Source organism: Microbacterium sp. B35-30 (genome assembly GCF_010634855.1).
Classification (GTDB): domain Bacteria; phylum Actinomycetota; class Actinomycetes; order Actinomycetales; family Microbacteriaceae; genus Microbacterium.
The window spans coordinates 1-57,671 of the sequence record NZ_MWLQ01000037.1; the positions used below are offsets into that span (position 1 = coordinate 1).

The 57,671-nt window shown below is 68.8% G+C and carries 47 protein-coding genes and 1 pseudogene (1 of these 48 running past the window's edge); 21 read left to right on the forward strand and 27 right to left on the reverse strand.

Going from position 1 to position 57,671, the window contains the following annotated elements:
* Both B2K11_RS20515 and B2K11_RS17635 read left to right on the forward strand, forming a co-directional pair.
* Positions 1-188: pseudogene (locus B2K11_RS20515) on the forward strand (hypothetical protein); the annotation flags it as partial.
* Between the two features lie 20 nt (positions 189-208).
* The gene (locus B2K11_RS17635; protein ID WP_239526222.1) at positions 209-1,480 is read left to right on the forward strand and encodes an ABC transporter substrate-binding protein; all 1,272 of its coding nucleotides are present in this window, start codon (positions 209-211) and stop codon (positions 1,478-1,480) included.
* A gap of 190 nt (positions 1,481-1,670) precedes the next feature.
* On the opposite strand, the gene B2K11_RS17640 is transcribed toward B2K11_RS17635, so the two are convergent.
* Positions 1,671-2,330, reverse strand: a complete 660-nt coding sequence (locus B2K11_RS17640) for a GntR family transcriptional regulator (protein ID WP_163620274.1) — start codon at positions 2,328-2,330, stop codon at positions 1,671-1,673.
* 270 nt (positions 2,331-2,600) lie between these two features.
* On the opposite strand from B2K11_RS17640, the gene B2K11_RS17645 reads away from it, so the two are divergent.
* Positions 2,601-4,097, forward strand: coding sequence for an aldehyde dehydrogenase family protein (locus B2K11_RS17645; protein WP_163620276.1), 1,497 nt, complete (start codon positions 2,601-2,603; stop codon positions 4,095-4,097).
* Between the two features lie 243 nt (positions 4,098-4,340).
* On the opposite strand, the gene B2K11_RS17650 is transcribed toward B2K11_RS17645, so the two are convergent.
* Together B2K11_RS17650 and B2K11_RS17655 are read right to left on the reverse strand one after the other, a co-directional pair.
* On the reverse strand, positions 4,341-6,815 hold the full coding sequence (locus tag B2K11_RS17650; RefSeq protein WP_163620278.1) for a caspase family protein: 2,475 nt from the start codon (positions 6,813-6,815) through the stop codon (positions 4,341-4,343).
* Positions 6,816-6,848: 33 nt separating this feature from the next.
* Positions 6,849-7,697: a caspase family protein gene (locus B2K11_RS17655; protein ID WP_163620280.1), complete on the reverse strand. Its 849-nt coding sequence runs from the start codon at positions 7,695-7,697 to the stop codon at positions 6,849-6,851.
* 484 nt (positions 7,698-8,181) lie between these two features.
* On the opposite strand from B2K11_RS17655, the gene B2K11_RS17660 reads away from it, so the two are divergent.
* Positions 8,182-11,610 (forward strand): P-loop NTPase fold protein, encoded by a 3,429-nt coding sequence (locus B2K11_RS17660; RefSeq protein WP_163620282.1) that lies wholly within the window; start codon positions 8,182-8,184, stop codon positions 11,608-11,610.
* 830 nt (positions 11,611-12,440) lie between these two features.
* Here B2K11_RS17660 and B2K11_RS17665 read toward each other — a convergent pair.
* A complete protein-coding gene (locus B2K11_RS17665) occupies positions 12,441-12,887 on the reverse strand; it encodes a hypothetical protein (protein ID WP_163620284.1) in 447 nt (148 codons plus the stop codon).
* A gap of 767 nt (positions 12,888-13,654) precedes the next feature.
* Here B2K11_RS17665 and B2K11_RS17670 point away from each other — a divergent pair.
* Complete coding sequence (locus tag B2K11_RS17670) at positions 13,655-14,233, forward strand: DUF998 domain-containing protein (RefSeq protein ID WP_163620298.1); 579 nt, start codon at positions 13,655-13,657, stop codon at positions 14,231-14,233.
* 26 nt (positions 14,234-14,259) lie between these two features.
* Here the strand turns inward: B2K11_RS17670 and B2K11_RS17675 are convergent, their stop codons facing one another.
* The 3 genes from B2K11_RS17675 to B2K11_RS17685 form a co-directional block, all read right to left on the reverse strand.
* Entirely contained in the window at positions 14,260-14,916 is a 657-nt protein-coding gene (locus tag B2K11_RS17675) for a redoxin domain-containing protein (protein ID WP_163620300.1), read from the reverse strand.
* A 249-nt stretch (positions 14,917-15,165) separates the two neighbouring features.
* Positions 15,166-16,086 carry a hypothetical protein gene (locus B2K11_RS17680; RefSeq protein WP_163620302.1) on the reverse strand — a complete coding sequence of 307 codons (921 nt, stop codon included), beginning with the start codon at positions 16,084-16,086 and terminating at the stop codon, positions 15,166-15,168.
* Between the two features lie 44 nt (positions 16,087-16,130).
* The gene (locus B2K11_RS17685; RefSeq protein WP_163620304.1) at positions 16,131-16,379 is read right to left on the reverse strand and encodes a hypothetical protein; all 249 of its coding nucleotides are present in this window, start codon (positions 16,377-16,379) and stop codon (positions 16,131-16,133) included.
* A 399-nt stretch (positions 16,380-16,778) separates the two neighbouring features.
* Between B2K11_RS17685 and B2K11_RS17690 the strand changes: the two genes are divergently transcribed.
* The gene (locus B2K11_RS17690; protein ID WP_239526224.1) at positions 16,779-17,243 is read left to right on the forward strand and encodes a hemerythrin domain-containing protein; all 465 of its coding nucleotides are present in this window, start codon (positions 16,779-16,781) and stop codon (positions 17,241-17,243) included.
* A 144-nt stretch (positions 17,244-17,387) separates the two neighbouring features.
* Here the strand turns inward: B2K11_RS17690 and B2K11_RS17695 are convergent, their stop codons facing one another.
* Positions 17,388-17,978 carry a TetR/AcrR family transcriptional regulator gene (locus B2K11_RS17695; protein ID WP_163620306.1) on the reverse strand — a complete coding sequence of 197 codons (591 nt, stop codon included), beginning with the start codon at positions 17,976-17,978 and terminating at the stop codon, positions 17,388-17,390.
* 108 nt (positions 17,979-18,086) lie between these two features.
* Here B2K11_RS17695 and B2K11_RS17700 point away from each other — a divergent pair, with 108 nt between their 5' ends.
* The gene (locus B2K11_RS17700) at positions 18,087-18,965 is read left to right on the forward strand and encodes an SDR family NAD(P)-dependent oxidoreductase (RefSeq protein WP_163620308.1); all 879 of its coding nucleotides are present in this window, start codon (positions 18,087-18,089) and stop codon (positions 18,963-18,965) included.
* Between the two features lie 118 nt (positions 18,966-19,083).
* On the opposite strand, the gene B2K11_RS17705 is transcribed toward B2K11_RS17700, so the two are convergent.
* From B2K11_RS17705 to B2K11_RS17720, 4 genes are all read right to left on the reverse strand, one after another.
* A complete protein-coding gene (locus B2K11_RS17705; RefSeq protein WP_345770791.1) occupies positions 19,084-19,689 on the reverse strand; it encodes a pyridoxamine 5'-phosphate oxidase family protein in 606 nt (201 codons plus the stop codon).
* A 183-nt stretch (positions 19,690-19,872) separates the two neighbouring features.
* On the reverse strand, positions 19,873-20,763 hold the full coding sequence (locus B2K11_RS17710) for an MBL fold metallo-hydrolase (RefSeq protein ID WP_204260177.1): 891 nt from the start codon (positions 20,761-20,763) through the stop codon (positions 19,873-19,875).
* 683 nt (positions 20,764-21,446) lie between these two features.
* Complete coding sequence (locus B2K11_RS17715; protein ID WP_163620314.1) at positions 21,447-22,877, reverse strand: HNH endonuclease signature motif containing protein; 1,431 nt, start codon at positions 22,875-22,877, stop codon at positions 21,447-21,449.
* 565 nt (positions 22,878-23,442) lie between these two features.
* Complete coding sequence (locus B2K11_RS17720) at positions 23,443-25,887, reverse strand: alpha/beta hydrolase-fold protein (RefSeq protein ID WP_163620316.1); 2,445 nt, start codon at positions 25,885-25,887, stop codon at positions 23,443-23,445.
* Positions 25,888-26,071: 184 nt separating this feature from the next.
* On the opposite strand from B2K11_RS17720, the gene B2K11_RS17725 reads away from it, so the two are divergent.
* Genes B2K11_RS17725 through B2K11_RS17760 form a run of 8 tightly spaced genes read left to right on the forward strand, consistent with a single transcriptional unit; the run spans position 26,072 to position 34,581 of the window.
* Positions 26,072-26,974 carry a transporter substrate-binding domain-containing protein gene (locus tag B2K11_RS17725; protein ID WP_163620318.1) on the forward strand — a complete coding sequence of 301 codons (903 nt, stop codon included), beginning with the start codon at positions 26,072-26,074 and terminating at the stop codon, positions 26,972-26,974.
* A 2-nt stretch (positions 26,975-26,976) separates the two neighbouring features.
* Positions 26,977-27,900 carry an amino acid ABC transporter permease gene (locus B2K11_RS17730; RefSeq protein ID WP_163620320.1) on the forward strand — a complete coding sequence of 308 codons (924 nt, stop codon included), beginning with the start codon at positions 26,977-26,979 and terminating at the stop codon, positions 27,898-27,900.
* Positions 27,897-28,706 carry an amino acid ABC transporter ATP-binding protein gene (locus B2K11_RS17735; protein ID WP_163620322.1) on the forward strand — a complete coding sequence of 270 codons (810 nt, stop codon included), beginning with the start codon at positions 27,897-27,899 and terminating at the stop codon, positions 28,704-28,706. The genes B2K11_RS17730 and B2K11_RS17735 overlap by 4 nt, the downstream gene beginning before the upstream one ends.
* Positions 28,703-29,845, forward strand: coding sequence for a CapA family protein (locus B2K11_RS17740; RefSeq protein WP_163620324.1), 1,143 nt, complete (start codon positions 28,703-28,705; stop codon positions 29,843-29,845). Before B2K11_RS17735 ends, B2K11_RS17740 begins: the two co-directional genes overlap by 4 nt.
* Positions 29,842-31,086, forward strand: a complete 1,245-nt coding sequence (locus tag B2K11_RS17745; RefSeq protein ID WP_163620326.1) for a CoA transferase — start codon at positions 29,842-29,844, stop codon at positions 31,084-31,086. The genes B2K11_RS17740 and B2K11_RS17745 overlap by 4 nt, the downstream gene beginning before the upstream one ends.
* On the forward strand, positions 31,083-32,129 hold the full coding sequence (locus B2K11_RS17750) for a 2-hydroxyacyl-CoA dehydratase family protein (protein ID WP_163620328.1): 1,047 nt from the start codon (positions 31,083-31,085) through the stop codon (positions 32,127-32,129). Before B2K11_RS17745 ends, B2K11_RS17750 begins: the two co-directional genes overlap by 4 nt.
* Positions 32,126-33,388 carry a 2-hydroxyacyl-CoA dehydratase family protein gene (locus B2K11_RS17755; RefSeq protein ID WP_163620330.1) on the forward strand — a complete coding sequence of 421 codons (1,263 nt, stop codon included), beginning with the start codon at positions 32,126-32,128 and terminating at the stop codon, positions 33,386-33,388. The genes B2K11_RS17750 and B2K11_RS17755 overlap by 4 nt, the downstream gene beginning before the upstream one ends.
* The gene (locus B2K11_RS17760) at positions 33,385-34,581 is read left to right on the forward strand and encodes an MFS transporter (protein WP_163620332.1); all 1,197 of its coding nucleotides are present in this window, start codon (positions 33,385-33,387) and stop codon (positions 34,579-34,581) included. The genes B2K11_RS17755 and B2K11_RS17760 overlap by 4 nt, the downstream gene beginning before the upstream one ends.
* A gap of 27 nt (positions 34,582-34,608) precedes the next feature.
* Here the strand turns inward: B2K11_RS17760 and B2K11_RS17765 are convergent, their stop codons facing one another.
* From B2K11_RS17765 to B2K11_RS17785, 5 genes are all read right to left on the reverse strand, one after another.
* Positions 34,609-35,139: a MarR family transcriptional regulator gene (locus tag B2K11_RS17765; RefSeq protein WP_239526232.1), complete on the reverse strand. Its 531-nt coding sequence runs from the start codon at positions 35,137-35,139 to the stop codon at positions 34,609-34,611.
* A gap of 445 nt (positions 35,140-35,584) precedes the next feature.
* Positions 35,585-36,193, reverse strand: coding sequence for a helix-turn-helix transcriptional regulator (locus B2K11_RS17770; RefSeq protein ID WP_163620336.1), 609 nt, complete (start codon positions 36,191-36,193; stop codon positions 35,585-35,587).
* Positions 36,194-36,380: 187 nt separating this feature from the next.
* Entirely contained in the window at positions 36,381-37,790 is a 1,410-nt protein-coding gene (locus B2K11_RS17775; protein ID WP_163620338.1) for an aminomethyl transferase family protein, read from the reverse strand.
* 90 nt (positions 37,791-37,880) lie between these two features.
* Entirely contained in the window at positions 37,881-38,756 is an 876-nt protein-coding gene (gene purU, locus B2K11_RS17780) for a formyltetrahydrofolate deformylase (RefSeq protein ID WP_163620340.1), read from the reverse strand.
* Positions 38,753-39,658, reverse strand: a complete 906-nt coding sequence (locus B2K11_RS17785; protein ID WP_163620342.1) for a methylenetetrahydrofolate reductase — start codon at positions 39,656-39,658, stop codon at positions 38,753-38,755. Before B2K11_RS17785 ends, purU begins: the two co-directional genes overlap by 4 nt.
* Positions 39,659-39,993: 335 nt before the next feature.
* On the opposite strand from B2K11_RS17785, the gene B2K11_RS17790 reads away from it, so the two are divergent.
* The 5 genes from B2K11_RS17790 to B2K11_RS17810 all read left to right on the forward strand — a co-directional run bounded on the left by B2K11_RS17790 (position 39,994) and on the right by B2K11_RS17810 (position 44,494).
* Positions 39,994-40,977: an ABC transporter substrate-binding protein gene (locus B2K11_RS17790; protein ID WP_163620344.1), complete on the forward strand. Its 984-nt coding sequence runs from the start codon at positions 39,994-39,996 to the stop codon at positions 40,975-40,977.
* Positions 40,978-41,168: 191 nt separating this feature from the next.
* The gene (locus B2K11_RS17795) at positions 41,169-42,002 is read left to right on the forward strand and encodes an ABC transporter permease (protein ID WP_163620346.1); all 834 of its coding nucleotides are present in this window, start codon (positions 41,169-41,171) and stop codon (positions 42,000-42,002) included.
* Complete coding sequence (locus tag B2K11_RS17800) at positions 41,999-42,823, forward strand: ABC transporter permease (protein ID WP_163620348.1); 825 nt, start codon at positions 41,999-42,001, stop codon at positions 42,821-42,823. Before B2K11_RS17795 ends, B2K11_RS17800 begins: the two co-directional genes overlap by 4 nt.
* The gene (locus B2K11_RS17805) at positions 42,816-43,637 is read left to right on the forward strand and encodes an ABC transporter ATP-binding protein (protein WP_163620350.1); all 822 of its coding nucleotides are present in this window, start codon (positions 42,816-42,818) and stop codon (positions 43,635-43,637) included. The genes B2K11_RS17800 and B2K11_RS17805 overlap by 8 nt, the downstream gene beginning before the upstream one ends.
* Positions 43,634-44,494, forward strand: coding sequence for a PaaX family transcriptional regulator C-terminal domain-containing protein (locus B2K11_RS17810; protein WP_239526229.1), 861 nt, complete (start codon positions 43,634-43,636; stop codon positions 44,492-44,494). Before B2K11_RS17805 ends, B2K11_RS17810 begins: the two co-directional genes overlap by 4 nt.
* 38 nt (positions 44,495-44,532) lie before the next feature.
* On the opposite strand, the gene B2K11_RS17815 is transcribed toward B2K11_RS17810, so the two are convergent.
* The 5 genes from B2K11_RS17815 to phnD all read right to left on the reverse strand — a co-directional run bounded on the left by B2K11_RS17815 (position 44,533) and on the right by phnD (position 50,248).
* Positions 44,533-45,501 (reverse strand): PaaX family transcriptional regulator C-terminal domain-containing protein, encoded by a 969-nt coding sequence (locus tag B2K11_RS17815; RefSeq protein ID WP_163620351.1) that lies wholly within the window; start codon positions 45,499-45,501, stop codon positions 44,533-44,535.
* Between the two features lie 24 nt (positions 45,502-45,525).
* On the reverse strand, positions 45,526-46,791 hold the full coding sequence (locus B2K11_RS17820) for a cytochrome P450 (RefSeq protein WP_163620353.1): 1,266 nt from the start codon (positions 46,789-46,791) through the stop codon (positions 45,526-45,528).
* Positions 46,791-48,347, reverse strand: coding sequence for a phosphonate ABC transporter, permease protein PhnE (phnE, locus tag B2K11_RS17825; protein ID WP_163620355.1), 1,557 nt, complete (start codon positions 48,345-48,347; stop codon positions 46,791-46,793). Before phnE ends, B2K11_RS17820 begins: the two co-directional genes overlap by 1 nt.
* An 82-nt stretch (positions 48,348-48,429) precedes the next feature.
* A complete protein-coding gene (locus tag B2K11_RS17830; RefSeq protein ID WP_163620357.1) occupies positions 48,430-49,248 on the reverse strand; it encodes a phosphonate ABC transporter ATP-binding protein in 819 nt (272 codons plus the stop codon).
* 4 nt (positions 49,249-49,252) lie between these two features.
* The gene (gene phnD / locus B2K11_RS17835; protein ID WP_163620359.1) at positions 49,253-50,248 is read right to left on the reverse strand and encodes a phosphate/phosphite/phosphonate ABC transporter substrate-binding protein; all 996 of its coding nucleotides are present in this window, start codon (positions 50,246-50,248) and stop codon (positions 49,253-49,255) included.
* 296 nt (positions 50,249-50,544) lie between these two features.
* Here phnD and B2K11_RS17840 point away from each other — a divergent pair, with 296 nt between their 5' ends.
* A complete protein-coding gene (locus B2K11_RS17840) occupies positions 50,545-53,181 on the forward strand; it encodes a hypothetical protein (RefSeq protein WP_163620361.1) in 2,637 nt (878 codons plus the stop codon).
* Positions 53,182-53,405: 224 nt separating this feature from the next.
* On the opposite strand, the gene B2K11_RS17845 is transcribed toward B2K11_RS17840, so the two are convergent.
* The 5 genes from B2K11_RS17845 to B2K11_RS17865 form a co-directional block, all read right to left on the reverse strand.
* On the reverse strand, positions 53,406-53,867 hold the full coding sequence (locus B2K11_RS17845) for a DUF3237 domain-containing protein (RefSeq protein WP_163620363.1): 462 nt from the start codon (positions 53,865-53,867) through the stop codon (positions 53,406-53,408).
* Positions 53,864-55,387, reverse strand: coding sequence for a long-chain fatty acid--CoA ligase (locus B2K11_RS17850; protein ID WP_163620382.1), 1,524 nt, complete (start codon positions 55,385-55,387; stop codon positions 53,864-53,866). Before B2K11_RS17850 ends, B2K11_RS17845 begins: the two co-directional genes overlap by 4 nt.
* 130 nt (positions 55,388-55,517) lie before the next feature.
* Positions 55,518-55,970, reverse strand: coding sequence for a MaoC family dehydratase (locus tag B2K11_RS17855; RefSeq protein ID WP_163620364.1), 453 nt, complete (start codon positions 55,968-55,970; stop codon positions 55,518-55,520).
* Positions 55,971-56,080: 110 nt separating this feature from the next.
* The gene (locus B2K11_RS17860; RefSeq protein WP_163620366.1) at positions 56,081-57,286 is read right to left on the reverse strand and encodes an acyl-CoA dehydrogenase family protein; all 1,206 of its coding nucleotides are present in this window, start codon (positions 57,284-57,286) and stop codon (positions 56,081-56,083) included.
* 1 nt (position 57,287) lies between these two features.
* Positions 57,288-57,671, reverse strand: the 3' portion of a protein-coding gene (locus B2K11_RS17865; RefSeq protein WP_163620367.1) for an amidohydrolase family protein. Its footprint extends 519 nt past the window's final position; the window shows 384 of its 903 coding nt (coding positions 520-903); its start codon lies beyond the right edge, outside the window; the stop codon is at positions 57,288-57,290.

Consider the following 57,671-nt stretch of genomic DNA (forward strand, 5'->3'; position numbering starts at 1 on the left):
GGCGACGCGGGCGCGACGCCGGCTCCGGTCGCCCGGGCGGACCCGTCGGCGGTGCCATGCAGGCGGATGCCGCGGCATCCGTCGCCGGAACCTCCACCGTCGGCGACGCACTGGGCGCCCCTTCGAAGCAATCACCACCACCACCTACGACGCAATCACCACCATCACCACCTACGACGCAGTCGTAACACACAGAGAGGCATGACCCATGAGCACGAATCGCAGAAGGATGCGCGTCGCCTCGGTCGTCGCGGGGATCGGCATCGTCGCCGTCCTCGCTGCCGGCTGCGCACGCGGCGGCGGATCGCCGAACGACACCGACGACGGCGGCGGCGCGGAGGCGAGTCCGGGGATCACCGACGACTCGATCACCCTCGGCATCACCACCCCGCTGTCGGGTCCGACCGCCGGCCCGGGAACCTGCACGGTCGCCGGCATCACCGCGTACTTCGGGGCGCGGAACGCCGAGGGCGGCGTGGAGTTCGGCGACGGCAACACGCGCACGGTCGAGATCGAGGCGCTGGACGACGAGTACGACCCGCAGAAGGCCAAGGCCAACTACGACCAGCTCAAGAGCAGCGTCTTCGCGATGACCGCAGGCCTCGGCACGCCCACCAACCGGGCGTGGCTCGACGCGGCGATCGCCGACGAGGTGCCGCAGGTGCTGATCATGACGGGCGACCCGATCTTCAGCAACCAGGAGGAGAGCCCCTGGCAGCTCGGGTTCGTGCCGATCTACCAGAACGAGGGCGAGGCGTTCGGCGAGCTGCTCGCCGGATCGGGCGAAGACCACACGGTCGCGATCCTGTCGCAGAACGACGACTACGGCGAGGGCTACGTCGAGGGCTTCAAGACGGCCATCGAGGGCGCCGACAACATCGAGATCGTCAAGGAGCTCACCTACGAGGCCACCGACGCCTCGGTCGACGCGCAGCTGACCGAGCTGGCCGGCTCGGGCGCCGACGTGTTCTTCAACGCCATGTCGATCACCCCGCTGGTGATCTCGTCGCTGCAGAAGTCGCAGGAGCTCGGCTGGCTGCCGTCGTGGTTCCTGCCGTCGAACACGTCGAGCCCGACCGCCATCCTCGAGCCGGGCGGCGCCGCGGCGTTCCCCGGCGTCTACACGGTGGCGTTCGCGCAGTCGGCGGCCGCGCCGACGTTCGCCGAGAGCGAGGAGGGCGCCGCCTTCCTCGAGCAGCTCGCGGAGTACGCGAACTACCCGGACGTCCCCGCGTTCCCGCACTGCGTCTGGTCGTACCAGATCGGGGCGACGCTCGAGGAGGTGTTCGGCGCCATGACCGAGCCGACGCGCGACAACTTCATGGAGGCGCTGCGCGACGTCTCAGGCTTCACGGCGCCGCTCATGCTCGAGGGCTCCACCGTCGACACGACCGAGGACGGACTGCCCGCCGTCTCGACGGTGCAGGTGCAGAAGTACAACGGCAAGGGCTACGCCCCCGCCGAGAGCTGGGACGAGTGACCTGAGGGGTGCGGAGGGGCGGCCGGAGCATCCGGTCGCCCCTTTGCCGTGCGCCGGTGCGTTTCGTCTCGCTTCGCTCGCTCAACGACCGGAAGCTCGACCCCGGTCGTCGAGCGAGCGAGACGAAACGCGCTCCACCCGGTCGTTGAGCGAGCGAGGAACGAGCGAGACGAAACGCGCCGAGCGCGGCTCACTCCATGCCGTGGAGCACCTCGACGATGCCGGAGAGGTGGGCGCGGGTCGCGGCCTCGGCGGCGTCGGGGTCTTTGGCGAGGATCGCGTCGATGATCGCGATGTGCTCGGGAGCCGAGGTCGTGGCGCGACCGGGGTGGAACGCGAGGCGGAACTGGTGGCGCGCCGACTGGGCACGCAGCCGCTCGAGCAGCTGCGTGGCGGTGCCGTGGCGGCTGAGGTCGCGGATGCGGCGGTCGAGCTCCTGGTTGAGGCGCGAGTACGCCACGAGGTCGCCCGAGCCGATCGCCGCCTCGATCTCGGCGCGCAGCGCCCGGAGCCCGTCGGCGTCGGCGGGAGTGAGATTCTCGGCGGCCTTGCGCGCGCAGAGCGTCTCGAGGCCGATGCGCACCTCGACGATCTCGATCGCCTCGTCGACGGTGATCGCGCGCACGCGCGCGCCGCGGTTCGGCAGGCGCTCGACGAGCCCCTCGCCGGCGAGGTTGAGAAGCGCGGTGCGCACCGAGGCGCGCGAGGCGCCATACCGTTCGCTCAGGTCGGCTTCGATGAGGCGCTGGTGCGGGGCGAACTGCGCCTCGAGGATCGCCTCGCGGATCACCTGCGTCAGATCGGGGCGATCCATCGCGTCGTCGTCACTGCGCACTGCGGCATCCGTCATCTCGCCCATCCCCTTCGGCGCCTTTGTCCGTGCTGACACTATCTCTCGACGATCGTCCCATCGGGAAGCATTTCATACGAAATCCGCGCGAAAATCGTCGACAATCTTGATTCACGCCCATGCGAGAGGCACGCTGGGAGCAGGTGTCGACGGCGCACCCGGTGCCGCCCCGCTGACAACCCGAACGACGTGCCCCGGCGAGAGCCGGAGCAAGGAAGCACGAGCCCCGGCGAGAGCCGGAGCAAGGAAGCACAGAGAGGTGGGCGTTCCATGGGCGAGACCGCGATGGGGACATCGGTTCGGACGGGGCTGTACATCGGCGGTGAGGAGCGGTTCACGGACGACGTGCTGACGATCCCCGACCCCGGCAGGCCCGGAGTGGTCGTCGGCGAGGCGGCTGCGGCATCCGTCTCGGATGTGAAGGATGCCGTCGCCGCGGCGAAGCAGGCCTTCCCGGCGTGGGCGGCGCTCACGCCGCAGGAGCGTGCCGCGAAGATGGCTGAGGCGATCGCGGGCATCGCAGACGACCGCGATGAGGACGCCGCGATCCTGTCGCAGGAGAACGGCAAGGTCCGGATGGAGGCGTGGATCGACGGGCTGGTGTTCGAGATCCGCTGGAACCTCGCCCTCGTGCTCGCCGACGAGGTGGATGCCTCCAAGACGCTGCCGCCGGTACCCGGCGCGATCCCGGTGTCGACCGAGGTGTCGTACCAGCCGCTGGGTGTCGTGACGGTGATCGTGCCGTTCAACTGGCCGATCGCGATCCTGGGTGCCTCTCTGCCGCACGCGCTGCTGGCGGGCAACACCGCGATCGTGAAGCCGCCGCCCTCGGCGCCGCTGGCGACCACGCGGGTCGTGCAGCGGGTCGCCGAGAAGCTGCCGCCGGGCGTGCTGAACGTCGTCACCGGACGCGACCAGGACATGGCCGACCTCATCCAGAACCCCGACGTCGCCAAGGTCTGCTTCACCGGCAGTGTGAACGGCGGCAAGCGGATCATGGAGATGGCGTCCAAGACGCTGACGCGCGTGACGCTCGAGCTGGGCGGCAACGACGCGGCGGTCTTCCTCGACGACGCGATCCTCGACGACGCGCACCTCGACCGGCTCTACGCCGCGATCTACGACACCACCGGCCAGATCTGCATGAACGCCAAGCGCGTCTACGTGCACCGTTCGCGTCTCGACGAGCTCGTCTCGGGGCTGAGCGCACGGCTCGAGCAGGCCAAGCTCGGCCACGGTCTCGACGAGGGGACCACGATGGGGCCGCTGCACCAGCCGGCGCAGAAGGCGTTCGTCGACGAGATCATCCAGGAGGCGAAGGATGCCGGAGCCGACGTCCGCGAGTTCGGCTCCCTGCCGGAAGGTGACCTGGCCGGCGGCAACTTCGTTCGCCCCGCGATCGTCGTCGACCCCGAGCTCGACCTGCGTGTGGTCACGCAGGAGCAGTTCGGTCCCGTCATCCCGGTAATCCCGTTCGACGACGAGACCGAGGCGGTGCGCCTCGCCAACGACACCTGGGGCGGGCTCTGCGGATCGGTATGGACCGGGTCGCCGGACGCCGCTCAGCGCGTGGGTTCGCAGCTCGAGTGCGGCTACGTCTGGGTCAACGACCACGGCGCCACGCGCCTGGACCTGCGTGCGCCGTTCGGCGGCATGAAGCAGTCGGGCTTCGGTCGCGAGCAGGGCATCGAGGGCGTCCGCGCCTTCCAGGACACCCGCTCCATCGCGACCATCGACCCGGAGGCGCTCGCGTCGATGGCCCACTGACCGGTGGGCGGGCTCAGGAACTGCCAGCGAGACTTCGACGATGTCTTCCCACTCGTCCAGGTGGGCTCATGCTCGGCACGTGCTCCGTCCTCCGCAGCCAACAGCATCACGTCTGTTCGGACGGCGCGATAAGAGGCACGGTGTGCGATTCTTCCGGTTCACGCCGTGAGCACCGACCAAGATGGTTCACCTCACTTTCGGATGAAGATCCTGCGCGGGCGCTCTCCATCCTCGCGGAGCGGGTCAAGCTTCCAGGCCAAGGTCCGCGGCGCTGATCACGGCACCCCCGGGCTCCAGTCCGCGGCGGGGGGTGAACGCCGCCCACATCGAACCGCGCACGTGCCGTTGGAAGACATGCCGGACGAGCGCGGCACGCGTCATGGGCAGTCGAATGTGACGCAGCCCCTCGAGGAGTCGCGTGAGGCCCTCGCCGAACGCCGGGATGCCGCAGTCGACCGCGTTGATGAAGGCTTGCTCCGCGAGTTCGCGCTCTCCCTTCACAGCTTCATGCTCCGCGCGAAGGATGTACGCGTCGCTCAAGGTGGGAGCAGCCGTGATGATCGCTGAGGCGAGGGCGCCGAGTTCTTCATGGAGCCCCAGGCGGAGCAGCACATATCCGGCGACGACTCCTGCGAAGGGATCCTCGGGCGCTGTTGCCGCCAACTCCTGTGCGAGGCGGTCTGCGACGTCGATGCGTCCGGCAAGCAGCATCCTCTGGAGGTACTCGAGACGCCATAAGTGGCTCACCTCTGACGATGCGCCGTCCGCGATGCTGGGATGGTACTGGTAGAGCCGGATGCGATCGATGTCGATCTGTGCAACAAGCGTGGCCAGCCGCTGTGGCAGCACCGGCACTGCGACGACCATCGGAGCGGCATCGGGGGCCGTGAAGGAGACCCAATGCGGCGCGGCATCCACGCGCAGTACCCTCCCAGCCACGCCGGCCGCCGAGGGTTGAAGCTCAAGCCCTGTCCCGATGACCGGCTCGCCGGCCCTCCAGATCGCCACCTTGACTTGCCGTACTGCGTCGAGGTCCGCGCGCCCATCGCGGCCGACACCGACGGCGAACACCGCGACGCCGGAGCCATTGCGGAGCTCAGCGCGCGCGGTCCCAGGGGCCATGGCCACCGGCTCGTCTCCGGCTAGGTACTTCGCCAGTCCGGCCGTCACGACCGTGGTGGGGCGCGCCCAAGCAATAGCGTCGTCCCCCATGGTGAGGTAGCCGTCGCGGACGCGTCCGCCCATCGCCGAGGCCAGTTCCTCCACTAACGAGTCCGGTGGTCGAGGCTGAAGCGACACCCGCTCCGACTCGCCGGCGGTCAGCCGGACGAACTCAGCGTCGCGCGTCGCGTCAGGGCCGATGTGCCGGACATAGTAAAATCCGGGCTCCACCTGCGCTGTTTCGCCTGCCCGCTTGACCGCGCGCACCCGACCGGCCTCGTCCACGATCTCGGCCACGGCGAGAGAGTCTTCTGACTCGATCAAGATCGTGGCGCCGGATTGCTGGTGATCGTCCCCAGCGGCCGTATCGAATCCGATCGGCTCGGTAACCGGGGTCCCCTCGGGCTGGGGGAACGACCGCGCCACGGGCTTCTTGCCTCGCGGTAGCAGTTCGACCGTCACGGGCTGGTCTTCGTAGAGCTCGATCGGGGCGGTGGCCGAGCCGGATAGACCCTTCGGGGTAGTGGTCGTTGCCTGTACAGCGTATGTCTTGGGCGGAAGCTGAAATGCTTGGACCTCGCCGGTCACCCCGAGCGCGGACGCAACCGTGGCGCCGAGCGCGTCCAGTACGCTGACCTGAGCTTTCTTGCGCTTCGCTTCGACCGCGAGCCGGACGGTCAGTGTCGCAAGGTCGAAGTGGCCGCTCGGGAACGACACCACCACCGGGTCGCGCTCGCGGCTGGCCACCCCGCGCGTGCCGGTGTCCTGAGGGATCTGTGCTTGGATGTCCGCCTCGGAGATGCCCGCCGGCATCCTCGCCCTCATTCCCCTGTTGATGAACGAGGCGAGGCGCTCCCAGCGCACTTCATAGCAATTGCGTTCCCACGACCAGGCCTTGGCATTCTTGACGCCCGTCAGGCCCTCCAGGAGGACGCCCGTGAACCTGCCGTCCGCCTCCCCCAACCAACCAACCTCTTGAGCGGTATGACCTGGCGCGGTCGCGTAGAGGATGAACTGCTGAGTCGGGGGCGCGCCCGGATCGCGCTTGCGCGGGACCGGCCAGCGTCCGATTTCAAGCTCCCTATTGGCCCACGGGACGTTGCGGCAGGCGTCGATGAACAGGAACTGGTCCGCGAAGGAGGTCGTTTCGAAATACTCGGCGATCGAGCGGACGGACAATGAATGGTCGGGGTGCACCTCGTCGAACCCGGGCAGGACGAGCGCGCTCTCGTCACGATTGGAGACCCGGGCGGTGATGCCGTGGCCCGCGAAGTAGAAGTAGAGCCGCTCCGGCTTCTGGTCTGCCGTGGCCACCACCACCTCGTTGATCGCGGACACGATATTGTCCTTGGTCGCCGGCCGCGCGCGCCTGGCTGGATCTTCAGCTGGATGTGGATCCTTCGATGCCGGGGAGAGCAGCAACCGCACATTGGATGCCGGGACGCCACCACGAACAGTCACCCAATCGCGAAAGTCGCACGCATCAGACACTGCGGCAGACAGCTCCATCTCGGGAGTGCCGTAGTCGTCCGCACCGACGACGATGGCCCAGCGCATGAGCCGAGCTATCCGCAGGACGTGGTCACGGCGTCACCCGATCGTGAAAGGCTTCTGCTGCTCGAACTCTGGATTATCAGCGCCCACCGGGTTGTAGTTCGGTTGCTGGTTCTGCGGCATACGGGCGCGGATGGCCTCACGGAACGCCGGGTACCCGCCCTCCCACGCGCCGTCGTTCCACACCGCCTTCAGGTTCTCGGTGAAGAGCCCGTTGGCAAGACCATCGAGCGACAACTGGTCGTCGCGGCAGCCGGAGATGAGCAGCACGGTGGCCTCCGGTCGGGCTTGCCCGGCGCTGGGCACCTGCTTCTGGATGTCGTCGTACAGTTCGGCGTGCGCACGGTAAGTTGCGGCAAGTACGTCTTGCGGCATCGCTCTGTACCGCGGTGACTCGGCGGCCGCCTGCTGCCTCGTCCTGACCACGTTAGGCACTCGGGCGTCGTCACCGATTCTCCTATTTGCAGTACCGCTGTGGCAGCTGTCGGAGAGCACGAAGATGCGCACTCGCGGCGCGAACTTGCCCCAGAGCGCGTAGAGCTCGTCGTCAACGAGCTGCCGGTCGTACGCGACCCAGGTCTCGTCCAGGCGATCCTCTTCACCTTCACCGTTGCGGTCGGGGACTTGCCCCCCGTGGCCGGAGTAAGACAAGAAGAAGGAATCCCCCGGAGCCAGCTCATCCGCGGCTCGGCTGATCGCCGTCTTCATGGCGTCAGCGGTCGCGTCCTGCGTCAGCAGCAGGTGTGCGTCGAAGCCGCAGCTTTCGGCGATCGCCTGCATGTCGTGGGCGTCGAATTCGCACGCGTTGAGCGCGCCGTCCCACCCGTCGTAGTGAGCAGGATCGACGCGATTGAGCCCAATGTGCAACGACAAACCGCTGGCCATTGTGTCCCCCCAAGAACAACAAAACCCCGTTGTCAAGGTAGGCCTGCTGGCTGCTGCGGTCAAGAGTAGGTCCGTCGCGTGGACGGGCTGGGGTGTTCCGCACTGAAGGAGCGATGCGATACCTGCCACGACGATCGTGTGATTCCTCGGTCCTAGGTAGCGGCGTTTGGTATCAACGCATGTGGGCCGCAGCTTTCGCGGCTCACGCCCGACGGGGTTTCACAAATGGACGCTTGCGGCGACGAGCGCCGCTGTCCGTGGGCGGTGCCTCCAAGACGCTCACGCGGGTGCGGTGTCCGGGCGCCAGGTGTCCACGCCGTCGTTGCCGCGCCAGGAGATACAGGCCGTCTCGCGCGACTGCTCGGTCGGGAGAACTTCCCGCCCGGCTGAACCCGCGTGGCCCGTTGCCGGCGACTATTGACGGCCCCCGCCAACCGCGCCAAGCTGACACCGATCGGGTTGGAGGCGACATGGGCGTGACTCCATGACCGCGTCACCGCCCGGCTCGTCGGACGCGCCCGCGTGGGACGGTCTCGCCGCCCCGGAGCTCGTGGGGCTTCCGGTCGGCCCGAGCGACTGGCCTTTCCTCGGCGTGGTCCTGGCCGACGGTGACCGGGCATGCGGATTCGCGGTGCTCAATAACCCCACCACGGCCATCACAGAAGGACCTGTCGACGGTTCGAGCATCCGTATCGGCGGCCGGGTCCACGGATTGCGGATGCTCTCGGAGGAGGACGGCCTGTGCCGCTGGGCGGTCGGGCCGCCTGCCGATCTGACGCCCGACCAGCGACCGCCGCTCCGCACCATCGACGGGGCCTCCGCTTGCGTCGTCCTGCAGGTGGACGACCTCTTCCCCTCGGTCGTCGTGAGTAGCGGCACCGTCACGGCGGACGCCGACTCAGGGCGACGCCGCGTCTCGGGGTTCGCGTACTCCGAGAACCGGACGGCGAGGGGATCGCCCGTGATCACGGATCGCGGCATCGTCGGGCTGGCGGGCTCGACGGGCACCAATGCGAGCGTGGACCTCGCGGACGCACCGCACGCTCGCCTGGAAGAGCTCTGGCGCGTGATGCCGGAGAGCGCGGCGGTTCCGCTCCCGTTCAGTCCGGGTGCGGGAGCGATCCTCGACGAGGCGGTGGCGCTCCACTCGTGGCGCACGAACCCGACGCCGGCCGCGGCGAGTCTCGTCCTCTGCGGGGCCGCCGTCGAGGCAGCGCGGCGAGACGACGGGACGGTGCTCTCGACGTTCGTCAGCCGCTTCGGCCCAGCGCCCGAGCTCGTGGCGCGACTCGGTTTGCAGGTGCGCGATCGCACACTGCGATCCGAGTACGCCGCGGGGTCGTTCGGCGCGCCGCTCATCGCGCTCGTGACCCGGGCCGCCGCGCTCGCGATCGAACTGGGCAGTCCCGGAATCCACGCCCGCCATGTGCTCGCGGCGGCCGCGGCCGACGACGCCTCACTTACCCCGACCCTCCTCACCGCGCTCGGCACCACTGCAGCCGATCTGCGTCGCTCACTGCGCGACGTCATCGACGACACGTCCCCGGAGGACGACTCCGCCGTGTGGGACACGTTCCTCACCTCCACCGTCTCGCCGATCGATCTCGAGGGCGGAACCAGCGCCGACTTCGTGGACCCGGCCCGCCCAATCCCGCTCGAACGGGACACGCTGGGCATGGCCGTCTACGTCCGGATGATCGCCAGTCTGCTGGCGGGCCGGCAGACGCCCCAGCCCCTCTCCGTCGGACTCTTCGGAGCATGGGGATCGGGCAAGAGCTTCTTCATGGGCATGCTCCGGCACGAGATCGCCCGGCTGTCGAAAGAGAGTCCCGCCACCCATTGCGGCCAGATCGCACAGGTCAGCTTCAACGCCTGGCACTATTCCGACACCGATCTGTGGGCGAGTCTCGGAGATGAGATCTTCCGGCAGCTCCTGCGGCCGGAACTCGTCGGTCGCACCGACGAGCGCCGGGAACTGGAGCAGCAGCGGCAGAGACTCGCCGAGGAGCTCGAGACCCAGCGGGCGGCACGCGCCGAGCTGCTGGTGGCGAGAGAACGGGCGATCAAGGAGACCGCCGAGGCGCGCAGGCGATTGGCGGCGGCGCGACGACGGAGCGCCGAACAGCGGGTCGGTCTGCTGCGGGCAGCCAAGGGGTCCCCGGCACTGCGCGGCCACCTCGACGATGCGTTCCGCCGTCTCGGCGTGGGCGATGAGATCGAGCAGGCCGGGGCCCTTGCCGACGCGCTCGGGGAGTCAGGTGGCGAGATCGAGCGGCTCGCGGCGATGACGCGCGACCGGCGCACCCGCTGGTTCGTGGTGGCGGCGCTGCTGGTGCTGGCCGCCGCAGCGATTGTGGCCTTCTTCGCGCCGCAGATCGCAGCGGCTCTCGGTGTCGCCGGGATCTCCTCACTGCTGGCGACCGCCGTCGCCGTGGCCGGATGGGCGCGGTCCGGCCTCCAGAAGCTTCGAATCGTGGCGGAGGAACTCCAGGCGGCGGACGCCCAGGAACGGGAGGCTGCCTCGCTTCCCGACCTCGAGGCCTATCGGGAGGCGAAGGCTCGCGAACGGGGGACCGAGGCGCAGCTTGCCACAGTGACCAGGCGCACGGAGCAGATCGAGCATGATCTCGAAGAGCTACGGCCGGACGCTCAGCTGTTCCGGTTCCTGATCGAACGAGCGGAGAGCCCGGACTACCAGGGCCGGCTGGGACTGATCTCGATCGTTCGCCGCGATCTCGACCAGCTTTCTCTGCTGATGAAGGAGTGGCACGACCATCCGGTCGAGGGGCGGACGCCGATCGATCGCATCGTCCTCTACATCGACGACCTCGACCGGTGCGAGCCCGAGCAGGTCGTGGAAGTCCTGCAGGCCGTCCATCTGCTGCTGGCGCTGGACCTGTTCACCGTGGTCGTCGGGGTCGATCCGCGGTGGATGGTGCGCTCGCTGCGCGCTCGCTACCCCGCGACACTCGGCAGTGGCGGCACGGACGGTCCGTCGGACGGGGGCGTGACGCCCGAGGACTACCTGGAGAAGATCTTCAACATCCCCTTCGTGCTCCCCCGCATGGACGCGCGGGCCTTCGGTCAGTTCGTTTCGGCCGTCGTCGACTCGCCGCCACCGGGGGACCCGATCGTGGCGGTCGAGCCCGAGCCCGAGCCCGAGTCCGAGCCGGAACCGGAACCGCAACCAGCGGAGGCCGCGGAGGGCGTGACGACTCGTCCGGAGGACGTGTCACGCACCACCGATGTGTCGATGGTGCCGGACGAGGCGGCCGGCAGCCCGGCAGGAAGCAGACTCCAGCCGGCCGCCATCGAGATCGAACCGCAGTCCGCGCTCGCATCCGACGCGACGGCGACGACCCGGGTCGTCGAGCCGTTGAAGCTGAGTGACGAGGAGAGGGCGCTGCTCACGGCGGTCGGAGCACTTCTTGAGACACCCCGCGAGGGCACGCGGGTGCTCAACCTCTATCGGATGCTGCGCGCCACCCGCGATCTGAGCCGCAGCCGGGAGTTCCTCGGCAACGACACGCGCCCAGGCGAGTACCAGGCCGTCATCGTGCTGCTGGCGATGCTCACGGCGCATCCGCACCTGATGGGAGCGCTGCTCGACCATCCGCCCGGCACGGATCGCGATGATCCAGAGCCTCCTCGCGGAGGCATCCTCCACTGGCCCGAGACCAGCACGTGGAAAGATGTCGTCGACGGCATCGCCGTTGCACCGGGCGCAGCCGCGAACAGGATCTCCGTCATCCGACCGGAGGCAGCGGCCGAGTGGAACCGACTCAGCGCGGGGCTTCGTCCGACGCTCGCGTTCGTCACGCTGCCCGACCTGCAGGCAGTTCAGGAGTGGGCGCCGAAGGTGGCGCGATTCTCTTTCCTGCTGCTGCCGGTCGCCGGACAGCACGAGCGCTGAGACGCGAGGCTGGGTGCCTTCCACGCGTTCGGCTCCCGGCTCACCATCCCGTCGAGATCGATGCTGGTCGCGCCGGACGTGTGGGTGCGTGTGGGCTCGGCGCCGATCCCCCTACGCACGCACCCCACCATCTCGGGTTCCGCCACGCCGCTTCCGCGACGGTTTCGTGCAGGGGCCCGTCTGGCCGACCGAACACCTCGTCGGTTGGGGCCACAGAACTTCAACTGCTCGTCGCCGAATCGCACCGTGCGGGTGCCCACCGCGGCGAGAGATGCGGGAAGAGATCGCCGCCTGCGCCGGCGTCCGGAGCGCCGCAAGGAGGCGGTCGACATCTAGGAGCGAATCCTGACGGCGGTCACGTCGTCGAGCAGAGCGCAGCACAAGAATCAGCAACCGAGCTTTCCACGACCTGGTATCCAGAGTGCGAGATACTCGCGGCGTCGTAACGTCGACGAAGACGGTCGAGGCCCCCGGACACTGCCCGCGGCAAAGCGGCAGCGCGACGAAAGGTCGCCCGCGCGTCGAGCGTGAAGCGAGTTGATGAAGCGAGTTGATCGCCACCGGTTCGTTTCAAGCCGGCTCCCTGCACACTCGGCGTTCAGTCTTTGCCACACGCCCGAGGAATCGCACTCAATCCCGCGCAGCCGCCTTCCCGACTTGGGGAAAAGTGACGACGGCGCTTTCGCGTAGCCGCCTCACCATCAGTACAAGCGCGCGAGCGGTGCCCCAATCGATCGATGCGCGGAAAGGCATCAGTTGCGATCGTTGCCATAGGACTCGCAACCGGGGAGTCAGTGCCTCCTCACATCATCGCAACGCACGTACGCCACTCAGACTTGGTTGGTCCTGGCGTCCAGCGCCTTCCGGTAGTTGGTCTCATCAACCCAGGCGACCGCTGTCGCCAGCTGACTCATGCGCTCGCGGAAGCTGGCAAGGTCAGCGCCTCGCTGATAGCGAATCGCGGCATCGATGAGGAGCATCACCTCGCTTCTGATCTTGCGACCGTATCGAGGTTCGAGGTTGTCGAGGGCGTTGTACAGCTGCAGCCGAACTCTCGTGGAACTCTCGAGGAGAGTTGCAAGCAGGAGTGCCCTGATTGCTGCGTCGGAGGCGAATGGCCGCTTGCTGCGACTGAGCCGGATGGCCTCGAATGCGACAGCTTCCTTCTCGCCCAGCAGTAACCTGACGCGATCGTTTCTCCACGAGTGGAACCACTGAGCCGCGGACAGCAACACTGCGACCACTGCGATCAGGATCGCCCAGTACTCGTCGGCCACCTCGCTACCCCCTCGCCACTAACCCGGATCCTCGGAACAGCGATCGTCTGGTCGCAGTAAATGAGGCTGCAGGCGAGTGTGAAATACGAGCGGCAATCTCGAAACCCGACACAGCCGTCGCCGCGTTTGTGGCACCCACCGTCCACGGCCTTGCCGTCTGCACGAAGTTCCAACACCGCCAGGACTGCCGAGTTCGCCTGACGACTCTCAGATCATTCGGCGATACCGCGCCGCCGGGGGTCCGCCGTCGCCTCTCATCGTTCCGCCTGCCAGCGGCTCAGCGTTCTGCCACGGATGGACGGCAACCTGCTCTTATCCGGCGGCGCCATCGCAGGCGTCGTCGATCAGGAGGCTTCGCACGTGGGAGACCCTCCGCGAGTTGACCAGCGCCGCGTGGACCGCGTCGCGAACGGACCACCGGGCCTTCGAGGCCATGGTGGAGGCATACGGCGCTGACTACGCCGAAGTCAGAGCGTGGACTGCGATACATGCTGCCGAATGATGGCTCTGGTTCGCGAAGGCGGGCCCATCGGAGAACCACAAGCAACTCACCGCCGAGCTGGAGAATTGGCGCTCAGCTAGCTCGAGGATGCACCAATCTGCTACTCGATGCGCTATCGGGTGTGCCCACCCACGATGACGCGGAGGTCCATGCGGCGGAGCGGGCGGGGGGCGAGCCACCGCCGCGATAGAGTGCCGCGCAGGAGGATGCCCGTGGTCACTGCAGGTATGGCTGTCCGATATTGAGTGTCGCTGCCATCGCCGCCGTGACGGCGCTTGTCGCCGGCGGGATCACGGTGGGGCTGATCGCGATGCTTCACGTCCTCGAGCCCGAGTATGACCCGTCCTGGCGGATGATCAGCGAGTACTCCGTCGGACGATACGGGTGGGTCATGCGCCTCGCCTTCGTCACGATGGCCATCAGCCCTGCCGCGACGTGCGTCGCCTTGTGGCCGTTCGGCGGCGCGTGGACCATCGGCCTTGCCGCTGTCGCACTGGGCGCGCTCGGTGCCGCGTTCATCGACGCCGATCCGATCATGACTCCGCGTGCTCTGGCCACACCCGTGGGCAGGGCGCACACGGTACTGGGCATTGTGCTCCTCGCCGGCTTTCCCCCTGCCGCGCTGATCGCGGGGGTTGGGGTGACGCCCGCGCTGGGATGGATGCTGGCGATCGCCTCGGTTGTTCCGTGGGCGGGCCTGGTGTGGTTCCTCATCGCCGCTGCTCCCGCCCACGGGCAGGGCGGCTCGCCTGAGATCCGAATCGGTTGGCCGGACAGGTTCTGCCTCCTCGCATACCTGGCATGGGTCGTGCTCGCCGCTATCGGCGTGCTGTCCGTCGTGTGATGCAAAAGGCTGCGTAAGCGTCAGGCTCAAGCCGGATCTGCCACCCGAGCGGCGGTGGTGAGCACCCGCGGGTCGGGGAAGTCTTCGCAGTACTGATACGAGTAGCCGAACCTGATCACCCCACTCTGCGCGACGATGAACTCGGCGGCGGCACGCCACGGGTCATCGACCATCGGTCGGCCCTCCGCACGTCGAGACTCGGCCAGGCTCTGCCCGAGTTCGCGGGGGTGTGCGAGGTACTCGACCGGGGCATCGAACAGAAGCTGCTCGGGCTGCCAATGGCCGACCCCGTATGCACGGTAGACATCGGCGGTGGGGTCGACGAGCACCCGCACCGTGATGCCGTGCTCGTGGGCGTATTGAGCGGCCTGCGTGGGTTGCCCCTGGCCCACGATGACGACAGCGAGGCCCGCCGCACGGTAATCGCCGAGCTCGGCTTCGAGGCGTCGCGCGCGCTCCATCCCGCACCGGCATCCGAAATGCCGCCAGAAGATCACCAGCGCGGGGCCGGCCGCCCAGCTCTCCGCAAGCTGGCTCTTGGTGCCGGTCGCATCGGCCAGCTCGGCGTCAGGGGCAGGGTCGCCGCGCCCCAGCAGTCGGCTCGGCGGCTCGGTCGGACCGGCCGCGAACCCTGAGAGCCAGCACTCCTCTGCGTGACGGATGAGATCGTCGCCGGCCGGCATGCGAGTCCTCTCCACAGTTCGAATTGAGCCACACGCTACCCCCGCTGGATGTCCCGAACCACCGGTCGCGTCCCCGAGGATGGGCGCCAGAGCCGGCAAGATCGCCCACACCGGGGTCGTCGATGCTCGTCCAAGCGACCGAGGCGATCCGAACCGGAACCGTAATCCGGGTGTCTGGCGACGCTGCCCGCTGAAGGATCTTGGGCCGGCGCCCACGGGCCGGGAGCATCGCTGCGATCAGGTTGTGTCTCACGATCCTGTTGGAATCAGCACCGTGATGAAGGAAGTCAGAAACGGGGAAAGCACTCCGAGTATGGCGATGGGTCGTCGGACATACGATCGATCGATCCCGATGCGCACCACCAGTCGCTCCCGCGCGGCAGCGCTTGCTTCATCTGGGACTCCGGAGGCGGTGTCCGGTGTCGCTCGGCTGACGAGTTCGAAGCCGGCCTCACGCCAAGCGACGAGCACCGGGATGAGGATGGCGGCGAGGATCACCATGAAGAAGACGCCGTAGCCGAGGACCTCCCACTGTGAGAAGGATTTCGGTGAGACGCCGGCTTCGATCGCGACATTCCTCATGAAGGCGGTGTTGATGACCAACGTCGACAACAGCAGCCCAAGCGCGAGACTGGATCGTTCGATCGCCTTCCAGACGGCGTCGAGTTCCCGGATCGCGGGGCGGAAGCTGCCTGTGCCGTTCGCCTTCACTCCGATCCGCAGTGATTGCACTCTTTCATCCGTGATCCAGAGAAGGAGCAGCCACGGAGCCGCCGCCAGCCAACCGCAGACCATGAGGATACGCACGATCAGGGTCACGCCCGGGTTGAACGATCTACCGCCCAGGGCCGAGGTGAGCAGGGTGAGGAAGACGGTCGCAGCTAGGCCGAGCACCACAAGGAGGACGATCGCGATGAGGAGCCAGCGCACCCCAGGCTTCCAGGGAGCCTCAAGCGCGCGCAATTGGCCTAGCCCGCCGATGAACACGAACACCCACGCGACGAGCCCCACCGTCGCCGAAGTCGCCCACACCGCGAACGAGCGACTCGTCGACTCAGGATCACTGAGGATCGCTTCCAGCTGCAGCATCGCGAAGAAGATGAATCCGGCGACGACAACCGTGATCGTCGCCCGAACAACAGGCACCAGGTTCAGTGGAGAGCGTTCCATCGTTCCCTCCGAACGGCCACGAGACGTGTTCGCCGGTACCGGCGCTACGAAGTCGAGACGCGACGCGCTCCGGCGATCAGCGTGCCCTGCAGCCTCCGGACGACGCCCAGATGCTCGATCAGCGTCTCGGTGATGCCGAAGGCGAAGACGTACTCGGCGGAGGTCGTCCAGCCCGGACGACGGATGTCCTCCAGCACGGCCTCGAGCAGACCGGAGTCCACGCTCTTCAAATCCTCGATGGCGACTTTGATCCGCTCTTCGAGCGCATCGATGTCGTGTCCCAACTCGTCCATGACAGTCCCCTTTTCCTGTGGGCTAGCAGTCGCCTGCCTCACTGGAAGAGGGCGCTGTCCGGCCACTGATACGGCGGGAGGAACCCGAGCCGCTGTTGAATCGCACGCGGGAACAGCCGGGATGAGCGCGCTCGCGCCCCTAGATCCGACCGCGCGACGGTCCGTTGCCAGCCAGCTTGGAGATGCCCGTCGGCCTGATCCGCCACGAGACGTCCCCATTCGTTTCCTTGCACGAATGCGGTCCCTGATCGTGCCTGTGCTCGCACGGGGATCCGAACAGGACGAGGGGTAGAAGTCTCAGTCGAGTGGCCAATTAGGCTGGGAGCGCGCTGGGTGGACCCATGGTCAGCTCGGCGCGCGTAGAAGGCGGTCGCATTGAAAGCTCGTACCGACATCGTCGTGAGCGACATCCCGAGGCTCGTCGCATGGCGACGGCAGCTTCTCCAAGCCCACGAACGACTTCGTCTCGCACTCAGCACCGCGCAGCTGGCCGCCCGCGATGGTGCGGACGTCGCAGACGCCTCGCGAGACCTCCTGCTCTACTGCCACGGCTTCTGCCTCGCTCTCGACGGCCATCACCGAGGAGAAGACGCGCTGCTGTTCCCCGCCCTCGTCGAGCAGTACCCCGCAGCAACACGCGTGGTCAGCATGCTCCGGCAAGACCACGAAAGGATCGCCTCCCTTCTGACCGGATTCGACAGCGCAGCGCGGTCCGGCGAATCGCCCGCGAGCCTCGCACTTCACTTGGAGGGTCTCGCGGCGATCATGGAGTCACACTTCCGGTTCGAGGAACGAGAGTTGGAACCGCTACTCGACCAGCTCGAGCTTGATGCCGACCCAGCCGTCGTCTTTGGTCCACTATGACCGCGTGACCCCGCGGACCCGCTGGAGCATCACCAACCGTGGCGCCCGCAGCGAGAAGGTTGTCAACGCTCTCCCTGCCACGCTCGCTTAGGGCTTCCTCATAGGGAGGTTCTGTGTGGACTCACCCGGACTGGCGCATTTCGCCTAGGGCCGCATGCCTCGGAGGGCGGTGCGGAGGAGTGCGTCGACATACTCGTCGCTCAGGGGGCCGCTCCGCTGTAGCCAGCGATTGAGGATCGGCCCCCAGATGATGTCGATCGCCACGTCGAGATCGAGGTCGTCCGCGAGCTGCCCCGCCTCTTGCGCCTCGCGCAGACGCTGTCGTTTGGCTTCGCGCAGCGGGGCGTCGAGCTGTCGATGGTAGGCCTCGGCGAGACTCTCATCCTGGGCAAGCTCCGTGGCGAGGGCTCGCATCGGCTCGGAGAGCCGCGGATCATTCAACTCCACGACCGTCGCCCGCAGGACCAGGGTGAGATCAGCCTGGAGATCGCCCGTATCGGGGAGCTGTGGCGTGTCACTGCCGTCTCGCGCGCTGAGGAGGAGGAACGCGTCGAACAGGACGGCCGCCTTCGACGCCCACCACCGGTAGATGGTCTGCTTCCCGACGCCGGCGCGCGATGCGATGCCTTCGATCGTGATGCGGGGATACGGCACTTCCTGCAGCAGATCGAGAGTCGCGTCGAGAACGGCTCGGCGTGCATTCTCGTTACGTCGCGCGGGGTCGGGGCTCGGCATGTCAGCAGTCTATGGCAAGACGAGACGTTGCGTATTGCCAAGACGGAGAACCCGTGTTAGGTTCATACTCTAGCGAGACGAACCGTCTCGTCTCAGCAAGGAGTGATCATGAATCAGTCTTCCCCGACACCGCTCACGTGGTTCATCACCGGCGCGAGTCGAGGCATCGGCCATGCTCTCGCGGCGGCGGCCCTCGACCGTGGCGATCGCGTCGTCGCGACCGCACGAACCGCAAGCGCAGCGACGTTTGCCACACATCACCGTGACCGCGTCCACGCGTTGGATCTGGACGTGACCGACAAAGGGGCAGTCGACCTCGCCGTCGCGGCTGCCGTCGAGCGCTTCGGCGGGCTCGATGTCGTGGTCAACAACGCAGGCAACTTGTCCATGGGCATGGTGGAGGAATTCACCGAGCAGCAGGCGCGAGCACAGTTCGAAGTGAATTTCTTCGGCGCGCTGTGGGTCAGCCAGGCGGTGATGCCGCACCTGCGCGCGCAGGGCTCGGGCCACATCCTCCAGATCTCGAGCGTCGCGGCCCTCTGCGGCTTCCCGAGCACGGGGCTCTACAGCGCGAGCAAGTTCGCCCTCGAGGGGATGAGCGAAGCTCTGGCAGCGGAGGCGGCCGCCTTCGGCGTGAAGGTCACGATTGTGCAGCCTGGCGGCTATTGGACCGATCTGTATTCGAACATCACCGCGACCTGTCCGTCCGAGCCGTACGCGCCGTTGCGGGCCGAACTCGAGCGGCAGTGGGCGGAGGGATCGGTCGACAGCGCGCCTCGTCTGGCTGCGGATGCGATGCTCACCCTGGTGGATAGCGACGCACCACCGCTCCGGTTGCTGCTCGGAAGCATGGTCTATGACCTCGCACAGCAGATAGCTGAGCAGCGCATCGCAACGTGGGCTGCCTGGGAGAACGTCAGCCGGGCTGCCGAACACGCCGTTTCACACTCCGAGGCCGACGGCGCCACACGTGCCGCAACCAGCTGAACCAGACCGTAGCAGGCCGACGGACGAGAAACGCCACCGCTCAGCGAACATCACCCGCAACTGTCGGGAGTGCGCTGACGGACCCGCTGTGGACAGTTGGCTTCTTTGTCGACAACTCTCAGGAAGAGTGTTCTGACGAGTCGCCGCCTGGAGCGATATCCATCAACCATCCGTCGCCGTTGAGGTGGTAGACGATGCGCGTGTGTCGGCGATCGGTTGATCCTTGCCAGAACTCGACCCGCGTGGGCTGGAGGCGCCACAGGGTCCAGTCCTCGGAGGGGACACCCGCCCGCGCCGCTGCGCTGCGCGAAAGAAGGTCTGCCTCGCTCTCTGCTCGCGTCGCACGGACGACACGCCCGCGCACCCGCACGGCACGCACCATCGGCTGCCACCAGAACGTGAGAGCCGCCACCGGGTTCGCGGCAAGCTGTGCACCGCTCCGGCTCGATCCCCGGCCGGCGAAGGCCCACCCGCGGGCGTCGACGTCTTTGAGGATCAGTGTCCTCGCGTCTGGCATCCCATCGGCGCCGATCGTCGACAGTGTCATGGCGAGCGGCTCGGGTACGTCCGCGAGGACCGCGTCATCAAGCCAGTCGACGAACTGTGCAGCAGGATCCGCGCGTAACGCTGCGGTGTCCAGACCTGGCGCCGACCCGGTCAGGCTCGGGATGGCTCGCAACCTGGCCCGGAAGTCATTCGTCACTCGAGGATCATTCCATGACACGAGTCTGCCATTGGCATCCCGGCGAACTGAGGAGTAGAGGACCAAGCCCGCAACGCGACCCGGCCAATCTCCACGGGGCAGAGGAACAGAATCTTCCGGCCCGCGGAGGGAGGGATCCCTCAGCGGGCCGAAACTGACTGGGAGGCAGCTCTGGTTTGAATGAGCGCGGCGGCTCGCTGAATGCTAGGAGCGCGCACCGACTCCGATCTGCATCAGGTCTTCGCCGATGATCAGATCGCCGCTGAAGCCCTGCTTCGCGGCCCGAAGGCGCTTCACGTCGGCATTGCTCGGCGCAATGTGCGACAGAACGAGCGTCTTCACTCCCGCTGGCTCAGCAACGTCTCGACCCACCTGCTCGATGGTGGTGTGCGACACGAGCAGGTGTGCTTTGAGCGCCTGTCCTGCAGGACCTCCGACCACTGCGGCGAGTTGATCTGCGAATGCAGGGTCGATGACCTCGTGGACTAAGTAGTCCGCTCCCTGCGCAAGCTCGATCAGATTGGCGCTCGGTGCGGTGTCGCCCGAGACCACCACCGACCCGTCGGGCGTGTCGAACCGGAAAGCGAATGCAGGCGCGGTGGGCCGATGATCAACGATGGTTGCGGTGATGCGTACTTCACCGTCCTGCCAGATCGCGAATGGTGAAACCCTGGGCGGGATCCCGGCTTCATCCACAGCCCACATGCCGGAGATGTCGATGTCGGTCATGCTGAAGTACGGCCACGGCCCAGGGGCGCCGCTGTCGCGGATGCGGTCGTTGAAGTCTGCTGCGAACGCCTGGTCGAGGTATCCGGTCATTCCCGAGATCCCGGGCGATGGTCGTTCCGGGTTGACGACCGCCGGCGTGGGACGGTTCGGTGGAAACACCCGCGGCAGCGTTTCGCGATCGCCAGGTCCGAAGACGCGGATCGGGTCACTCGTGGCCCCCACGCGGTTGGTCATTCCAGTTGAGTACGTCGCCGGCCACTCTGCCACGTGATCGGAGTGCATGTGGGTGAAGAGGATGCTGCGTACGTTCGTCAATGAGCGACCGCCGAAGCCTTCTCCGGCGAGACCGGCCTTGGTCAATTGCATGTGGGCACCGTGCCCAAGGTCTACCAGGTAGACGGCTCCGTCATACACGACCGCGGTAGAGATACCCGCCCTGCCCTCACTGAGCAGCGTCGGCCCACCTCCGGTCCCCAGAAGCACCAGCTTCGTCCGGAAGCGTGACGTGCTCGTCTGCCCCCCGCCAGTCGCAGCGGCGGCCGGCGTGGCGGCTACCAGAGACAAGCCGCCGACGACCGCCGACGCTCCCATGGTCTGCAGAAATCGGCGCCGTGACGTCTCAGGCAGGCGAGCTATAGCGTGATCAATCACATCGCACATACGGGGATCCTTTGCAGTGAGGGGCGGTCGGTCATGAAGCGCCCGCAAATTGTGGCCCGGCCGATCGTGTCAACGGCGGGCATGGTGCGTACCATCGCGCGTGCACGACGGCTGAGTCGATCACGAGGCAGATGATCGGGACCGCAGAAAGATCGGACGGCGATGTCACGTGTTGCTCCAAGCACGCGCCGCGACTCCGCGGCGCTTTGTTCATTGAACGTCGCACACCGCAAATCAGTGAAGATCTCATCGATGATGGTCGTCATCGACGGCGGTGATGACCGCGAGGCCGTCGGCGTTGTGATCTGAACGGCGTCCTGTCGATGACGGCTGCCCTCGCTGGGCGATCCGCCTGCGCGCTCTGGACAACAGAACTCGGCGTTCCAAGTTCACGTGCGCAGGGCGATGAGGTCGCGTCTTCGGGTAGGGGACTTCGTGGCGGGTCGCCACTTCACCTGCGCGTCCCACCAGTACGGGCCCTTCACATATGGGATGCCGCCGACCATGCGGATCTGCCATCCGCCGGTGTCGATCGTCCGATGATGGAACCAGCAGAGCAAGACCCCGTTGTCGGTGTGTGTGGGGCCGCCGCGGGAGTGCTCTTCGACATGGTGGAGCTCGCACCATTGCGGGGGCACGTGACAACCGGGGATGAGGCAGCCGCCGTCGCGGAGGGTGATCGCTTTGCGTTGGTGGTGGTTGAAGATGCGGTCCAGGGTCGTGATCGACACGATCCGCCCGTTCTCGCCCAGCACGACGCGCTGGATGCTGCCGGTGCACGCGATGTGACGTGCGACCGCGAGCGGGACCGGCTGGTCGTCGCCGGGGAGGTGGGCGCGACCGTGGCCGGCGGCGAAGTCTTCCGCCCGCACCGACACGACCAGGGTGGGCGCCGCCCCGCCGAGGGTGGGCAGTTCGCCGGATGCCGCGGCGGCGGTGAGCAGCACCGCGAACGCGTCGTGCTGCCTCTGGGCGTGGCTGCGCTGATCAGCAGCCGACGCCAAGGGCTCCCATGGATCGCGGTCCGGATCCTCGACGAAGCAGGGCCCTGGTGCCGGTGCGCCGTCCACGCGCGGATTGAGAACGCTGTCGAGCCCGAGCTGCAGCTGCGCGGCCAGTTCGGGGAGCAGGCGTCCGCGGAGGGGGACCAGACCGTCGTCGCCGCGACGACCCACCGTGATGCCACGCTTGCGGAGCGCGCGGGTGTCTTCGGGTTCGGCACCGTCCTGGTCGAGGTACGCCGCCCACACCTGCGCCAGGGCGCGCAGCTCATCCGCCGACGCCGGCGGTGCGGCATCCACCCCCTCGCCGCACGCGGCGGAGGCCAACTCAGCGTCGGCGGCGAGCATGCCGGCCCGGCCGGTCTGACAGCCGCGGAACGCGCCGGTGACCGCGATCATCCCGTCGAGCCCGATCTGACCCGCGCTCAGGGCGGCGCGCAGACCCGGAAACTCCGCCGGCAGCACCTCACCGGTGGACAACGCGACAGACTGCTGCACCGCGTTCGCTGCGGCGATCATGTCGGACGCCGTCCGCCCCGAGCCGCGCGTCGCGCGCTGCACGAGTTCGCTCATGTTGCGGCATCCGTACCGCGTCGTGATGCGGTCGGCGTGACCGACGCCACGGTCACGGTCCACGATCACCGCGACCGCCTCGACCATGACCGCTTCGGCAGCACGCCGGATCCGGCCCGCCGTCGCGAGCGCTCCAAGCACTTCGGCGTCGTCGGAGTCCCGCAACCCACCGTCGGCGAACGCCGCCGCGGATACTTTCGCGAGCGCGTCGCCGAGCTCTGTGAGAGCGTCGGCGAGGTTTGTCATACCCTCATTCTGGCGAGGGTCACCGACATTCAAACACCCAGGTCAAAGGCTGAAACCGTGCTGTGGATAACCCGGTGAAGCGACCCGCGAGAGGCGCCTGTGGAGGAACCGAACCGGCCCACCGACGTGTGCGCCGGGTGCGCGCGTTTCGTCTCGCTCGTTCCTCGCTCGCTCAACGACCGGAGGCGTGTGCGCCGGGTGCGCGCGTTTCGTCTCGCTCGTTCCTCGCTCGCTCAACGACCGGAGGCGTGCGCCGGGTGCGCGCGTTTCGTCTCGCTCGTTCCTCGCTCGCTCAACGACCGGAGGCGTGTGCGCCGGGTGCGCGCGTTTCGTCTCGCTCGTTCCTCGCTCGCTCAACGACGACCGGGCGTGTGCGTCGGGTGCGCGCGGTTCGTCTCGCTCGTTCCTCGCTCGCTCAACGACCGGGGATCAGGAACCGCGTCTCGTCTCGCTCGTTCCTCGCTCGCTCAACGACCGGGGGCGCGTAGACGACCGCGACCAGGAGGGCAGTCCCAGAACCCAAGGCCTGCCCTCCTGCGTCACGCGCCGGGCCGTAGCCGCCGCGTCACCGCCAGGATGCCGTCGCCGGCTCGGACGGCCCCAGGATGCTGACCGCGGTCACGGTGTACTCCTGAGAGTCGTCGCGGTCGCCGGCGAGCCGGCACGTCGTCGCGCGTGTCTCGCACACCATCTCGCCCGACGCGTCGCGGACGATGTAGCCGTCGAGCGGCAGATCGGATGCAGCGGTCGTCCAGGTGACGCGAACCGCTCGGCCGGCGACGACAGCCGTCACGTCTGCCGGAGCTTCGGGACTCGACAGGCGATGGGTGCCGGCGGAGACATGCGCGACGCGGGTCGCGCCGTCGCGGGTGAGCTGGATCGTGACCTCGCCGTCCGCCGTGACACTCAGCTCGCCAGGTGCCGCCGGGTCGAGGCCCGCGCGATCCAGCTCCACGCGCAGCTTCGCCACATTCTCTGTCGACAGATCGAGGGCGTTGCGCGGCTCCTGCTCACCGGTGGGCACCCAGGCCTGGTCGCGCACCTGCACGTTGCGGCCGTCGATGACCTGCATCTGATCCGTCAGCACCGCTTCGGTCGAAGTCGTGGCCAGGGCGTGCGACGTCGCCTCGACGCGGCTCCATCGGGCGGATGCGTCGCGAACGGCGAGGCCGGTCAGCCAGTACGCGCGGTCGACCGTGATCCCGAGGTCGGGCCGGGCGTCCCCCGGCTCCCAGCGGAACGACACCTGTGCGGGGGAGTGCTCACGTTCCGGATGCTGCTCCACGTACTCCGCGGCATCGCTCCAGCCGAGCCACTGCCCGAGCTGGCCGTGGTCCGCGTTCTCGTAGTAGTTCGCCCGATAGCGGACGTCGGCGGCGTCGGCTGCGGCATCCCAGCGGCGCGTGTTGTTGAGCGCGACGTCGCGGGATCCGGAGTCCATGAAGGTCACGAGGTTGCGGAGGTTCTCCATCCGGCTCTCGTCGCCCGCCTGGTCGCGCCTGCCCTGCGTGTCGTAGTAGCCCGCGCCCGAGACGATGACGGTCGCCGCGAACAGGTCGGGATGGTTGGTGGCGATGCGGGTCGCGCCCACCGCGCCCATGGACCACCCGCCGATGACCGTGCGATCCGGGTCCAGGGTGTAGGTCCGGGCGAGATCGCCCCAGACCTCCCAGACGTCCAACTCGCCCTCGTTGATGTACCAGGTGGTGTTTCCGCGGCCGAGCGGGGTCACGCAGATCGAGCCACGGTCCTCGCACATAGGCCCGTATACGTCTTCCTGGGTCGTGCCTCCGAAGCCGTTGTGGTTGCGATCGCCCGAGTGCAGCAGCAGGGTGAGCGGCGCGGGCTCGTCGGCGTCGTAACCGGTCGGCACGTACACCGTGTACGGCTGGACTCGACCGAAGAAGGAGGGCCCTCGCAGCGCCGGACCGTAGGTCAAACGCGCCTGCGGGTCGAGTCCCTGCCCGAGGTCGAGCGACGACACGTACCAGCGCGTCGAGTATCCGGTGGGAGCGGGTTCCGCCGTCGAGGCCTGCTGGGCGATGCGGCTCCAATCCAGCTCGGCGGCGAAGTCGCTGACGTCACCGGCGCTCAGGGCATCGGACTGGGCGCCGTTGTTCCATCGCGTCGAGGAGTCGGTCCACCCACCCGCGAGGAACGCCTCGTCATCGCGGTCTCGGAAGGCCGCGTTGTACACGCGCGAGCCGTCGGCCGCCTGCGGAGCGGGTGCGAAGCCGTCGCCGGACGCGTTCGCGACGCCCGCCGCGAGCCGCACCGTCCACGTGTCGTCGGCGTGCATCAGCGTGCGGGGCACGGCGACGACGAACGATCGAGCGGCGTCGTCCACCGTCACGGTCGCACCCGACGCCGTCAGATCGGTGCGGGCTCCCGTCTCCGCGTCGATGAGCCACGCACCGCGCGACGACACGATCATGGCTGTTTCGACGCCCGCCGATGCGACTCCGGCGTCGGCGGGCCACGAGGCGGTCCCCGTCGCCACATCGGCGTCCGTGTCGAATGCCCACGTCGCCACCGGGACGGCGGGGTCGATGAGCGTGTTCCAGTCGACGCGCCAGTAGGTGTGCGTCGCGTCGCCCGCGATCGCGGCCCGGAACACGTCCGCGCCGTTGGCTCCCGCGTCCGGCGATGCGTAGGTGAAGTCGCCGCGGCCCATGTCGTCGTACAGCCAGTCCGTCCACAGGAACGCGCCGGCGTCGTAGCGTCCGGTTCCCGACGTGCGCGGGAACTGCTCCGAGAACGCCCAGCCTTCGGCGCGGGGGAGCGTGGGCTCCGGCGCGGTGGTGGCAGCAGGGATGCCCGGCGGAAGCCCAGATGCCCGATCGGTCGCGTCAGCCGCGGTCGGCTGGGCGGTCGCCGCCGTCGCAGGGACGGGACACAGCGCCAGCGCGAGGGCCGCGGTGACGGCGCCGATCAGCCAGGTGGGTGCAAGTCGCGTGCGCCGTGCCTTCGGCGAAGCTCCTGCCTCCGGGTGAAGAGAGAGGTGGGCCATGGATTCTTCCCCTTCGAAGAAATATCATGCAGGTTGATATTCGGCACGCTAGCCCGACGGTCCCGCGAGCGTCAATCAGGTATGTCGAGATTGATAGTTGAAATCTTCAATCATCAACTTTTATGATGTTATCCACGGTGATCGACTGACACCGACCCGATCTGCACAACGATGTGGAGTCCTCATGCGCACCACCAAGAGCCTTATCGCCCTCGCCCCGCTTCTCGTTCTCGGCCTCGTCGCCGGCTGCTCGTCGGCGGCTCCGGAAGCCGAGCCGGCAGAGACCGAAGCCGCGACCGAAGCGCCGCTGTACGACCAGCTGCCCGACGCGATCAAGGAGGCCGGCGCCATCAAGATCGCCGGCGACACGCACCCTCCGTACCGCACCATCGAGGAGGGTGGCGAGATCACCGGCATCGACCCCGACCTGCAGGTCGCGCTCTCGGAGCAGCTCGGCGTGCCGTTCGAGATCATCACCGCCTCCGGCCTCGATGCGATGCTCACCGGCATGCTGTCGGGCCGTTTCGATGCGTTCAACGGACCGGTCCGCACCACGCCCGAGCGCGAGGCGGAGTTCGATGCCGTGGTGTGGATGACCACGCGCACGTCGTACGTGTACCTCGCCGAGCGCGCCGACGAGCTGAGCGATCCGGAGGCCCTGTGCGGCGCGCGGGTCGCGGGTGTCACCGGGTCGGTCACCGAGAGCCAGCTCGCCCGGTACAACGAATGGTGCGCCGAGGAGGGGCTGGACCCCGCGGAGTTCATCGGCCTCGAAGACAGCAACGCGACGTTCCTCGCGGTCAACTCCGACCGCGCCGACTACGCCGGCACGACGCAGTCCGCCGCGATCGACCTGCAGGCCTCCGACCCCGACACGTACGAGTTCATCATCCAGTCCGACGAGCAGGGCGCGGGCGTCGACCAGCTCGCGATGTTCATGCCCAAGGGCAACGGGCTGGCAGAACCCATGCTCGCCGCCTTCGAGGCGATCTTCGAGAACGGCGAGTACGAGCGGATCATGACCGAGTGGGGGATCGAGGACGCCGCTGTCGACGCACCCACCCTCAACCCGATGACCAGCGAGTGACGATGACAGACCTCACCACGCAGCCGGTGCGCAACCCCTCGGCCGACAGATCCATCGACGCCGCGCGCGCACGACGTCGGATCCATCCGTGGCGGGTGGTGGTCGGCATCCTGCTGGCGCTCGTCACGGTGCAGATCGTGGTCTTCCTCGTCACGAACGAGCGGTTCGACTGGCCGGTCGTCGCGGAGTACCTCTTCAACCCGAGCGTGCTCATGGGGCTGGGCATGTCGATCATGCTCACGATCGTCGCCATGGTGCTCGGCTCGCTCCTGGGCACCGCCCTGGCGGCGGGGCAGCTCACCGAGTTCGCGCCGCTGCGGTGGGCGTGCATCGTGTTCGTCGGGGTGTTCCGCGGGGTTCCGCCGCTGGTTCAGCTGATCTTCTGGTACAACCTCGCGTACCTGCTGCCGCGCCTCGCCGTCGGGGTCCCGTTCGGTCCGGACCTCTTCAGCTGGCCGACGAACGACCTCATCACGCCGCTCACTGCCGCGATCATCGGCCTTTCGCTCCACGAGGCGGCGTACATGGCCGAGATCATCCGCGCCGGCATCCTGTCGGTCGACTCCGGCCAGCGCGATGCGGCGGCCGCGATGGGCTTCAGCCGCTGGCACTCGTTCACACGCGTCGTGCTGCCGCAGGCGATGCGCGTCATCATCCCGCCGACGGGATCGCAGGTGATCGCGCTCATGAAGGGAACGTCGCTCGTGAGCGTGATCGCGATGGGGGACCTCCTGCACTCGGTGCAGGTCATCTACAACCGCACGTACGAAGTGGTGCCCATGCTGATGGTCGCTGTCATCTGGTATCTCGTGGTCGTCACCGCCCTGACGCTCGTGCAGCGCAGGGTGGAGCGGCATTTCAGCAGAGGCATGTCGCGAGCCGCCGTCGCCCGCCGCGTCGTCGAGCGGACGGAGGCGGTGGCATGACCGCCGAGAACACGAGCGTGACGCCCGTGCTGCAGGTCGTCGGTGTACGCAAGGAGTACGGCGACAACGTCGCCCTCGACGGCGTCGACTTCGAGGTGCACGCGCAGGAGGTCGTCGCGGTGCTCGGGCCCTCGGGGTCGGGCAAGTCCACGCTCGTGCGCTGCATCGACCAGCTCGAGTCGATCGAGGGTGGAGCGATGTATCTCGACGGCGAGCTGCTCGGCTACGAACGCCATCGTGACGGCATCCGTCCCCTCACCGACGCCGACGTGAAGCGGCAGCAGCGTCGCATGGGCATGGTGTTCCAGCAGTTCAACCTGTTCCCGCACTGGACGGTGCTGCGCAACATCACCGAGGCGCCGATCAAGGTTCACGGTGTGCCTCCCACCGAGGCGAAGGCCCGCGCGATGGAGCTGCTCGCCCGGGTCGGGCTTGCCGACAAGGCGCAGGCGCACCCGCGTCAGCTGTCGGGCGGACAGCAGCAGCGGGTGGCGATCGCGCGCGCGGTGGCCACGAACCCGCGCATCCTGCTCTTCGACGAGCCGACGAGCTCGCTCGATCCGGAGCTGGTCGACGAGGTGCTGCAGGTGATGAAGGATCTCGCCGAGTCGGGCATGACGATGATCGTCGTCACGCACGAGCTCGACTTCGCCCGTCACGTCGCCGACCGGTGCGTGTTCATGGCGGAGGGGCAGGTGATCGAAGACCGCCCGTCGACGGAGTTCTTCGATGCTCCGCGGTCGACGCGACTGCGGACGTTCCTGACGCGCACGGCGGCGACGCCGGCGCGCGAGGTGGGCGCGTGACCACGATCCGTGCCGTCGGCGACCTCGTGCTCGAGCGCAAGGACGCCCGCCCGCTCCTCGCGCCGGCCCGCGACCTGCTGCGGGAGAGTGACCTGCTCATCGGGCAGCTCGAGATCCCGCATCTCGATGCCGACGTCGATGGGGCTGTGGTGCAGACGACGGATGTCCCGGCACTGCCCGGGCCGCCGTCGGCCCTGGACGCCCTCGCCGACGCCGGGTTCGGCATCCTGACCCTCGCCGGCAACCACGTCTACGACTTCGGTCCGGAGGGCATCCGCGGCACCGTGCGCCACTGCGCCGAGCGGGGGCTCCGCACGGTGGGAGTCGGTGACAGCCTCGACGAGGCGCTCACGCCGGCGATCACCGACGTGGACGGCACCCGCATCGCGGTGCTGAGCGTCAACTGCGTCGGTCCCCGCGAAACGTGGGCCTCGAGCCTGAAGCCGGGCGCCGCATACGTCGAGGTGATCACGCACTACGAGGTGCGGGGCGCGAACCCGGGCGGACCGCCCCGCGTGCGAACCTATGCAGAGTCCACGAGTCTGGGCCGCCTGCGCGAAGCAGTCGATGTCGCGGCCGCGCACGCCGACGTCGTCGTCGTCGCGCTGCACAAGGGCCTCGTCCACGTTCCCGTCGACATCGCCGACTACGAGATCGAGATCTCCCATGCCGTGGTGGATGCCGGAGCCCACGCGGTGGTCGGACACCATGCGCACATCGCGAAGGGCGTGGAGGTCTACCGCGACCGACCGATCTTCCACGGCCTGGGCAACTTCGCCACAGTGACGCGCGCGCTCTCGGTGTCGGCGGAGGGGTCGCCCGAGCGCGTGGCATGGGCGCGGCAACGCCGGCGCCTGTTCGGTTTCGAACCGGATGCCGCGATGCCCGACTATCCGTTCCACCCCGAGAGCCGGCACACCGCGATCGCCGAACTGGTCGTCGAGGACGGCGAGGTGAGCGCCGCGCTTCTGCCGTGCTGGATCGACGACGAGGCGCGCCCCGTGCCCGTCGGGCGCTCCGACCGCGGCGAGCAGGTCGCCCAGTACCTGCGCACGATCACGGCACAAGCCGGTTTCACCACTGAGCTCGCGTGGGACGGCGATCGACTCGTCGTCCGCGCGGGGGAGAGCACACGATGAGCCATCCTGACGCCCCGCTTGCGGGCAAGACCGTGATCGACCTGACCACCGCGCTCGCGGGACCCTACGCGACGCTGCTGCTGGCGAGCCTGGGTGCGCGCGTCATCAAGGTCGAGAACCCTGAGCGCGGCGGCGATTCGTCGCGCAACAACTCGCCGTACGTGACCGCCGACGGACTGCAGCTGCGGCGCACCGGTCCTGACGACATGTCGGTGTCGATGATGGCGCGCGGTCGCGGCAAGGAGAGCATCACGCTCAACCTCAAGCACGCCGCCAGCCGGGAGGTGTTCTTCGACCTCGTCCGCCATGCCGACATCGTCGTCGAGAACTACAGCGCCGGCGTGACACGGCGCCTCGGCATCGACTTCGCCGCCGTGCAGCAGATCAACCCGCGCATCGTCTACACCTCGATCAGCGGCTTCGGCGCGCAGGGCGTGCCGGGCGAGGGCAAGGCGATGGACACGATCATCCAGGCGCTGAGCGGCGTCATGATGACCGCCGGCGAGCCGGGTGACGCGCCGGTGCGGTTCGGTCTGCCGATCGGCGATCTGGTCGCGCCGCTGTTCGCGGTGATCGGGACCCTCGCCGCCGTGATGGACGCCGAGCGCACCGGCGAAGGTCAGCACGTCGACGTCTCTATGCTCGGCAGCCTCACGTCGCTCGTCGCGTGCGAGCCGTTCGATGCCCTGGAGTCGGTCGGCTTCCCGCTGCGGACGGGCGCGGTCGTGCCCCGCCTCGCACCGTTCGGCACGTTCCAGTCGGTCGACGGCTGGTTTGCGATCTGCGCCCCCACCGACGCCTTCGCCGAGGGGACCCTCACCGCGATCGGGCAGGCCGAGCTGATCGAGGATCCGCGGTTCTCGTCGCGCGACGCGCGCGTCGACAACGCCGACGAACTGCATGCCCTCGTGAGCGAGTGGGCCCGCAACCGATCGTCGGCCGAGGTGCTGTCGGCGTTCGAGCACAACGGCGTCCCGGCCGCTCCGGTGCGCGACACCGCGACCGCCGTGCGCGACGACATCGTCACCGGCCGCGGAGAGGTCGTCCCCCTCGTGCACCCGCAGTTCGGTCACTTCGAGGGCCTGTACGGCACCGGGCTTCCGATGGTGTTCTCGCGCAGCCGCGCCGACCTCTCCAAGCCCGCGCCCGGTCTGGGCCAGCACACCGACGACGTGCTCGGGGACCTCCTCGGCTACGACGCCGAGCGTGTGGCGCAGCTGCGGCAGGACGGGGTGCTGTGACGGCGAGCGCACCCGTGATCGGCGTCGTGGGCAACGATGTGCCGCGTCAGCTGCTCCTCGCGCTCGGAGCGCGCCCCCAGCGGCTGACCGGTTCGTGGACCGGGGTCATCGACCCCGACGCCCAGCAGCTTCTCGGCGCGACGGATGCCGCCGTGGCGCGCCTGCTCACCGAGCTGCGCGGCGACGCGCACTCGCCGGACGCGCTCATCGTGTGCAATGACTCCCAGGCGCACCTGCGCCTCTTCTATGTGCTGCGTGCCACCGCGGCTGGGCTGCCGGTGCACCTGCTCGACATGCCACGAGAGGCCTCCGAGCCCGCGCGCCGCTTCGCGCGGTTCCAGCTCGAGGAGCTCGCCGCGTTCTGCGCCGCCGTGACGGGACGCACGCTGGATGCGGCATCCCTCGCCGCTGCGGCCGACGCTGAGGCGGCCCTCGGCGACGCGCTGCGACGGCTGCGCGCCCGGCGCCGGGCCCACCCCTCGCAGTGTGCGGGCGCTGATGCGCTCGACGCGATGCAGGACGCTGCACGTCTGACGCCCGAGGACGCCGTGACGCGTCTCGACGCCACGGGGGGGCAGGCGGCGACGGTGCCGTCGGGTGCGATCAGGGTGCACGTGACCGGCTCGTCCCACCCCGACGCGGCCGTCTACAGCGAGTTGGAGAGCGACGCACGCTGCGTGATCGTCAGCGAGGACCACGACACCGGGGATGCCGCGTGGCTGGGCGATTCGGTGCGCGGCGAGACCACGGAACACGTGCTCGAAGGACTGATCGACGCCCACTTCGCGCGTGTCACCACCTCGGCCACCACGTCCGGCGCGGTGCGCGCCGCGTTCACTCGCGACGTCGCACGCGCGGCGGGCGCGCACGCGGTGGCCGCGATCATCCGCGAGCTCGACGAAGCCCCTCTCTGGGACCTCGCCGATCAACGCGCCGCGCTCGAGGGCACCGCCTTCGTCAGCGTCCGCGTGGCGCCCGGCGACGAGGTCGGAGCGGCCCGAGAGCTCGTGCGCGAGATCGTCGAGAAGGCGGTGCCGGCATGAGCGATCCTCGTCCCGTGGGCTCGCCGCGCCTCGAGAGTGCCGCCGCCGCGACGGCGTTCCAGAAGGAGTGGTTCCTGGGCCTCGCCGACCGCTCGCGCGAGGGCGAGCCGATCGCGCTGGCGAACGCAGATGCCCCGCACGAGCTGCTGCGCGCTCTCGGCATCCCGTATGTCGTGAATCAGTGGTGGTCGTCGATCATCTCCGCCAAGCGCGCGGGAGCCGCCAGCCTCGCCGCCGTCGCCACGCGGGGCCTGCCCGATGACAGCCGCCAGTACGACGTGCTGCCCCTCGGCGCGCAGGAGCTCGCCGCCGGCCACGCGCCGTGGGGCGGGCTGCCCGAGCCGCGCTTCGCGATCGCCGAGCGCAGCGGCGACGTCACGCACAAGATCTTCGAGCAGTGGGGTCGCCGCCCGGGCACCGAGACCTTCCTGCTCTCGCGCACCGCCGCCGTGCCGGCGCCTGCGGGCTGGTGGGACCGCGTGGCGCATGACTGGGAGGAGGTCTTCGGGGCGGCCCGCATCGATCTGCTGGAGGGCGAGATCCGGATGCTGGCCGCCACGCTCGAGCAGCGCGTCGGTCGCACCCTCGACCTCGAAGAGCTCACCGGCATCATGGCGCTCGCCAACGAGCAGGCCGAGTGGAATCGTCGCACGCGCGACCTGCTGGCGACTGCCCGGCCGCTTCCGGTCGCCGTGACCGACATCATCCCGGCGGTCATGGTGCCGCAGTGGCATCGCGGCACCCCGTGGGCGGCGGCCGCAGCGAGGCGCCTTCATGACGAAGTCGCACGCCGCATCGACCAGGGCCACGCCGTCTTCCCGGGTGAACGGCGTCGCCTGATGTGGATCGGCCGCGGCCTGTGGTCCGACCTGGAGATGTACCGCTCGTTCCAGGACCAGTTCGGCGCGGTCTTCGTGTGGTCGATGTATCTCGCGATCGCCGCGGACGGCTATGCCCGGTACGGTGACGATCCAGTGAGGACGCTCGCCGCGCGCTTCGTGGGGCTGACCGACCTGCTCTACGTGCCGCCGATGTCGTCCTCGTGGTACGTGAAAGAGGCGCTCGCCCACGGCGTCGACGGTGTGGTTCACCTCGTCGCCGACGACACCCCGGCGCCCGGCGTCATCACTGCGGCGCTCGAGGAGCGCGGCATCCCGGTTCTCGAGATCCGCGCCAGCAACGCCGACCCACGTGCGACAGGCGACGTGCGAGAGCGGATCGCGGACTTCGTGCGGGAGCGCGTTCCGGCCAACCGATGAGCCGGACGCCGCGCATGCGCGTCTTCGAGCCGTTCGGCAACCGACGCTTCTCGCTGTACTTCAGCGGCCAGGTGATCTCGAACACCGGCACGTGGTTTCAGAACCTCGCGCTGTCGCTCGTCGTGCTCGAGGCGACCGGCAGCGCCCAGGCGCTCAGCGGTGTGACCGTCGCGCAGTTCCTGCCGCTGCTCGTGCTGAGTATTCCGGCCGGCCGCCTCGCAGATCGGGTGCGACCGCGCACGATTCTGCTCGTGACCTCACTCGCATCGGCGCTCGTTGTGGCGGGCCTCGCGTTCGTGACCCTCGCCTCCGAGCCGCCGATCGTGGCGATCTACGCACTGGTGGCCGCGCTCGGCACGGTGCACGCGTTCGAGAGGGTCGCGGCGCAGTCGATCATCTTCGAGATCGTCGGACCGGAGACCCTCGGCCGCGCGGTCTCGCTCAGCACCATCGCGCTCGCCTCGGCGCGTTCCATCGGCCCAGGACTTGCCGGCATCGCCTTCCAGGGACTGGGGGCGACGGCCTGCATGCTGATCAACTCGGCGTCGTTCCTGCTGGTTTTCGCATCGATCGCGGCCATCCGCCCGGCGCGGCTGTTTCCGCGTCCTCGGCGGGCGGAGCGGCCAGGACGCGGCATCCGTTCCTCATTCTTCAGCCGCGAACTGGTGACGCTGCTCATCGTCAACGCGCTCGTGGCCCTGCTGGCGCTCAACCTCATGCTCGTGCTGACAGCGACCGTGAGCCTCACCTTCGGCGGCGACGCGACGGCGGTCGGGGCGACCCACACGCTGAACGCCCTGGGCGCCATCGTGGGCGGCGTCCTCGCCGCCGGCCGCGATCGCGTCACGGTGCGCTCGCTCATCGTCGCGTGCGGGGGACTCGGAGCGGCCCTGCTGATGAACGCCGCGGCGCCCACGCTGGCCATCCTGCTCGCGCTCGGGCCGCTGCTCGGCCTCGGCGTCGGGTACTACCACGGCATCCTCAACGCGGCCGCTCAGGTCAGCGTCGCTCCCGACCAGATCGGCCGGACGATGTCGCTCGTGACGCTCGGCGCCTACGGCATGGTCCCGTTCGGCGCCCTGCTCATGGGATGGGTGATCGACGCTCAGGGCGGGAGGGTGGCGCTGGCGATCGGCGGTCTCACCGGTTTCGCGTGCGCGGCCTTCGTCGCCGTCCGGCTCCGGAAGCGATGACGGATGCCGGCGGCCCGGGCCGCCGCTTCAGGACGGAGTCAGACCCGATCCTTTGCTGGGGCGTCGGCGCTTGGCGACCGCCTCGGCCTCGGCATCCGCATCTCCGAAGTAGCCGCCGGCGAGGGTATCGGCGGCGCGATCGAGCACCTCGGCGAGGGACCGCCCGAGGTCGGGGCCGATGATGTCGGCAAGCCGATCCTCGCGCTCGCGGATCTCGCCCTCGCACTTGGCGAGCGTGTCCCAGCCGGTTTCGCTCAGCCGCACCAGCCGCACACGTCGGTTCGTGGGATGCTCGACGCGCTCGATGAGACCTGACTCGAGTAGTTCAGCCGACACCACATGCGCCGCCTGAGAGCTGACGAACGTGCGACGGGCGACCTGCGCGTTCGACAACGGCACGCCTTCGCCGAGCACCTGCAGGATGAGGAGCTGTGCGAGAGTCACGCCGTGCGCGAGGGCGGTGTTCTCGGCGGCGCGGTTGAGGGCGCGGGCCAGACGGTATGCCGTGTAGTTGAGCCGGTCGGTGGCGGGCGTTCCGCGCGGATCTGGGCTTTCCATCGACACACTCCCAGCCTAGCCGGGACGGGCTTCCCGCCCGGCTCGGTGCGCTCCCGGGTCCGCCCGAGTGAGCGGCCGCGGGCGCGAGCCTTCGCGATGCCAGGGGTTGCGACCGCGTCCGAGGCGTTTCGTCTCGGTCGCTGGCGCTCCCTCGCTCAACGACCGGAACCCTTCTCTCGGTCGTTGAGCGAGCGAGGAACGAGCGAGACGAAACGCCTGCACCCGGCGCAGTCGTCGGGCCGTGGCGCTTCGCCTACGGGCGCGAGAGCGCCCTCGCTCAACTACCGGAACCCTTTCTCTCGGTCGTTCAACGACCGGGACCGTTTCTCTCGGTTGTTGAGCGAGCGAGGAACGAGCGAGACGAAACGCCTGCACCCGGCGCAGTCGTCGGGCCGTGGCGCTTCGCCTACGGGCGCGAGAGCGCCCTCGGCTCAACGACCGGGAATCAGGTACCGGTCGCCGACTGGGCCTCGGCGCCTTCCAGGCGGTCGATCAGCTCCAGGCCGCGGCGGGCCCAGGCGATCTCGGCCTGCGCGCGTTCGACGAGGCCCTCGTACGCGAAGCGCTTGTAGGCGATGGTGCGCTCGCGATCGGCATCCGCCGTCACGGCGAGCCGGCGAACGAGCATGGGGTTGGCGATCGCGTCGATGCGCTCCAGCTCGCCCTCCCACTGCGCCAGCTCGCTCTCCCACTGCGCGATGTGGCGCTCCAGGAAGGTGCGGGCCGCCTCGGGCGTGGTCGCCTCGAGGTAGGCCGCCCGCAGGTGCGCGGGGTCGCGCACGCGCTGGTAGTCGAGGGGAGAGGCCATCCAGTCGAAGAAGGCGCGGTTTCCGGCATCCGTCACGTGGTACATGCGGCGCGTGCCGCGCTCGCCGCGCGCCTGCTCTTCGCCCTCGATGAGGCCGAGCTCCTCCATCTTGCGCAGCTCGGGGTAGATCTGAGAGTCGGGCGCGTGCCACACGTGGCCGACGGACTGGTGGAACTGCTTCTGCAGGTCGTACCCCGACAGCGGGCCCACCCGCAGGATCGCCAACAGCGCGTACCGCAGACTCATGCGACTCCCTTCGCCTTCCCGAGGTTAGCGGGGCGGTCCCGGTCGTTGAGCGAGCGAAGCGAGACGAAACGTTCTCAGCCTCCGAGATGGGCAGGCGCGTCTCGTCTCTGCGTTTCGACTCGCAAGCTCGCTCAACGACCACGTCGCTCGCTCGCTCAACGACCGGACGGGTCGTTGGCGTTCGATCTCAGGCGGACTCTTGATACCCGGTGCGCCAGCCGCCTTGGTAGCTCTGACGGACGACCGTCGAGTACGGCACCGGGGAGACCACCGCGCGCACCTCGAGCTGCTTGTGCGGCTCGACGGAGGCCTTCTTCGTGCCGCCGTCGGGCTCGCCCCACACCACCGTCACCTCGGCGCCCTCGGGCACGTCGGGGTTGACCGTGGCGAGCGAGAGCGCGCGCTTCTCGTTGGCGCTGTACCCGGTGAACATCGAGAAGCCGACGACGTCGCCTCCGGCATCCGTCACCGAGTCGTAGTTCGCAGACCCGTAGTTGGCCAGCGGCAGGTCGAAGAACTTGTAGCTGTCGCCCTCGACGTCGAAGAGCGACGCGAAGATCTTCGTGACGTCCTCGGCGTTCCACGCGAGCGTGACCTTGCGGCGCTGCGTCGCCGGGTCGATCTTCTCGAGGGCGTCGCGGCCGATGAAGTCGTGGTCGAACTTCACGAACGAGCCGTAGCCGAGCTCCCACGGCGTGAGGTAGTAGTCCTCGATGTCGTCCGAGACGAACGAGCCCGCGAGCGTGCCCGTGGCCTCGTAGCTGTCGACGCCGAGCCACTCGCGGTAGCCGCGCTCCTCCTCGCCGGAGTAGATCGCGGGCAGCGGCGAGGGGATCCAGCCCGACTCCAGCGTGTTCGACGGGTAGGCGCGCGACCCGACGGGCACCAGCCCGAACTCGGCGCCGGCCTCGACGATGATGTCGCGGACGCGGTGGTGGTCCTCGTAAGGGCCCCAGACCTCGAGGCCGGGGGCACCTGCCATGCCGTGGCGCAGGGTGCGGACGTTCGCGCCGCCGATCTGCATCTCCGACATGCTGAAGAACTTCAGCTGCTCGAGCGGCCCGCCGTTGAGCTTCTCGATCACCTGCCACGCGGCCGGCCCCTGGATCTGGAACCGGTAGTAGCGCCGGCTCACGGCGTCGCCGTACGGGCGCGAGGGGGAGCGGCGGTCGACGGTGACGTCGAGGTTCGAATAGCCCCCGGTCTCACCGTGGTAGAGCAGCCAGTTCGACGCGGGCGCGCGGCCGACGTACACGTACTCGTCCTCGGCCTCGTGGAAGAGGATGCCGTCGCCGATGACGTGGCCCGACGCGGTCGTCGGCACGTACTGCTTCGCGCGGTTCACGGGGAAGGTCGCCACGGAGTTGATGGCCGTGTCGGAGATCAGCCGGATGGCATCCGAGCCCTTGAGGAACACATTGTCCATGTGGTGCGACTGGTCGTAGAGCACGGCGGTGTCGCGCCACGCCTTCTGCTCCTTGATCCAGTTCTGGAAGTCCGCGGGGACGACCGGATAGATGTACGAGCCGATCTGCGAGTTGCGCAGCATCTCGACGGCGTTGTGGCCGTCGAGCAGCTCCTGCAGATTCTTCGCCATGATGAACCTCTCTGTTCGTGGGGTGTGGTTATGGGACGGATGCCTCGGGCCGAGCGTTTCGTCTCGCTTCGCTCGCTCGACGACCGGGGGCTAGGTGAACACGATGGTGCTGTTGCCGTGGCGGATCACGCGGTCCTCGGCGTGCCATTGCACCGCCCGTGACAGCACGGCGCGCTCGACGTACGCGCCGCGGGCCTGCAGGTCTCCGGCCGTCATCGCGTGGGTGACGCGTGCGACGTCCTGCTCGATGATCGGGCCCTCGTCGAGGTCGGCGGTGACGTAGTGGCTGGTCGCGCCGATGAGCTTGACGCCCCGCTCCTTGGCCTTGCGGTAGGGAGCGGCGCCGATGAACGCCGGCAGGAACGAGTGGTGGATGTTGATCACCGGCACCCCGACCTCGTCCAGGAACGAGTCGGAGAGGATCTGCATGTACCGGGCCAGCACGACGAAGTCGACGTTGCCCTTCAGCAGCTCGACGATCTTGGCCTCGGCGGCGGACTTGTCGGCGCCCTGCGAGGGCACGTGGAAGAACGGCATGCCGAAGGCCCGGACATCCTCCGCGGTGTTGGTGTGGTTGGAGATGACCATCGGGATCGTCACCGGCAGCTCGCCGCGACGGTGCCGCCAGAGCAGTTCGAGCAGGCAGTGGTCGGATGTGGAGGCGAGGATCGCCATCCGCTTCGGGATGGACTGGTCGGTGACGCGCCACTCGAGCTTCAGCGGCCCGAGGGTCTTGTCGAGGTCGGCCTCGATGTCGGGCAGTGCCGCCTGCAGGTCGGGGCGATGGAACACCACGCGCTGGAAGAACTCGCCGCCCTCGGGGTTGTCGGAGTACTGGTCGAGTGTGACGATGTTCCCGCCGACGCGCGTGACCAGGGCGGTCACGGCGGCGACGATCCCCGGCTGGTCGGGACCGTGCACGGTCAAGCAGGCGTGGTCGCGGTGCGCGTCGAGGTGGGCCGTCATCGGCGCGCTCCGGAGGACTGTGAGGCGACGAACTCCCGCGCCCACTGCGACGTCGCGAGCAGGCCGCCGAACGTGTAGAAGTGCAGCTTCACGTCGCCGGAGCCACCCCCGGTCCCTGAGCCTGTCGAAGGGTCCGTGAGCAGCGCCGCGAGGTCGGACACGAAGCGGTCGGGGCCGGCGGTGCCCATGAGGTTGGTGAGCGAGAACCCGTACTTCTTCACGATCATCGCGTTGGCGCCCACGCCGAACCGGCGCGCGAAGCCGATCAGCCGCTTGATGCCGGCCGGTCCGGGCGTGCCGATGCGGATCGGCGCGTCGATGCCGCGGTCGCGGACCTGCCCGATCCACGTCATCACGGGATCGGTGTCGAAGGCGAACTGGGTCAGGATGACGGCATCCATTCCCTGCTGCGCCAGCGTGAGCGCCTTCTCGTCGAGGTGGCGCCACAGCACGTCGGCCGGGATGTCGGGGTGGCCCTCGGGGTAGCCGGCGATCGACACCTCGCGCACCCCGAACTGCTGGAGCACGCCCGAGCGGATCACGGTCAGCGCGTCGGGGTACGGGCCCTCGGGCTCGGCGGGGTCGCCGCCGACGGCGAACACGTGCTCGGTCGCGCCGACCTCCTGCAGGCGCCCGAGGAACTCCTCGAGCTCATCCTGCGACTTCAGCCGCCGTGCCGAGATGTGGGGGACGGGGACGAAACCCATCTCCTTGACGGCCTTCGCGGCCGCGACGCGCATCTCGAGGTCCTCGTTGCCGAGGAACGTCACGTTGACCTTCGTCCCCTGCGGGATCGTGTCGCGTGCCTCTTCGAGACCGGCGAGGTCCTTGCCGGTCATCTCCAGGGAGAAGCCGTCGACGAGAGCCGCCGCGGAGGGCGATGCGGGGGTCGCATGGGCCATGAGGGAGGTCCTTTCCTCTTCCGCGTGCGTCACTGCATCGCGGTATCCAGAGAATACCTATCACCATAGGTAATGGCAATAGGCACGCTGTGCGTGCGCACCCATCCTGCGCGGCGCGGACCTCCGCGCAGTCGGCGGTTTCCATTGAGCGGATGCCGACGCCCGAGGTCCGCGCCTAGTTCATGCAATCTGTGACGGGCGTCACAAAAGCATTGACAATCGATCCGGAGTGGCGCACGATGACTGTGTCCGGCACGCCGCGGTGCCGACGCCGACTCCCGTCGGACGGACGCGGCCGCCGGTGCCCACAGCACCCGCTCCTGAGAGGCCCGTCAATGAAGAAGAGTCTTGCCACCCTCGGCGTTCTCGCCGCCGCCGCGCTCGCGCTGAGCGGCTGCACCGATTCCGCAGCCGACCCGTCCACCACCGCCACCGATGACGCCGGCGGCGGGGAGCTCACGCCTGTCCGCGTCGCCGCGCTGCCGATCGCCGAGAGCGGCGCACTCTGGGCCGCCATCGACGAGGGCATCTTCGAAGACCACGGTCTCGAGATCGAGGTCGTCCCCGCGCAGGGCGGCGCCAACGCCATCCCGGCGCTCCTGAGCGGCGACATCCAGTTCGCCATCGGCCAGCCGTTCGGCCCCATCCGGGCCGACGTGCAGGATCTCGGAGTCGTGATCGTCGGCAACTACGCCAACAGCCTCGCCGAGGGCGACGACGTCAACGCGGTGGTCGCGCTGGGTGACTCCGGCATCATGCGACCGGCCGACCTCGCCGGCAAGAAGGTCTCGGTGAACACCATCGGCGCCGCCGGAGACCTCACGATCCGCAAGGCCGTCGAGGATGACGGCGGCGACCCCTCGACGATCGAGTTCGTCGAGGTCGCATTCCCCGACGTGCCCGCGCAGCTCGCCGCCGGCACCATGGACGCCGCGTGGGCGCCCGACCCGTTCCGCGGCATGGTGCTCGGCGACGGCGGAGTCTCGGTGGTCGCGCCGTACCAGGCGACGATCCCCGGGCTCTCGGTGCTCACCAACATCACGACGCAGGCGCTCCTCGACGAGGACCCCGAGCTCGTCGCCGACTACTCGGCCGCGATGTCGGAGGCCCTGGAGTGGGCGAGCGAGAACGAGGATGCAGTCCGCGCCGCGATCGCGACCAACCTCGAGATCCCCGAGGAGGCCGCTGCCGGCATCACGCTCCCCACGTTCACGTGGGACCTCGCCGACGCCGGCATCGAGGACCTCGGCACACTGGCGGTCGAGTACGCCTACATCGAGGCCGAGCCCGACTTCGACCGGCTGCTCCAGCAGCAATAGCACGGACGTAAGGGTGATCGGATGCCGCACCTCGCGGCATCCGCTCACCCGCCACGCATCGTCGCGCGAAGCGTCGGGCGCGTGAGCCCCCCCTCGCGGCGCAGCATCCGCTCGCCCCCTCCCTCCCTCCCTCACCTCGTGGAGCGTCGCACCGACGCCCGCACGACCCGACCGCACCGATCGGAGGTACCGTGACCGCCACCGCTGACGCACCCGCGACCGTCGCCACGACGCCCCACGCCCGGCAGCACCGCACCCTGCGCAAGCTCGTGCTCGGCGTGGCCGGCATCATCGGGTTCCTGGCGACGTGGCAGCTGCTGCCGACGCTCGGGATCGTGAACCCGGCGTACTTCCCCACCGCGACCGAGACGATCGCGCAGCTGTTCGTGCTCTTCGGCGATCTGGAGTTCTGGCGCAACGTCGGCCGCACGCTGACGTCCTGGGCGCTGGGCCTCGTGATCGCGACGGTGCTCGCCGTCGTGCTCGGCACGGTCATCGGCCTGGTGCCGTTCCTCCGTCGCGCCACCCACACCACGGTGGAGTTCCTGCGGCCGATCCCGTCGGTCGCGCTCATTCCGCTCGCGATCCTCATGTTCGGCTATCAGCTGCAGGCGGCGCTCCTCATCATCGTGTACGCGAGCTTCTGGCAGGTGTTCATCCAGGTGCTCTACGGCGTCGCCGACGTCGACGCCGTCGCCCGCGACACGGCTCGCAGCTTCGGGCTGTCGCGGGGATCGCGGATCGTGAACCTGGTCTTCCCCACCGCGCTGCCGTACCTCATGACGGGCCTCCGGCTCGCCGCGACCGTCGCGCTGATCCTGGCCATCACCGCCGAGATGTTCATCAGCATCCCCGGCCTCGGGCGCGCGATCATGCTGGCTCGAGAGTCGGGGCAGTGGACGACGGTGTATGCCCTCGTCATCGTGACCGGCATGCTGGGCCTCCTCGTCAACCTCATCTTCCGCGCGATCGAGCGCCGGTCGCTGTCCTGGCACCAGTCCATCCGAGGGGAGGAGGTCCTGTGACCCTCTACACGAGCACCGTCGTCACGCCGCGCCGCCCGTCCCGGGTATGGGCGAAGTTCGGCGAGAACACCGCCTACGCGCTCGGGCTGCCCATCCTCCTGCTTGTGGTGTGGGGCATCTGGTCGTCGGTCTCGCCCGCCCCGTTCTTCCCGAGCCCGCTCGTCATCGCCGAGGCGTTCATCGAGACCTGGGTGGGGCCGGCGTTCTTCGACGACGTGCTGCCGAGCCTCGGCCGGCTCGCAATCGGCATCGTGCTGGCGGTCGGCCTCGGCATCGCGGCGGGCATCGTCATCGGCCTGGTGCAGTGGCTGCGGGAGCTGCTCGAGCCGGTGTTCGAGTTCTTCCGCGCGGTGCCGCCGCCGGTGCTCATCCCGATCGTGGCCGTGCTCGTCGGCGCGAACGACCTCATGAAGGTCGTCGTGATCGTCGCCGGTGCGATCTGGCCCGTGCTGCTGAACACCATCGAGGGCGTGCGTTCGACGGACTCGGTGATGACCGAGACCGCGAGGTCGTTCGCGGTGACCTCGGGTGAGCGGCTGCGGTACCTCGTGCTTCCGGCGGCGAGCCCGCGGATCATGACGGGTGTGCGGCAGTGCCTCTCGATCGCGCTCATCCTCATGGTGATCTCCGAGATGTTCTTCTCGTCCTCGGGCCTCGGCTATCGGATCGTCTTCTTCCAGCGCAACTACCTCATCGCCGAGATGTGGAGCGGCATCGTGCTGCTCGGCCTCATCGGCATCCTGCTCGCCGTGATCTTCGGGTTCGTCGAGCGGCGCGTGCTTCGCTGGTACCACGGAATCAAGGAGGTGGAGCGTGCCTGACGCGCTGCGCAAGAGTGAGCCGCTGCTGAACGTCGAGAAGCTGCGCAAGGTGTACGAGTCGTCGACCGGGAACGTCGAGGCGATCGGCGACATCGGATTCCGGATGGATGCCGGTGAGCTGGTGTGCATCGTCGGCCCGTCGGGGTGCGGCAAGACGACGCTGCTGAAGTGCATCGCCGGACTGCTGAAGCCCACGTCGGGGGTCATCGAGCTCGGCGGCCGGAAGGTGACCGGCCCCCCGCCCAACATGGCGCTGGTCTTCCAGGAGTACGGCCGCAGCCTCTACCCGTGGCTCACCGTCCGCGGGAACGTCGAGCTGCCGCTGAAGCACAAGAAGCTCAGCCGCACCGACCGGGACCGGCTCGTCGACGACGCGCTCACCGCCGTCGGGCTCGAGCACGCTACCAAGAGCTACCCGTGGCAGCTCTCCGGCGGCATGCAGCAGCGCGTCGCCATCGCCCGCGCCGTCGCGTATCAGCCCGAGGTGCTCATCATGGACGAGCCCTTCGCCGCGGTCGACGCGCAGACGCGCGCCGACCTCGAAGACCTGGTGCGCACGCTGCATCGCGAGCGCGGCATGTCGATCCTGTTCGTGACGCACGACATCGACGAGTCGGTGTACCTGGGCGAGCGCGTGATCGTGCTGTCGAAGTCGCCGACCTGGGTGCAGGAAGACCTCGCCATCGACCTCGCGCCCGAGCGCGACCAGATCACGACGCGCGCGCTGCCCCGCTTCACCGAGCTGCGCACCCACGTGTACGAGCAGATCCAGCGCGCGAAGCGCGGCGAGGCCGTGCGCCCGGAGGCCGCATGAGCATCGCGACCGCCAAGGCGGCCGTCGCGATGCCGGGTGTCGCGGCCGTTGAGACGTCGGTGCTCACGCGCAAGCCGCGGCAGCTGCTCCTGGCGTTCTTCGGCGAGTACGTGTGCGACCGGTACTTCGAGCCGCTCCGCGCCAGCGTGCTGATCGGCGCGCTGGAGAGCGCCGGGGTCGCCGCGTCCGCGGTGCGGACCAACCTCGACCGCATGGTGCACAGCGGGCTGCTGGAGCGCCGGCGCCTGGGTCGTGAGATCGGGTTCGTGCTCACCGGGCACGGCAGCGAGGTGCTGCGCGAGGCATCCGGTCGTGTCAACGGCCCCGCGCCGTTCGAACCCCAGGGCGACGGCTGGACTCTTGTCACCTACACGGTTCCCGAGCACTTGCGGGACCTTCGCCATCGCCTCCGTGCGGCGCTGACGTGGTCCGGGTTCGCCGTGCTCCGCGACGGGCTGTGGATCGCACCCGGTGCGGTCGACCTCGCCGCGGCACTGGGAGCGATCATCCCCGACCTGCCGCCGGGATCGGTCAACGCCTTCTCGGCCGCGGAGCTCGACGGGTTCCCCATGGTCGAGGCCGTGCGGGTCGCGTGGGACGTCGAGCGCATCCGCGAGGCGCACGACGAGTTCATCTCGCACTGGGAGCGTGAGGACGCGGCATCCGACCTCCCTCCGCTCACCGCGCGCACGCTGCTGGTCGCCGACTGGCTCGCCCTGCTGCGCGCCGACCCGCGCCTGCCGCGGCCCTACATGGGCGACGACTGGCCGGCCGACCGCTCGGCGGAGCTGTTCACGCAGCGCCACCGCGAGTTCGCCTTCCCCGCGGTGCGGGACTTCGCCGCGCTCGTCGGCTGAGGTCTCGCAGCGCTCGTCGGGCGAGCCGCCGCGCGCCGTCAGGTATTCCGCGGCGCGGGGACGTCCGCATAGGCGGCGAACGTGTGGTGCGACACCAGCTCGGCCAGCTCCGCGGAGTGCGGCTCGAGGAGGCGGCGGAATTCCGCCTCGGCGGCCGGACCGGTCGAGTCGTAGATCATCGAGCAGACGGACAGGGCCCGTTCGAAGGGGAAGTCGTCGCCGACGAGCGGCTCAGGCAGCATCGGATCTGCGTGGCGAAGCTCGCGCCACTCGCGCATGATCGACGTTCGCAGTCGGAGCGCATCACCGTCGTGAGGCGCGCGCTCGTCGTGCGGGTCTCGACGGCGTGGACGTCCGCTCTCCCGGATCTCCGCCGCGATCGGCTCCCACCGGTCGGTGAAGTCCCGATACGCCGCGGCGATGTCGTCAAGGCCGAATGCGTCGCGTGCGACCGCCGTCACGCTTTCGTCGGCCAGATGTGCACCCACGAAGACCGTCAACTGCCCCGCTGACGGTTGGACCGCGAGTTCTCCGACGATCGAGTCCACCTCCGATCGACGATCTCCGGGCCGTATCCAGAGACCGTCGTGGACGTTGCCGAACCCGGTCTGCCGCAGCCGCTCTCGCAGGGTGTTGCGCGTGCCTCGCTGGTCCTCCCTCAGGGAGTACCCGACGACGGTCCATGTGCTGTCCCACGGGCGAGGAATGTGGCTGCGGAAGAGCAGCTCCACATGGGCGTCGACCGACTCCTGGCTCATGGGGGAGACGGAGTAGGAGGTCGTCCTCCCGCTCTTGACGCTGACCAGGAATCCGCGCTTCGCGAGGCGTTGGATCGCCGCACGGGCGCCGGCGGGCGTCACGTCGAAGAGCTCCAGCAACGAGACCAGCGCCGCGGAGGGGATCGGCTCCGCGCGCAGGTGCCAATAGTCGCCCAGGAGCACGATGAGAAGCTGCTGCGAACGGGCGCCCTGCTGGTCGCGTGGAAGCAGATCGTCGGCGGGCCTCATGGAGCGATTGTGCCAGTCAGCCGGTCACGTGACGTTCGCCGGCACGAGAGCGAGCGGAACGGCGCGCGGACCGTACTCGAGCCAGTTCATCATCCGGACTTCGCCGGCCAGCTCGAACGACGTCGTTCGCTCCAGCAGGGCCTGAAGTGCGATGAGCAGCTCGAGCCTGCCCAGCGTGGCGGCGGGGCATCTGTGTGCGCCGCGGCCGAAGGCGAGGTGCGAATTGTTCTTCCGATGCAGGACGAATTCGTCCGGCCGGTCGAAGGCCGCAGCATCCCGGTTCGCTGAAGGGAACACGAGGGCCACCGGTTCGCTCCTGCGCACCATACGTCCGTGCACCACCGTGTCTTCCCTGGGCGTGCGCGCGAAGACCCGGTAGGGGGCGTGGAGGCGCAGGAACTCCTCGATGGCCGCGGGGAGATCCTCCGGGTGGCGTCGCAGGTGCTCTTGCAGGTCACGGTCCTGCGCGAGGTGGACGACGCAGCTGCCGAGCACAGCCTGCGGCGCCCCCATGCCTGCGACGATCATCTGACGGATCGTCGCGATCGCCGTCCGCTCGGTGATGTGGTTCGCGGGATCCATGGCGGCGGCGTGCAGGCTGCCGACGAGGTCGCGCGAAGGGTCAGGATCCACGGCGAGACGCCCGTGATAGACGCGTTCGGCGATGTCGTAGAGCTGGGCGCTGCACTCGGCGATGATGTCGTCGTCCATGTCCTGGATGGCGAATCCGTAGCGCACCCCGATCGCCCGCACGTGCCGCGTGAGCTCGACCGGGACGCCGAGGAACGCCGCGAAGCAGTCGACGACGAAAGGTGCGGCGAAGTCGGCGACGCCGTCGGCATTCCCACGAGCGAGCATGTCGCTCACCAGCTCGTCGGCGCTCGCGCGGAACTTCGTCTCGTGGGTCGCCACGACCGCGCGGCGCATCACCGGATCGATCGCCTCACGATAGGCGGTGTGCTCAGGAGGGTCGAAGTGCAACGGTGGGCGGCGCGCGGATCGCGGGACATGAGGCACGACGTTCTGCACCGATGTGATGAACCGCTCGTCCTGCGCGATGGCGACGACGTCGTCGTACGTCGTCGCTGCCCAGAAGCCACCGAAATCCTCGCTCCAGGGAAATGGATCCCTCCGCCGCAGCTCGGCGTAGTCGCGGTGTGCGCTGCCGAACGTCTCGTCCAGCGCGGGCGACCACTCGCTCGAGCGCTCGGAGCGCGTGCGCGTGTCGGCAGCGGCGGACGGCACGGCGCTCTCGTCCTGCGACGTGAAGCCGAAGGGGCACGTGGCCATCAGATCACCTTCCTGCGCGCCCAGCGCGCAACCGATTCGAGGCTCACGACGACCGCGACGAGCCCGATGAGGATGCCGGCGGTCGTCTGGTAGTGAAGAGTGGCCACCGACTCCTCGAGGAGGAAGCCGATGCCACCCGCACCGACGATGCCGAGCACCGCGGACTCGCGCAGCGCGAGATCGGAGGTGAACAGGCTGTTCCCGATGAGGCTCGGCACGAACTGAGGCCACACACCGCTGACGAACACCTGCACGCGGTTGGCGCCCGTCGCCTCGAGGCTTCGCAGAGGCGCGGGATCGACCTTGACGAGCGAGTCCGTGAAGAACTTCGCCGCGAGCGCGGTGCACGAGATCGCGAGGGCGAGGAAGCCCGCGAACGGTCCGAGGCCGAGTGCGGCGACGAACAGGAGGGCGTAGATGATGTCGGGGACGCCGCGAACGAGCACCATAAGCCCGCGCAGTGCGAGGGACAACGGCTCGAAGCGGATCAGATGACGAGTCGACAGGACGGCGATCACGAGGCCGAAGATCACGCCGAAGGTGGTCGCCGAGATCGCCATGATGACGCTCTCGAAGATCCCGTAGGCGATGTCGAGCGTGAAGACGGGCGGAAAGAACCCCGAGATCACCGCGAGCGCATTCTCCCAGATCCGCGCCAGTCGAGGGGCGTCGGCGAACAGCTGGGCGAGTGAGAAGAGGAAAAGGGCGAGCGCTGCGACACCGGAGCCCACGCGCAGGATGCGCGAGCGGTTCCATCCCGGCGTTGCCGGCGTGCGTCCGGCTCCGTACAGCTCGGCAGTGGTGTGCTCTTCGGCGTGCTCCGCCAGGGCGCGCTGGGCGAGGTAGGCCACGGACTCGAGCAGGAGCAGCATCACGACGATGACGAGGATGATCCCGAGCGCACGCTGGTAATCGAGCGATCCGATGGCGGTCTGCAGCGCCACCCCGATGCCTCCTGCGCCGACGAGGCCGAGCACTGCGGAGGCGCGGATGTTGATGTCGAGGCGGTACAGCACGATCGATGTGATGCTCGGCAATGCTCGGCTGAGCGTCGTCGCGACGAAGTTCTGCGACCGGCTCGCTCCCACGGCCGCCACCGCCTCGCGCGGGGTGGGATCCTGCTCTTCGAAGACATCGGCGAACATCTTGCCGATCATTCCGACCGAGTGGAATGCGATGGCCAGCCCGCCGGCTAATGGGCCCAGCCCGACGATCCGCACCAGGATCAGGGCGAATACCAGCGAGGGGACAGCGCGAGTCACGATGATGATGCCGCGCGCCAGCCAGCCGAGGACCCGCGGTCCGGTGAAGTTCCGGGAGGCGACCGCGCCCAGGAAGACCGAGGCGATGGTGGCGAGGCCGGTTCCCGCGATGGCGATCCACAGCGTCTCGAGAGCGAGCGTGACGAGGTTCGCGGGATCGCCGACGGTAGGCGGCACCATGCGCTGCAGCAGAGCTGCGATGTCTTCCAGCCCGTCGATGAGGGCAGCCGGACGGATGTCGAGCCACCACATGCCGAAGAGCGTGATGGCGAGGTACGCGAGGGGGATACCCACGGTCGCGGCCGACGCGCGGGGACGGCGGGGCTCCGGATGCGCAGGAGCGTTCACTGGGGGGCGGTCGACGGTCAGCGACATGTCAGGCCCGCTTCGCCTGCTGGTACACGGCGCGGATCTGCTCCTCGGTGGTGTCCGCCGTCAGGGCATCGTGGACGAACGCGCCGTTCCTCACTGCAACCACGCGATCCGACACGGCCAGGGCGAGCTCGACCTGGTGCAGGGAGCAGATGACGGTGAAGCCGTCCTCGGCGCTCAGCTTCTTGAGCGTCTGCAGCACCGAGACGCTCGCGTTGGGATCCAGCGACGCGACCGGTTCGTCCGCGAGCACGAGCTCGGCCTCCTGCATGAGCGTGCGTGCGATGGCCACCCGCTGCTGCTGGCCGCCGGAGAGCGTGTCGCAACGCTGGTAGCGCTCGTCGAGGAGTCCTACACGGTCGAGATTCGCCACCGCGCGCTCGCGCAGTTCCCTGGGGTAGCTCGAGATGCCGTAGCGCGGCATGCGCAGCGAGCCGAGCGCACCCATCAGCACGTTCTCCATCGCGCTCAGTCGCCCGACGAGCCCGAACTGCTGGAACACGAATCCCACGCGGGTGCGAAGTCGCTGGAGAGCGCCTCGGCCGCATGTCGCCGGGTTCACTCCGAGCACCGACAAGGCCCCACCGTTCGGCCGATGGCTGCCGTTGATGAGACGCAGCAGCGTCGACTTCCCCGCGCCGGATGGCCCGACGAGGGCGACGAACTGGCCGGTGGTGACTTCGAGATCGACGCCCTTCAGGACCGTCTTGTCGCCGAAACGCATGCTGACATCGGTGAGGGCGACACTGACGGTCCCGGCGTCGATCGGAGCGGTCTTCTTGTCGGGCATACCAGCCGCCTTCTGCATCACCGGGACGGTCATCGGGTCATTCCTCGCCGCGGCAGACGTCGGTCTTGAGCGTCTGGCAGATGGCGTTGATCACGTCGTAGTCGGATGAGGTCGCCGGCTCGAACGCGAAGGCTCCCGTTCCGCCCCACTTGCACGCCGTCTCCCCGGTGTACTCCTCACCCCATTCGGCGGGTGCTTCGCGGTTCTGCTCTTCACACAGGCCGGCTTCGAATGCGGTGACGGCGTTGTATTCCGTCACGGCCTCGACGATCTGGTCGCGGAGTTCCTCGCTCAGCCAGTTGCCGACCACGATCGGGGTGCCGGGGATCGGATCCGAGGTCCACACCGTCTCGGTGTCCCCCTCGGCGATGACGCCTCGATCGGGCAGGATCGTCGTCACGAAAGTCTCCGCCACGAAGGCGATGTCGCAGTCCCCGGCAAGCATCTGCGTCACGGCGACGTCGTGCGATCCGACGAACAGCGGGCTGATGTCGGCCTCGGGGTCGATACCCGCCTCGGTCATCGCCGCTGCCGCCGTGAGGTAGCCGGTCGTGGAGGCCGGGTCGGTGAAGCAGACGTTCTTTCCGGCGACATCCTCGATCGACGAGATGGCGGAACCAGGTGCGACGACGCCCACGGAGTTCACCGCGCCGGAACCGGCTTCGGGTGTGCGCTGGTCCTTCGCGATGGGTGCCACGTCCGCGACGTCTGCAGCCAGGTAGTAGGAGAAGGCGCCGTACGTCGCGATGTCGACACGCTCGGCCACCTGCGCTTCGATGACTCCCGCGTTGCTGCTGACCGCTTCGATGCGCGTCGGGATCCCCGTGGTCTCCTCGATGGCAGCGACGACGGGGAGGAAGCTGTTCTCGAGCTCCTCGCTGTCATCGGTGGGAACGACCGCGAAGACGAGTTCGGCGGGCGCATCCGACGCGGCCCCGCCGTCGTCCGGTCGCGCGTTCGGGCTTGCGCCGCATCCCGCCAGGAGCAGCCCGGCTGCCATGACGCTCGCGGCCAGAACCATTGTCTTCTTCATGTCGGCACCTTTCGACTTCGGGAAGACGGCCGCGAAGCTTCGCACCGACACTGGTGAGAAACACATTGAACAACGTCCGTCGTTGGAGGTGTGGTCTATAAACAGAATCACGCATCGTTGCGATTGTCAACGGATCGGTTTGGCAACCGTTGACATCATCAATCGATCGTGTCAAGGTCAAACCGCTACACATCCCGCTGCGCACGTCACCGCAAGTGTCGTGCGCTCGGTCAACGAAGACCTGATGGTGCGACGCTCGACGGCGAGCCCCGCTCGTGCGTCGCGGGAAGGGAACCATGTCATCACGCTTGATCCGCGTCGGAGTCGGTCTTGCCGCATCCGCCGCTCTCGCATTCGCTGCCGTTCCGGCAGCGGCTGCGCCGCCATCGCAGCCGACGGAGCTCCGCGGCTCGTTGCCCAGCGGCGGCCAGTACGTCCTGCACGAGCCGGCGCAATGGAACGGCACTCTGCTGACGTGGAGCCCGGGGTATGGCGGCGGAGGAGGAACAGCATCCGCCGGCCCCTCGAACGAGGTCGTGTCGTGGCTCACAGGTCAGGGCTACGCGCTCGCCGGCGCGGCGGCGGGAACGGGATGGGCGGTCGAGGATCTCCTCGTCGCGCAGCCGCAGGTCGTCGACGCCGCAACAGCAGAGCTCGGTGAGCCCGAGCACGTCGTCGCGTGGGGGTCTTCGATGGGAGGGCAGGTATCGGTCGCGCTCCTGGAGCAGCAGCCCGGCGTATTCGACGCCGCGCTTCCGCTGTGCGGGTCGATCGCAGGCGCCATTCCGATGCTCAACGGTTCGCTCGACGGCACGTACGCGCTGAAGACCCTTGTCGCCCCCGAGGATGCGCGGCTGGAGCTCGTCAATGTGACGAACGAGCCGGCGCGGCAGGCTGCGTTCAAGGAGGTGCTCGATGCCGCTCAGCAGACGACCGAGGGGCGGGCGCGGATAGCCCTCGCTGCAAGCCTTGCCCAGATGCCGACGTGGTCGCAGACAGGCACCGAGCAGCCGGACAGGCATGACGTCGACGCGCAGCAGGAGCAGCTCTACCGCATCTTCATGTGGGGCACGGTCTCGCCCCGGCAGCCGCTGGAACAGCGGGCGGGCGGAAACTTCTCGTGGAACACCGGAGTGGACTACGCCGACGCTCTCCGCGAGTCGGGCAACCTCCAGCTCGTCCGTCAGCTCTATCGCGAAGCCGGGCTCTCGCTCGACGAGGATCTCACGGCGCTGAACGCCGGGGACCGGGTCGCCGCAGATGAGCAGGCCGTCGCGTACATGCAGCAGAACGCCACACCGACCGGCGACATCCACGGTCCTGTCCTGTCTCTTCACGAGACCGGTGACGCCGCACCGGTCGTCGCCCAAGCGGGAACGTACGCGGATCGCGTGCGGGCCCACGGGCAGGCAGCGCTCGTCGAGCAGGCTTTCGTCGACCGCCCGGGCCACTGTGCCTATGCCGATGCGGAGGTGGCGGCGCTGGTCACCGCCCTGCAGGACCGGCTCGATTCCGGCCGATGGCAGAACCTGGCGACCCCCCGCGCCCTCAACGACCGCGCCGATGCCATCGCCGAGAGCGGAGGCCTGGAGCGAGGGGGCACCTTCGCCCGCCATCAGCCGGGCTCGCTGCTGCGACCCGAGCGCGAACCGGACGTCTTCGCGCCACGCCCTGAGGACCCCGTGACGCGGACGGGTGCACTTCCGAACGGTGCTGCCTACACCGCCATCGCCCCCGGCGACTGGAACGGATCGCTCGTCGTCGTGCCGGGGCGTTCCACCGCGGAGTTCGCATCGGCGGAATGGCTGCTGCAGCGCGGCACGGCGGTGATCGGATACGACCTCTCGGACGGTTGGGACCTGGTGCGCGATCGCGACAACGCCAGTGCCGCCGTCGCCCGGTTCACCGAACTCGTCGGCGCACCCGACGATGTCGTGCTCGCCGGACGCTCGCAGGGTGGACTCGTCACTCGGATCGTCGCCGATTCCGCGCCCGCATGGCTCGACGGCGCGGTGCCGATGTGCGGCGGAGGCGCCGGAGCGGTGAGCACATGGAACTACAAGCTCGACACGGCCTTCGTCCTGCGTGAGCTGGTCGACCCGGCGTCCGCGATGCGGATCACCGGGATCGCGGATCTCGAGGCGGAGATCGCAGAGCTGAACGGGCTCGTGGCGAAGGCGGGGGGGAGCGCGGAAGGACGAGCGCGCGCGACTTTCGCGGCGGCGCTGAGCAAGATCCCCGCCGTCGACCCGGCGACAGGTGCGGAGATCACGGACCGCGACGCACGGATCGACCGCTACCTCGTCTACCTGCCGTTCGCGGTCGGCTCTCACGTGCGCGCAGGATACGAAGCCACCGTCAGCGGCACGTTCTCGTGGAACACCGATGTCGACTACGAGCGCGCGCTGCGCGACTCCGGAAGGTGGAGCGAGGTCTCGGCCGCCTACCAGGACGCCGGTCTCTCCCTCGACGATGATCTGCGCACGCTCGCTCGAGCCGACAGGCTGGAGGCGGACCCCGCAGCGGTCGGGTTCGTCGAGCGCACGGCGTCGTTCACGGGCGACCTCACCGTGCCCGTGCTGTCGCTGAGTACGTCCGGCGACGGTGCCGGCTCGACGCAGGATGACGAGGCCTATGCCACAACGGTGCGCGAGGCGGGGGAGCGAGCGCATCTGCGTCAGGCGTTCGTCCAGGCGGAGGGGCATTGCACCTTCAACGCGGCGGAGGAGGCCGCGGCGTTCGAGACGATCTTCACGAGGATCGCCGAGGGCCGCTGGCCCTCCACGTCGCCGGACGCACTGGTCGAACGGGCGGCGGCCATCGACGAGCAGAGCGGCCTCGTGCTGGGTGAGGCCCGCTTCGATGGCCCGCGCCATGGCGGCATCCCGGCTCGGATGTGGGATGCCGACGACTGGGGCTCGTACACCGGATAACGGGCCCCGGACCGCATGCGCGGGGCCCCGGCATCCGTCATCCGGATGCCGGGGCCTGTGGCCCCTTCGAGCTGTTCACGCAGCGCCACCGCGAGTTCGCATTTCCCGCGGTGCGGGACTTCGCCGCGCTCGTCGGCTGAGGTCTCGGAACCGCGAAAGGGTAGATCTCCGCACGGAACCGTGCGGACATCTACCCTTTCGCGATTCCTGCCGGGACAGAGCCGTCAGGTGACGCGGTAGGCGACGTACCGGACGCGGCTCGCCTCACGGATGTACGACGCGACGTACACCGCGCGCTCGAACTCGGGGCGCGTGGCGGACTCCAGCGTGAGCGCGGCACGGAAGTAGTAGGCGTCCGGGTCGACGTCGTCGCCCCGCAGCAGCGCCTCGAGTACCTCTGGGTCGCCGCTGCGCACGCCGCGGGCGCGGACATAGAGCAGCGATCCGTCGTCGCCCCGGGCGCTGTAGCGGCCGTCGATCTCGATGGAGCCGTCCGCCCGCACGGTCTGCCAGTCGGCGCCGCCGGCGAGGATCGTGCCGGTGAAATCGCCGGTGACCGTGCCGCCGACCACCGGGATGATGCGCCGATGGCCGGCGCGCGTCAGGCCGTGGTCCTCGAGCGGACCGAGCTCGGCGACGACCTCGAAGGCCGGCACGAGGGAGGGCACCGGCGGTACGCGCGTCATCGGCTCTCGCCGAACCGTGCCCGCAGGTCGGCCTTGCGCACCTTGCCGGACGCGGTGCGCGGCAGCTCTTCCACCACCACGACGTTCTTCGGCAGTTTGTAGCGGGCGAGCACGCCGTCGAGGTGCGAGCGCACGATCTCGGTGTCGACCTCGGCGCCCTCCTTGAGCGTCACGACGGCCCACGGCACCTCGCCCCAGCGGTCATCGGGCACGCCGACGACGGCCACGCCCGAGATGCCCTCGATGTCGGAGATGAGGTTTTCGACCTCGGCGGGATAGATGTTCTCGCCGCCGGAGATGATCATGTCCTTCAGCCGGTCGGCGATGAAGAGGTAGCCGTCGGCATCGAGGTAGCCGAGGTCGCCTGAGCGGAACCAGTGGTCTTCGGTGAAGGCGGCCGCCGTAGCCTCGGGCTGGCCGTGATAGCCGAGGAAGACGTTGGGCCCCGAGATCTCGATCTCGCCGACGGTGCCGCGCGGCACGACGTCGCCGTGCTCGTCGGTGATGCGCACCTCGGTGAAGAAGTGCGGGAGGCCGACGCTGCCCTGTTTCTGGCGGGTCATCGAGGGTGCCAGCGACGTCGCGCCCGGGGAGGTCTCGGTCATGCCGTAGCCCTGCGAGAACGACAGCCCGCGCTCCTCGTACGCATTGAGGATCCGGGTGGGCACGGCCGATCCTCCGCATGTGAGCTTCTCCAGCGTCGAGATGTCGGTCGCCGCCCAGTCGGGGTGGTCGGCCAGCATCTGGTACGTGGTCGGCACACCGCTCAGCATGGTGATGCCATGGCGTTGGATCTGCGCGAGCGCGCGCCCGGGCTCGAAGCCCTTCTCGAGGACCAGCGTCGCGCCTTTCAGGATCACGGGCAGCGCGCCCATGCCGAGCGAGGCGACGTGGAACAGCGGCGAGATCATGAGCGAGACGTCGGTCGAGACGACGTCGTAGTCGACGATGCAGTTGACGGCGACCCATGTGAGGTTGCCGTGGCTCAGCACGGCGCCCTTCGGACGCCCCGTCGTGCCCGACGTGTAGATGATGGCGGCGGGGTCGTCGAGGCCCACCTCCGCGACCGTGTGGCCGCCCGGGGCGTCGGCCACGAGGCGGGCGAGGCCGGGGTGCTCCGGCAGCCCCTCGCCGGTCACGATGACGTGGGCGATGCGCCCCGCCTCGATGCCGGGCATCGCCCGCTCCAGGAACTCCGGGTCGAGCACGACGGCGCGTGCAGCGGAGTCGACGAGGACGTGCCGCATCTCAGGGCCGGCGAGCCGCGTGTTCAGCGGCACGAAGACGGCGCCCAGCTGTGCCGCGCCGAACATGACCTGCAGGAACTGCGGGCTGTTCTCGCCGATGTAGGCGACGGCGTCGCCATGACGGATGCCGCGACGCCACAGCACTGCGGCGACGTGGTCGGCGGCAGCCGCGAGCATGCGATAGCTCAGCTCTTCGTCGCCGAAGACGACGGCCGTCTTGTCGGGGTCCTTCAGCCGCCGCTTGGCGAGCCAGAACCCGATTCCCTCGTGCATCGTTGCGGAGTCCTCTCCCTCGAGGAAGGTGGTCGTTCGGGCCACGCGGCCCCTGAGCCTTGTCGGGTCCCTGAGCTTGTCCGGTCCCTGAGCTTGTCGAAGGGCGCTTCGACTAGCTCAGCGACCGGGGTCAGGCGTAGAAGCGGTACAGCCCTCGCGCGACGACGGCGGGCTTCTCGCCGCCTTCGATCTCGATCGTCTGGTCGACGGCGAACTGGTAACCCCCGCGCACCTCGGTCACCTCGTCGATGACGGCGTTCATGCGCACGCGGGCGCCGACGGCGACGGGCGAGATGAAGCGCACCTTGTCGAGGCCGTAGTTCACGCGCGTCGTCACGCCGGTGACGTCGAACAGCTCCGACCAGAACTTCACGGTGAGCGACAGCGTCAGGAACCCGTGGGCGATGGGCCCGCCGAAGGGGCCGTCGACCGCGCGCTCGGGGTCGACGTGGATCCACTGGTGGTCGTCGGTCGCGTCGGCGAAGAGGTTCACGCGGTCCTGCGTGACCTCGAGCCACTCGGTCCAGCCGAGGTCGGTGCCGGCGAGCCCGGCGACGTCGGCGTAGTCGACGGTGGTGGTCATGGGTTCTCCTTCAGTGGGGTGGTGCTTCGACAAGCTCAGCAACCGGTGGGCGGTGCAGCAACCGGTGGGGCGGTTCCGCAACGGGGTGGGCGGCTCGGGCGGCGGGTGGGTCAGGTGAAGGCCGACGCGCCGGTGAGCGCGCGGCCGACGATGAGGGCGTTGATCTCGTGCGTGCCCTCGTACGAGTACACGGCCTCGGCATCGGCGAAGAAGCGGGCGACGTCGTGCTCGAGCAGGATGCCGTTGCCGCCGAGCACCTCGCGCCCGAGGGCGACCGTCTCGCGGGCGAGGCGGGCTGTCTGCATCTTCGCGAGCGCCGAGTTCTCGTCGGCGAACGCGCCGCCGACCTCGGCGGAGCCGTCCTGCTGCAGCGACAGCTGCACGACGAGGGCGAGCGACGCCACGCTGTTGCCGAGCATGCGGGCGAGCTTCTCCTGCACGAGCTGGAAGCCGCCGATCGGCCGGCCGAACTGGTGCCGCTCGCGCACATAGCGCACGACGGCGTCGAGGACGCCTGCCTGGAGCCCGGCGGCGATCCAGGCGACGTCGGCGCGCATGGCCCGCAGGATGCGCGCCACATCCGCCCACCCGTTCACGTTCTGCAGCCGTGACTCTTCGGAGACCTGCACGCCATCGAGCGTGATGAGGGCGTTCTGCATCGGTCGCAGTGAGACCTTGCCGCGGATCGTCTCGAGGAGAACCCCCTCGGCACCGGTGGGGACGAGGAACGCCTTGACGGCGCGGTCGTCGACGTCGCGCGCGAAGACGACCAGCACATCGGATGCCGCAGCCCCGCCGATCCACTTCTTGCGGCCGTCGATCACCCAGCCGTCACCCACGCGCCGGGCGCTGGTGGCGAGTCCACCGGCGATGTCGGAGCCGTGCTCGGGCTCGGTGAGCGCGAACACCCCCTTGAGCTCGAAGCTCCGGACGCGCGGGTCGAGCTCGGCCGCCTGTGCGGGCGAGCCGCCGAGGGCGATCGCCGCCCGGAACAGTCCGGACTGGGCGTTGTAGAGCGTGGCGACCGACACGTCGGTGCGGGCGAGCACATAGTTGCGGAACCCCGAGTAGACGCTCGACGCCGCCTCGGCGGCATCCATCCCCTCCGGCTGCATGAGATCGAGCGGGATGAGCGCGTCGAGCACCTCGGGGGGCATGGTCGCCGTCTCCCACGCGTCGGCGAGGAGCGGGCGGATGTCGCGGTCCAGCGCGGTCTGCAGCCGCCCGAGCGTCGCGCGGGCGGCGGGGCTCAGCCGGGCGGCAGCGATCGCGTACGGGTCGAACCCGAACGTCGCATCCGCCTCGAGCACCGGCATGTCAGCCGCCGAGCCCGAGGAGGCGCACCGCGTTGTCCTTGAGGATGCCGGGCATCGCCTCGGCCTTGAAGCGCGCGGCGCCCGAAGCGGTCGGCAGCTCGGCATCCCGCAGCCAGCGGTCGGGGGTGAGCAGTGGGAAGTCCGAGCCGAACAGCACGCGGTTCTTGAGGTACGAGTTGGCGGCGCGCACCAGCTGCTCGGGGAAGTACTTCGGGCTCCACCCCGACAGGTCGATCCACGTGTTGTGCTTGTGGGTCGCGACCGACAGGGCCTCGTCCTGCCAGGGCACCGACGGATGCGCCATGATGATCTGCAGCTCCGGGAATCGCGCGGCGACCGGGTCGAGGAGCATCGGGTTGGACAGGCCGAGCAGCAGGCCGCGCCC

Bases quoted from the DNA above. Each gene is read 5' to 3' on its own strand.
- phnD (WP_163620359.1), bottom strand. From the start codon at position 50,248: ATGAAGAAGACAATGGTTCTGGCCGCGAGCGTCATGGCAGCCGGGCTG.
- B2K11_RS17645 (WP_163620276.1), top strand. From the start codon at position 2,601: ATGGGCGAGACCGCGATGGGGACATCGGTTCGGACGGGGCTGTACATC.
- B2K11_RS17845 (WP_163620363.1), bottom strand. From the start codon at position 53,867: ATGACGCGCGTACCGCCGGTGCCCTCCCTCGTGCCGGCCTTCGAGGTC.
- B2K11_RS17820 (WP_163620353.1), bottom strand. From the start codon at position 46,791: ATGGCCACGTGCCCCTTCGGCTTCACGTCGCAGGACGAGAGCGCCGTG.
- purU (WP_163620340.1), bottom strand. From the start codon at position 38,756: ATGACGGCCCACCTCGACGCGCACCGCGACCACGCCTGCTTGACCGTG.
- B2K11_RS17720 (WP_163620316.1), bottom strand. From the start codon at position 25,887: ATGGCCCACCTCTCTCTTCACCCGGAGGCAGGAGCTTCGCCGAAGGCA.
- B2K11_RS17650 (WP_163620278.1), bottom strand. From the start codon at position 6,815: ATGCGCTGGGCCATCGTCGTCGGTGCGGACGACTACGGCACTCCCGAG.
- B2K11_RS17850 (WP_163620382.1), bottom strand. From the start codon at position 55,387: ATGCACGAGGGAATCGGGTTCTGGCTCGCCAAGCGGCGGCTGAAGGAC.
- B2K11_RS17860 (WP_163620366.1), bottom strand. From the start codon at position 57,286: ATGCCGGTGCTCGAGGCGGATGCGACGTTCGGGTTCGACCCGTACGCG.
- B2K11_RS17700 (WP_163620308.1), top strand. From the start codon at position 18,087: ATGAATCAGTCTTCCCCGACACCGCTCACGTGGTTCATCACCGGCGCG.
- B2K11_RS17810 (WP_239526229.1), top strand. From the start codon at position 43,634: ATGAGCATCGCGACCGCCAAGGCGGCCGTCGCGATGCCGGGTGTCGCG.
- B2K11_RS17680 (WP_163620302.1), bottom strand. From the start codon at position 16,086: ATGGAACGCTCTCCACTGAACCTGGTGCCTGTTGTTCGGGCGACGATC.
- B2K11_RS17685 (WP_163620304.1), bottom strand. From the start codon at position 16,379: ATGGACGAGTTGGGACACGACATCGATGCGCTCGAAGAGCGGATCAAA.
- B2K11_RS17735 (WP_163620322.1), top strand. From the start codon at position 27,897: ATGACCGCCGAGAACACGAGCGTGACGCCCGTGCTGCAGGTCGTCGGT.
- B2K11_RS17710 (WP_204260177.1), bottom strand. From the start codon at position 20,763: ATGCAATTGACCAAGGCCGGTCTCGCCGGAGAAGGCTTCGGCGGTCGC.
- B2K11_RS17830 (WP_163620357.1), bottom strand. From the start codon at position 49,248: ATGACCGTCCCGGTGATGCAGAAGGCGGCTGGTATGCCCGACAAGAAG.
- B2K11_RS17760 (WP_163620332.1), top strand. From the start codon at position 33,385: ATGAGCCGGACGCCGCGCATGCGCGTCTTCGAGCCGTTCGGCAACCGA.
- B2K11_RS17655 (WP_163620280.1), bottom strand. From the start codon at position 7,697: ATGGCCAGCGGTTTGTCGTTGCACATTGGGCTCAATCGCGTCGATCCT.
- B2K11_RS17635 (WP_239526222.1), top strand. From the start codon at position 209: ATGAGCACGAATCGCAGAAGGATGCGCGTCGCCTCGGTCGTCGCGGGG.
- B2K11_RS17840 (WP_163620361.1), top strand. From the start codon at position 50,545: ATGTCATCACGCTTGATCCGCGTCGGAGTCGGTCTTGCCGCATCCGCC.
- B2K11_RS17695 (WP_163620306.1), bottom strand. From the start codon at position 17,978: ATGCCGAGCCCCGACCCCGCGCGACGTAACGAGAATGCACGCCGAGCC.
- B2K11_RS17765 (WP_239526232.1), bottom strand. From the start codon at position 35,139: ATGGAAAGCCCAGATCCGCGCGGAACGCCCGCCACCGACCGGCTCAAC.
- B2K11_RS17715 (WP_163620314.1), bottom strand. From the start codon at position 22,877: ATGACAAACCTCGCCGACGCTCTCACAGAGCTCGGCGACGCGCTCGCG.
- B2K11_RS17675 (WP_163620300.1), bottom strand. From the start codon at position 14,916: ATGCCGGCCGGCGACGATCTCATCCGTCACGCAGAGGAGTGCTGGCTC.
- B2K11_RS17755 (WP_163620330.1), top strand. From the start codon at position 32,126: ATGAGCGATCCTCGTCCCGTGGGCTCGCCGCGCCTCGAGAGTGCCGCC.
- B2K11_RS17725 (WP_163620318.1), top strand. From the start codon at position 26,072: ATGCGCACCACCAAGAGCCTTATCGCCCTCGCCCCGCTTCTCGTTCTC.
- B2K11_RS17775 (WP_163620338.1), bottom strand. From the start codon at position 37,790: ATGGCGAAGAATCTGCAGGAGCTGCTCGACGGCCACAACGCCGTCGAG.
- B2K11_RS17640 (WP_163620274.1), bottom strand. From the start codon at position 2,330: ATGACGGATGCCGCAGTGCGCAGTGACGACGACGCGATGGATCGCCCC.
- B2K11_RS17660 (WP_163620282.1), top strand. From the start codon at position 8,182: ATGACCGCGTCACCGCCCGGCTCGTCGGACGCGCCCGCGTGGGACGGT.
- B2K11_RS17770 (WP_163620336.1), bottom strand. From the start codon at position 36,193: ATGAGTCTGCGGTACGCGCTGTTGGCGATCCTGCGGGTGGGCCCGCTG.
- B2K11_RS17785 (WP_163620342.1), bottom strand. From the start codon at position 39,658: ATGGCCCATGCGACCCCCGCATCGCCCTCCGCGGCGGCTCTCGTCGAC.
- B2K11_RS17745 (WP_163620326.1), top strand. From the start codon at position 29,842: ATGAGCCATCCTGACGCCCCGCTTGCGGGCAAGACCGTGATCGACCTG.
- B2K11_RS17790 (WP_163620344.1), top strand. From the start codon at position 39,994: ATGAAGAAGAGTCTTGCCACCCTCGGCGTTCTCGCCGCCGCCGCGCTC.
- B2K11_RS17855 (WP_163620364.1), bottom strand. From the start codon at position 55,970: ATGACCACCACCGTCGACTACGCCGACGTCGCCGGGCTCGCCGGCACC.
- B2K11_RS17730 (WP_163620320.1), top strand. From the start codon at position 26,977: ATGACAGACCTCACCACGCAGCCGGTGCGCAACCCCTCGGCCGACAGA.
- B2K11_RS17815 (WP_163620351.1), bottom strand. From the start codon at position 45,501: ATGAGGCCCGCCGACGATCTGCTTCCACGCGACCAGCAGGGCGCCCGT.